52 protein-coding genes and 1 riboswitch (2 of these 53 only partly in view) are annotated in these 57,671 nt (G+C 53.2%); of the genes, 27 read left to right on the top strand and 25 right to left on the bottom strand.

Annotated elements, in window-relative coordinates:
• Positions 1-792, top strand: the 3' portion of a protein-coding gene (locus TLL_RS08310; RefSeq protein ID WP_164920908.1) for a S1 family peptidase. The gene continues 777 nt to the left of window position 1, outside the view; 792 of the gene's 1,569 nt are visible here — the last part of the coding sequence; its start codon lies beyond the left edge, outside the window; the stop codon is at positions 790-792.
• Here TLL_RS08310 and TLL_RS08315 read toward each other — a convergent pair.
• Both TLL_RS08315 and gloB read right to left on the bottom strand, forming a co-directional pair.
• Positions 789-2,114, bottom strand: a complete 1,326-nt coding sequence (locus TLL_RS08315) for a hypothetical protein (protein ID WP_011057475.1) — start codon at positions 2,112-2,114, stop codon at positions 789-791. The two genes, TLL_RS08310 and TLL_RS08315, sit on opposite strands and share 4 nt — an antisense overlap.
• A gap of 74 nt (positions 2,115-2,188) precedes the next feature.
• A complete protein-coding gene (gene gloB / locus TLL_RS08320) occupies positions 2,189-2,947 on the bottom strand; it encodes a hydroxyacylglutathione hydrolase (RefSeq protein ID WP_011057476.1) in 759 nt (252 codons plus the stop codon).
• 778 nt (positions 2,948-3,725) lie between these two features.
• Here gloB and TLL_RS08325 point away from each other — a divergent pair.
• Positions 3,726-4,115, top strand: coding sequence for a PD-(D/E)XK nuclease superfamily protein (locus TLL_RS08325; protein WP_164920909.1), 390 nt, complete (start codon positions 3,726-3,728; stop codon positions 4,113-4,115).
• A 1-nt stretch (position 4,116) separates the two neighbouring features.
• The gene (locus TLL_RS08330; RefSeq protein ID WP_011057477.1) at positions 4,117-5,031 is read left to right on the top strand and encodes a DNA adenine methylase; all 915 of its coding nucleotides are present in this window, start codon (positions 4,117-4,119) and stop codon (positions 5,029-5,031) included.
• Positions 5,032-5,446: 415 nt separating this feature from the next.
• Here the strand turns inward: TLL_RS08330 and nth are convergent, their stop codons facing one another.
• Positions 5,447-6,115: an endonuclease III gene (gene nth, locus TLL_RS08335; protein WP_011057478.1), complete on the bottom strand. Its 669-nt coding sequence runs from the start codon at positions 6,113-6,115 to the stop codon at positions 5,447-5,449.
• Positions 6,116-6,123: 8 nt separating this feature from the next.
• Positions 6,124-7,230, bottom strand: coding sequence for an RIP metalloprotease RseP (gene rseP / locus TLL_RS08340; protein WP_011057479.1), 1,107 nt, complete (start codon positions 7,228-7,230; stop codon positions 6,124-6,126).
• Between the two features lie 236 nt (positions 7,231-7,466).
• On the opposite strand from rseP, the gene accD reads away from it, so the two are divergent.
• The 3 genes from accD to TLL_RS08355 all read left to right on the top strand — a co-directional run bounded on the left by accD (position 7,467) and on the right by TLL_RS08355 (position 14,755).
• Positions 7,467-8,396 carry an acetyl-CoA carboxylase, carboxyltransferase subunit beta gene (gene accD, locus TLL_RS08345; RefSeq protein WP_011057480.1) on the top strand — a complete coding sequence of 310 codons (930 nt, stop codon included), beginning with the start codon at positions 7,467-7,469 and terminating at the stop codon, positions 8,394-8,396.
• A gap of 102 nt (positions 8,397-8,498) precedes the next feature.
• A complete protein-coding gene (locus TLL_RS08350) occupies positions 8,499-10,352 on the top strand; it encodes a serine/threonine phosphatase (protein WP_011057481.1) in 1,854 nt (617 codons plus the stop codon).
• 134 nt (positions 10,353-10,486) lie between these two features.
• On the top strand, positions 10,487-14,755 hold the full coding sequence (locus TLL_RS08355; RefSeq protein ID WP_011057482.1) for a CHAT domain-containing protein: 4,269 nt from the start codon (positions 10,487-10,489) through the stop codon (positions 14,753-14,755).
• Positions 14,756-14,762: 7 nt separating this feature from the next.
• Here the strand turns inward: TLL_RS08355 and hemC are convergent, their stop codons facing one another.
• Positions 14,763-15,725, bottom strand: a complete 963-nt coding sequence (hemC, locus tag TLL_RS08360; protein WP_011057483.1) for a hydroxymethylbilane synthase — start codon at positions 15,723-15,725, stop codon at positions 14,763-14,765.
• Between the two features lie 73 nt (positions 15,726-15,798).
• Positions 15,799-17,133, bottom strand: coding sequence for a TIGR03279 family radical SAM protein (locus TLL_RS08365; protein WP_011057484.1), 1,335 nt, complete (start codon positions 17,131-17,133; stop codon positions 15,799-15,801).
• A gap of 188 nt (positions 17,134-17,321) precedes the next feature.
• Between TLL_RS08365 and psb35 the strand changes: the two genes are divergently transcribed.
• Together psb35 and TLL_RS08375 are read left to right on the top strand one after the other, a co-directional pair.
• Positions 17,322-17,549 carry a photosystem II assembly protein Psb35 gene (psb35, locus tag TLL_RS08370; RefSeq protein WP_011057485.1) on the top strand — a complete coding sequence of 76 codons (228 nt, stop codon included), beginning with the start codon at positions 17,322-17,324 and terminating at the stop codon, positions 17,547-17,549.
• The gene (locus tag TLL_RS08375) at positions 17,546-19,174 is read left to right on the top strand and encodes a cyclic peptide export ABC transporter (protein WP_011057486.1); all 1,629 of its coding nucleotides are present in this window, start codon (positions 17,546-17,548) and stop codon (positions 19,172-19,174) included. The genes psb35 and TLL_RS08375 overlap by 4 nt, the downstream gene beginning before the upstream one ends.
• Here the strand turns inward: TLL_RS08375 and ntcA are convergent.
• The 3 genes from ntcA to TLL_RS08390 all read right to left on the bottom strand — a co-directional run bounded on the left by ntcA (position 19,171) and on the right by TLL_RS08390 (position 21,371).
• A complete protein-coding gene (gene ntcA / locus TLL_RS08380) occupies positions 19,171-19,836 on the bottom strand; it encodes a global nitrogen regulator NtcA (protein WP_164920910.1) in 666 nt (221 codons plus the stop codon). The genes TLL_RS08375 and ntcA overlap by 4 nt on opposite strands.
• A 174-nt stretch (positions 19,837-20,010) precedes the next feature.
• Positions 20,011-20,709, bottom strand: coding sequence for a hypothetical protein (locus tag TLL_RS08385; protein ID WP_011057488.1), 699 nt, complete (start codon positions 20,707-20,709; stop codon positions 20,011-20,013).
• The gene (locus tag TLL_RS08390; protein WP_011057489.1) at positions 20,706-21,371 is read right to left on the bottom strand and encodes a hypothetical protein; all 666 of its coding nucleotides are present in this window, start codon (positions 21,369-21,371) and stop codon (positions 20,706-20,708) included. Before TLL_RS08390 ends, TLL_RS08385 begins: the two co-directional genes overlap by 4 nt.
• A gap of 522 nt (positions 21,372-21,893) precedes the next feature.
• Between TLL_RS08390 and TLL_RS08395 the strand changes: the two genes are divergently transcribed.
• Positions 21,894-22,727: an acyl-CoA desaturase gene (locus TLL_RS08395; RefSeq protein WP_164920911.1), complete on the top strand. Its 834-nt coding sequence runs from the start codon at positions 21,894-21,896 to the stop codon at positions 22,725-22,727.
• A gap of 6 nt (positions 22,728-22,733) precedes the next feature.
• Here the strand turns inward: TLL_RS08395 and TLL_RS08400 are convergent, their stop codons facing one another.
• Both TLL_RS08400 and TLL_RS08405 read right to left on the bottom strand, forming a co-directional pair.
• On the bottom strand, positions 22,734-24,506 hold the full coding sequence (locus TLL_RS08400; protein WP_164920912.1) for a hypothetical protein: 1,773 nt from the start codon (positions 24,504-24,506) through the stop codon (positions 22,734-22,736).
• Positions 24,507-24,742: 236 nt separating this feature from the next.
• Positions 24,743-25,291 (bottom strand): DUF1269 domain-containing protein, encoded by a 549-nt coding sequence (locus TLL_RS08405; RefSeq protein WP_011057492.1) that lies wholly within the window; start codon positions 25,289-25,291, stop codon positions 24,743-24,745.
• 141 nt (positions 25,292-25,432) lie between these two features.
• Between TLL_RS08405 and TLL_RS08410 the strand changes: the two genes are divergently transcribed.
• Positions 25,433-25,825 carry a 2Fe-2S iron-sulfur cluster-binding protein gene (locus TLL_RS08410; RefSeq protein WP_011057493.1) on the top strand — a complete coding sequence of 131 codons (393 nt, stop codon included), beginning with the start codon at positions 25,433-25,435 and terminating at the stop codon, positions 25,823-25,825.
• Between the two features lie 6 nt (positions 25,826-25,831).
• The gene (locus TLL_RS08415; protein WP_011057494.1) at positions 25,832-26,683 is read left to right on the top strand and encodes an inositol monophosphatase family protein; all 852 of its coding nucleotides are present in this window, start codon (positions 25,832-25,834) and stop codon (positions 26,681-26,683) included.
• Here TLL_RS08415 and TLL_RS08420 read toward each other — a convergent pair.
• The gene (locus TLL_RS08420; RefSeq protein WP_164920913.1) at positions 26,680-27,408 is read right to left on the bottom strand and encodes a segregation/condensation protein A; all 729 of its coding nucleotides are present in this window, start codon (positions 27,406-27,408) and stop codon (positions 26,680-26,682) included. The two genes, TLL_RS08415 and TLL_RS08420, sit on opposite strands and share 4 nt — an antisense overlap.
• A 98-nt stretch (positions 27,409-27,506) precedes the next feature.
• A complete protein-coding gene (locus TLL_RS08425) occupies positions 27,507-29,426 on the bottom strand; it encodes a DICT sensory domain-containing protein (protein WP_011057496.1) in 1,920 nt (639 codons plus the stop codon).
• Positions 29,427-29,773: 347 nt separating this feature from the next.
• On the opposite strand from TLL_RS08425, the gene TLL_RS08430 reads away from it, so the two are divergent.
• The 3 genes from TLL_RS08430 to TLL_RS08440 are packed head-to-tail and all read left to right on the top strand — an operon-like array spanning position 29,774 to position 32,382.
• Entirely contained in the window at positions 29,774-31,495 is a 1,722-nt protein-coding gene (locus tag TLL_RS08430; RefSeq protein WP_011057497.1) for an ABC1 kinase family protein, read from the top strand.
• Positions 31,496-31,548: 53 nt separating this feature from the next.
• Entirely contained in the window at positions 31,549-31,920 is a 372-nt protein-coding gene (locus tag TLL_RS08435) for a hypothetical protein (protein ID WP_011057498.1), read from the top strand.
• 27 nt (positions 31,921-31,947) lie between these two features.
• On the top strand, positions 31,948-32,382 hold the full coding sequence (locus TLL_RS08440; protein WP_011057499.1) for a hypothetical protein: 435 nt from the start codon (positions 31,948-31,950) through the stop codon (positions 32,380-32,382).
• Here TLL_RS08440 and TLL_RS08445 read toward each other — a convergent pair.
• From TLL_RS08445 to TLL_RS08455, 3 genes are read right to left on the bottom strand one after another with little or no spacing between them, the layout of a single operon-like run.
• The gene (locus TLL_RS08445) at positions 32,379-33,689 is read right to left on the bottom strand and encodes a (Fe-S)-binding protein (RefSeq protein ID WP_011057500.1); all 1,311 of its coding nucleotides are present in this window, start codon (positions 33,687-33,689) and stop codon (positions 32,379-32,381) included. The two genes, TLL_RS08440 and TLL_RS08445, sit on opposite strands and share 4 nt — an antisense overlap.
• A 20-nt stretch (positions 33,690-33,709) precedes the next feature.
• Complete coding sequence (locus TLL_RS08450; RefSeq protein ID WP_011057501.1) at positions 33,710-34,957, bottom strand: FAD-binding oxidoreductase; 1,248 nt, start codon at positions 34,955-34,957, stop codon at positions 33,710-33,712.
• Positions 34,954-35,820: a response regulator gene (locus TLL_RS08455; RefSeq protein ID WP_011057502.1), complete on the bottom strand. Its 867-nt coding sequence runs from the start codon at positions 35,818-35,820 to the stop codon at positions 34,954-34,956. Before TLL_RS08455 ends, TLL_RS08450 begins: the two co-directional genes overlap by 4 nt.
• A 168-nt stretch (positions 35,821-35,988) precedes the next feature.
• On the opposite strand from TLL_RS08455, the gene TLL_RS08460 reads away from it, so the two are divergent.
• On the top strand, positions 35,989-36,816 hold the full coding sequence (locus TLL_RS08460; protein ID WP_011057503.1) for a DUF3598 family protein: 828 nt from the start codon (positions 35,989-35,991) through the stop codon (positions 36,814-36,816).
• On the opposite strand, the gene lnt is transcribed toward TLL_RS08460, so the two are convergent.
• Positions 36,779-38,299, bottom strand: coding sequence for an apolipoprotein N-acyltransferase (gene lnt, locus TLL_RS08465; protein ID WP_011057504.1), 1,521 nt, complete (start codon positions 38,297-38,299; stop codon positions 36,779-36,781). The genes TLL_RS08460 and lnt overlap by 38 nt on opposite strands.
• Positions 38,250-39,449, bottom strand: a complete 1,200-nt coding sequence (locus TLL_RS08470) for a DNA double-strand break repair nuclease NurA (RefSeq protein WP_011057505.1) — start codon at positions 39,447-39,449, stop codon at positions 38,250-38,252. The genes lnt and TLL_RS08470 overlap by 50 nt, the downstream gene beginning before the upstream one ends.
• Positions 39,450-39,906: 457 nt before the next feature.
• On the opposite strand from TLL_RS08470, the gene TLL_RS08475 reads away from it, so the two are divergent.
• The gene (locus tag TLL_RS08475; RefSeq protein WP_011057506.1) at positions 39,907-40,470 is read left to right on the top strand and encodes a hypothetical protein; all 564 of its coding nucleotides are present in this window, start codon (positions 39,907-39,909) and stop codon (positions 40,468-40,470) included.
• A gap of 112 nt (positions 40,471-40,582) precedes the next feature.
• Here TLL_RS08475 and TLL_RS08480 read toward each other — a convergent pair whose 3' ends face one another.
• The 4 genes from TLL_RS08480 to TLL_RS08495 form a co-directional block, all read right to left on the bottom strand.
• Positions 40,583-41,035 (bottom strand): DUF4278 domain-containing protein, encoded by a 453-nt coding sequence (locus TLL_RS08480; protein ID WP_164920914.1) that lies wholly within the window; start codon positions 41,033-41,035, stop codon positions 40,583-40,585.
• 44 nt (positions 41,036-41,079) lie between these two features.
• Positions 41,080-41,164, bottom strand: a riboswitch (Glutamine riboswitch).
• A 114-nt stretch (positions 41,165-41,278) separates the two neighbouring features.
• The gene (locus TLL_RS08485; protein ID WP_011057508.1) at positions 41,279-41,896 is read right to left on the bottom strand and encodes a Crp/Fnr family transcriptional regulator; all 618 of its coding nucleotides are present in this window, start codon (positions 41,894-41,896) and stop codon (positions 41,279-41,281) included.
• Positions 41,897-42,062: 166 nt separating this feature from the next.
• Entirely contained in the window at positions 42,063-43,583 is a 1,521-nt protein-coding gene (gene trpE, locus TLL_RS08490; protein ID WP_011057509.1) for an anthranilate synthase component I, read from the bottom strand.
• A gap of 33 nt (positions 43,584-43,616) precedes the next feature.
• On the bottom strand, positions 43,617-44,444 hold the full coding sequence (locus TLL_RS08495; RefSeq protein ID WP_164920915.1) for an aldose epimerase: 828 nt from the start codon (positions 44,442-44,444) through the stop codon (positions 43,617-43,619).
• Between the two features lie 78 nt (positions 44,445-44,522).
• On the opposite strand from TLL_RS08495, the gene TLL_RS08500 reads away from it, so the two are divergent.
• From TLL_RS08500 to TLL_RS08525, 6 genes are all read left to right on the top strand, one after another.
• Positions 44,523-44,888, top strand: a complete 366-nt coding sequence (locus TLL_RS08500; RefSeq protein ID WP_011057511.1) for a hypothetical protein — start codon at positions 44,523-44,525, stop codon at positions 44,886-44,888.
• A gap of 95 nt (positions 44,889-44,983) precedes the next feature.
• The gene (locus TLL_RS08505; protein WP_164920916.1) at positions 44,984-45,325 is read left to right on the top strand and encodes a LapA family protein; all 342 of its coding nucleotides are present in this window, start codon (positions 44,984-44,986) and stop codon (positions 45,323-45,325) included.
• 75 nt (positions 45,326-45,400) lie between these two features.
• Entirely contained in the window at positions 45,401-45,967 is a 567-nt protein-coding gene (gene def / locus TLL_RS08510; RefSeq protein WP_011057513.1) for a peptide deformylase, read from the top strand.
• Between the two features lie 18 nt (positions 45,968-45,985).
• A complete protein-coding gene (locus TLL_RS08515; protein WP_011057514.1) occupies positions 45,986-46,183 on the top strand; it encodes a hypothetical protein in 198 nt (65 codons plus the stop codon).
• A gap of 16 nt (positions 46,184-46,199) precedes the next feature.
• The gene (gene gcvH, locus TLL_RS08520; protein WP_011057515.1) at positions 46,200-46,583 is read left to right on the top strand and encodes a glycine cleavage system protein GcvH; all 384 of its coding nucleotides are present in this window, start codon (positions 46,200-46,202) and stop codon (positions 46,581-46,583) included.
• Positions 46,584-47,519 (top strand): branched-chain amino acid ABC transporter permease, encoded by a 936-nt coding sequence (locus TLL_RS08525; RefSeq protein WP_011057516.1) that lies wholly within the window; start codon positions 46,584-46,586, stop codon positions 47,517-47,519.
• A 10-nt stretch (positions 47,520-47,529) separates the two neighbouring features.
• On the opposite strand, the gene TLL_RS08530 is transcribed toward TLL_RS08525, so the two are convergent.
• Together TLL_RS08530 and TLL_RS08535 are read right to left on the bottom strand one after the other, a co-directional pair.
• The gene (locus TLL_RS08530) at positions 47,530-49,218 is read right to left on the bottom strand and encodes a Ppx/GppA phosphatase family protein (RefSeq protein ID WP_011057517.1); all 1,689 of its coding nucleotides are present in this window, start codon (positions 49,216-49,218) and stop codon (positions 47,530-47,532) included.
• 106 nt (positions 49,219-49,324) lie between these two features.
• On the bottom strand, positions 49,325-50,056 hold the full coding sequence (locus TLL_RS08535) for a hypothetical protein (RefSeq protein ID WP_011057518.1): 732 nt from the start codon (positions 50,054-50,056) through the stop codon (positions 49,325-49,327).
• Positions 50,057-50,127: 71 nt separating this feature from the next.
• On the opposite strand from TLL_RS08535, the gene TLL_RS08540 reads away from it, so the two are divergent.
• From TLL_RS08540 to TLL_RS08560, 5 genes are read left to right on the top strand one after another with little or no spacing between them, the layout of a single operon-like run.
• Positions 50,128-50,652, top strand: a complete 525-nt coding sequence (locus tag TLL_RS08540) for a GNAT family N-acetyltransferase (RefSeq protein WP_011057519.1) — start codon at positions 50,128-50,130, stop codon at positions 50,650-50,652.
• Between the two features lie 39 nt (positions 50,653-50,691).
• A complete protein-coding gene (gene purL / locus TLL_RS08545) occupies positions 50,692-52,977 on the top strand; it encodes a phosphoribosylformylglycinamidine synthase subunit PurL (RefSeq protein WP_011057520.1) in 2,286 nt (761 codons plus the stop codon).
• Positions 52,978-54,426: an amidophosphoribosyltransferase gene (purF, locus tag TLL_RS08550; protein WP_011057521.1), complete on the top strand. Its 1,449-nt coding sequence runs from the start codon at positions 52,978-52,980 to the stop codon at positions 54,424-54,426. It abuts the gene before it with no gap.
• Positions 54,423-56,270, top strand: coding sequence for an alpha/beta hydrolase family protein (locus TLL_RS08555; RefSeq protein WP_011057522.1), 1,848 nt, complete (start codon positions 54,423-54,425; stop codon positions 56,268-56,270). The genes purF and TLL_RS08555 overlap by 4 nt, the downstream gene beginning before the upstream one ends.
• Before the next feature lie 13 nt (positions 56,271-56,283).
• Positions 56,284-56,940: a riboflavin synthase gene (locus TLL_RS08560; protein ID WP_011057523.1), complete on the top strand. Its 657-nt coding sequence runs from the start codon at positions 56,284-56,286 to the stop codon at positions 56,938-56,940.
• 5 nt (positions 56,941-56,945) lie between these two features.
• On the opposite strand, the gene tsf is transcribed toward TLL_RS08560, so the two are convergent.
• Positions 56,946-57,671: the 3' portion of a translation elongation factor Ts gene (gene tsf / locus TLL_RS08565; protein ID WP_011057524.1), read on the bottom strand. 168 nt of this gene lie beyond the right edge of the window; the window shows 726 of its 894 coding nt (coding positions 169-894); the start codon falls outside the window, past its right edge — the gene reads right to left on this strand; the stop codon is at positions 56,946-56,948.

The raw sequence follows: 57,671 nt of genomic DNA on the forward strand, positions 1-57,671 counted from the left end.
GCTTTCCGGCGCAAAAATTTTGCCGCCGCCATTGAAAACTACAGCCAAGCGATCGCCCGCAATCCCAACTACAGTGAAGCCTATCTGGGACGGGCCGTAGCGCAAATTTTTGCCCTTGTGCCGAACCAAGACTTTGATCAGCTCGGTGAAGAACTGGGTACCAAGTACTTGAGCCGTCTCACCCAGGGCAACCCGCTCCTCAAGGATGCCTTTCCTCCCAACCCACCCACCCCTTTGCTGGAGACATTTATGCGCACTATGGCTGAACGACCGGGCACAATTCAGCCGGACATTGCCAAGGCGATCGCCCTCAATCCTCAGTACACCGAAGCCTATGGCGTGAGTAGCTTTTTGAATTTGCTCCTCGGCAACTTTGGCAATGCAATTGCAGAGAGTGAACGCGCCCTTGCCCTCAGGCCCAACAACAGTGATCTGCAAATGATTCACTCTTTGGCGCTGTTTCTCAGTGGAGATTTTCGCCGTAGTATCGCCGTATTTGACCGCCTCATTACCGCCAATCCCCAGAATACTGACTATCATTTGCTGCGGGGAGTGGCCGCTTTTATGATGGGGGACTATGCCCTCAGTCGCCCCAGTTGGACGGCCTTGACCCAGCTGACCCCGCGAAATCCAATGCCCTTTGCTCTGCGGGGGGTGACATATCTTTTAGAAGAGAATTTCAAGGCCAGCCTACCTGATCTGCGGCAAGCCGCTGAACTCTACCGCCAGCAGGGGGATATGCAATCCTACAACCAAATGATGCAGGCAATTCGCCAAATCGAGAGCCGTTAGAACTGCCACCAGCGCTGCCACTGCTGCAAGAGCCAACGCCCCAAGCGCATCAGGTGTTCCTCTATCCACAGAAACAGGCGATCGCACCACAGCAGTAGCCGTTCAAACCAGTGGAGTTCATAGCCAATGAGGGCAGCATCCACATCAAGAATCAACTGCTCTGGATTCGGATGGATACGGGTGGCCGCAGTTTCCGATGGCGCTGAATGAGCTACTGGCGCCGAGGTGCTCCCTAAACTGAGCAGGGTGTCCACGGGAGAAAAGACTGGCAAAGCATCCGTAGCTGCCAATAGGGGCGAATTCACAGCTGCTACCGCAGGGGGTTGGAATCCTCCTAACCAGTAGGAGAGTTGACTCAGCCAGTCTTGGAAGGGCAGCTTGAAGGGATGAAGATGGCGTTCAATCCAAGCTAGCGCCTGCGCCTGTTGGGCAGGGCTGAGGGTGTACAGGATAGTGTTATCGGTGCCAATGAGCACCATCTGTTGCGTTTCTAAGAGGGTAGCAATCCCCTGTACCTGCACTTGGGAAAGCGTTTTTTTGCAACCAGAGGGGAGATGCGATCGCAACCAGCGGACAGCAGCGGCCAAGGGGGACGCCGAGGGTAGGACTAAATCCCCTGCATGGGTACCTGTGAACTGAAGTTGCCCCAGAAAGGTTGCCACTAAACAGGACGGTGGGTTAGGGCCTGCTTTTAGCGATCGCTCCCACCAACCCCAGAGCCAGTGATGTCGTCGCCGATACCACTGCCGAACATGCTGATAGTACACTGCCAAGGCATAGGCAATGTGTTCCTCAATTTGCTGCTGTTCTGTGGGGGTGAAGCGTTTCAAGGGGCGGGCAGCCTCATCCACAAGCAATAGGGATTTTGCGGCGCGATCGCAGGCCAGGTAAAAAGGTGGCCGCTGTGCCAAGGGCGCGTCCGCTGCGGGTAATGTCTTCGACGGGGATTGAAACCAGCGTTGCCAAGGGGCGATCCAGCGCTGCCACCAAGTTAATGGACGAGCAATCGGGGCAATCGCCACTAGCCAAGATTGATCCTCTCCTGCTGTGGGGGAGAGAGCAGCCATTACAGTTAACAGGGCTTCATCGGCAGGGGGTGCCGCTGTGGGTTTCGGCAGGAGGCGTTGACCCATTTGGGAGACCGTACCCAGCAGTTGCAGAACTCGCCGCTGCCAAAATTGTGCCAGAATTGAGCCGATGACCTGAAGTGTGCCACTGAGGGTGCTTTCAACCTGCCATTGTTGGCGCTGCCACCGTTGCTGCCAACGTTGCCATTGCTGTCGCCAAAAGGTGAAGAAGCGACTCTGATAGGAAACTGCCATAGCGGCTTTGTCGGTAGAGAAATCTAAAACTAGATTACCGTTCTGGTAGGGTAAATGATTACTGCATGACCACGTCAATACTGATCCCGTTTACCCCGCAACCGTGTAAAAGTCTGTAGAGGTGTGGTTGCCCCCACCGCTATCTGAATGCTCCTGACTTCGCAGCGCAAAAAGGGATTTGTTGCCTTTTCAAGGCCAATCGTACTGGGAATCGTGGCTTTCCCTTGGGCGCGATCGCGACAAACTTGGGCGTAGCGCTCTTGCAGGGTAGGGTTATCCGCTTCGACGGTGAGGGCAAAGCTAAGGTTCTTTTGGGTATATTCGTGGGCACACCAGACCCGCGTCTCCTCCGGTAGCTGCCGCAGTTGATTCAATGAGTCTAACATTTGGGCCGGGCTTCCCTCAAAAAGACGCCCACAGCCGCCGCCAAAGAGGGTATCACCGCAAAATAGATCGCCCGTTGTCGGCGCATAGTAGGCAATGTGACCGCGGGTATGGCCGGGAACAAAGAGGACATCAAAATAAGTTTGGCCAAAGGGAACGCGATCGCCCGCCTTCAGGAAGACGGTTTGCTCTGGAATGCGGCCTTGATCTTCGCTGCTGCCGTAGACTGCAATATCGGGGAAGCGCGATCGCAGGGCACAATTGGCACCCACATGATCCCAGTGGTGGTGGGTATTGAAAATTGCCCTTAGGGTGGCTCCTAATTCCGCTAATTTGGCAAGGACAGGCTCTGGCTCTGCCGGATCTACTACTGCCGCTGTCCCCGTTTGCGGATCATGGAGCAAAAAAATGTAGTTATCCGTAAGGGCATTGAGGCGATAAATCATCATGGCTGTTGTTCCTGCATCCAGCGTCGCCAATTGTTGCGTCCCTCTAACTTATCCGTTTTGGCCCCTGCCAAGAGGCAATAAAGACACTCCTTGGACACCCATAGAAATCAATGGAGAGGGATCGATTCCATCCCACAACTGGAATATTTGCCATCCCCCACCATTGTACCGCCATAACTCTGGTACCCCCAAGGCTGCCTACAGTCGGTTTTTATCAATTCAATATCACCGTGGGTCATGTTACCGCAATGCCCAAATCGGGGCCTGGTTCAATACTCAGATCCATCCTGCGGCCAGCCACCCATGGTTGATGGTGGATCTAACAGTACTGTCTGGCTCTGCGATCGCCACCGCAGTCCCTTTCCACAATTAGAATGCGCCACAATAGGCCAATCAGCTCACCGGCAAACTCTTGGGAGGGGTTTCAAGGGTGCTAAACTGTTTGCCGGTGGTTGCGGTCAGAGTTGTCGTTGGGCTAGATCACAAAGATTTTATTTTATCTAATTATCTGAGTGCGATGTGAAAGAGGCTGTAGGTGGGTATCGTGAAGGCCGTTCATACAGCCGGCTTCTCCTAATAGAGGGGCTTTGGGAAGCTTGAGCCGGATACTGGGAAACTGGAACGTCCAGTTCTTAGGGGGCTAGGGGTCAGTAATGCCCCCTGCTACCCGACAATCAGGTGTTAGGTGGCGCTTTCTCCTAATTGATGATCGATGCTGACTGACATAGGACATTTGAGTGAGAAAATAAAGGGGAAATCTTTCGGTTAGGAGTATCACATGCCAGGAAAAGGAACCGCTCCGAAAAGCGGCGATGAATTGAAACAACGAGTTGTTGCTCTTGCTCAACGTCTTGGATTACGAGTACAAACTGAGGTGAGAGCAGCGAGAAGGTTGTGGGGACAACAACGATACATTGATGTAGTCATCACCGATGACAAGAGTGGCAAACGGTTGGGTGTTGAGTGCAAATTCCAAGCTACGCCTGGTACGGCGGAAGAAAAAGTTCCCGCTACCATTCAAGACATAGCCCATTGGCCTATCCCAGGCATAGTAGTTATTGATGGCGAAGGTTTTTCTACTAATATGCGGGGTTATTTGATGTCCACTGGCAAAGTGGTCTGGTTTGACGAACTGGAAGACTGGTTGCGCCTCTATTTTGGACTGTAAAATGGGCGACTTATCTGTTCCACGACCTTTTTTGAAATGGGCTGGCGGTAAGACTCAACTGGCAGATGCACTGTTAGAACACAAGCCGGTTTACTTCAATACGTATCACGAGCCATTCGTAGGAAGTGGAGCAATCTTCTTTCGTCTCTATAGGGAAAATCAGGTTCGGCGCGCAATACTATCAGACATCAATGCTGAACTCATAGACACTTATCTGGCGATTCGTGATCGTGTTGCAGAAGTGATCGTTCTTTTATCAGAATTTCCACACAGCGAAGATTTCTACTACGAAATTCGCGCAAAAGATCCCTGGAAATTGAGCCTGTCTGAACGAGCAGCAAGGATGATTTATCTGAATAAAACAGGCTACAATGGTTTATATCGAGTCAATCGGCAGGGAAAGTTTAATGTGCCGTTTGGACGGTATAAAGCACCGAAATATCTAGACAAAGACAATCTTCTAGCAGTGTCACACGCCTTGCGAAACGTTGAAATCCTCTGCGCGCCATTTGATACCGTGACAGAGAGAGCCAAACCAGGCGATTGGGTGTATTTTGATCCACCTTATGTTCCAATTTCGCAAACCTCGAACTTTACATCCTATTATGCCGATGGCTTTGGGTTACAAGACCAGGAACGCTTGCGGGATATTTGTATTACATTAAGCCAAAATAATGTTTACATCACGGTTTCCAATTCCGATACTGCTATTGTGCGCTCTCTGTATAAGTTTCCCCATTTCGCTATTGATGAAGTTCTAGCTAATCGTACCATTAATTGCAATGGGGCAAGGCGTGGCAAGATTACAGAATTGGTGATCACAAATTATCCTGTCAATCAAGCAGTCCAATTGCATTTAACGCAATCACGGCTACTTTCTGGAGCAGTCAAGGAGATACTCAAGAACGGAGGTTAATTGCAACGCGAAAGCTAGCCAGATGATTGTCCCACCGGTACAACCTACTGGGATGGAACCAGCTGTTCCCCCAACTGTAGCCTAGGGAGGCATGCGTGGTTGGCAACGACCAGGTATGAACCCCTCCCGACAATGTAGCCCGAACCGCAAGGTTAAAGCTGAATCCGTCAGGAGGAAGCAACTTCACCAGTGTCAGGTGATAGGGAGCTAGGCTTAAGGGTATACCCACTGGTGCGGTCACCAGCCTTACATGCAAGGTAGAGAGGCTGTAGATGAGTATCGTAAAGGCTGTTCATACAGCCGGCTTCTCCTAATAGAGGGGCTTTGGGAAGCTTGAGCCGGATACTGGGAAACTGGAACGTCCAGTTCTTAGGGGGCTAGGGGTCAGTAATGCCCACTGCTACCCGACAACTCCCTATGGCTTTGGTATTAGCTTCCTGCCCGTAGCACACAAATCAATCAGCTCACAGCTTTCGCACTGGGGTTGACGGGCTTGGCACACTGCACGGCCATGGTAAATCAAGCGAATTGACCAGTTTTCCCAATCGGGCTGGGGGATCAGGCGCATTAAGTCCCGCTCAATTTTTACGGGATCGGTTTCTTGGGTAAGCCCCAGCCGCCGACTCAAGCGCTTGACATGGGTATCCACAGTGACGCCGCCTAAAATGCCATAACCGTGGGCAAGAACCACATTGGCCGTTTTGCGAGCGACTCCCGGTAGGGAAAGCAAATCTTCCATTACCTTGGGCACTTGACCCCCATAGACCTCGACAATGCGGCGACAGGCGCCTTGAATATGGCGAGCTTTGTTGCGATAGAAACCAGTGGACTTGATGTATTGTTCCAACTCTGCCAGGTCGGCTGCCGCAAAGTCTTCGGCATCGCGATAGCGGGCAAACAGCGCCGGCGTAACTTGATTTACCCGCTCATCGGTGCACTGGGCAGAGAGAATGGTGGCCACCAGCAATTGCAGCGGATTTTCAAAGTTAAGGCTACAGGTAGCATGGGGATAGAGGCGCTTGAGGCGGGTGAGAATTTCCAATGCCCGTTGTTGCTTGGCGCAGAGGCGACGGGTAATAGCCATAGGTGGACTTAAAAGAGTTGCTGCACCCAACCCAAGCCCGTGAGGTTCACGGTGTCGCGAACAATCAGGAACATTCCCAATCCGAGGAGGAGAACCAGCCCTGTTTGCATCACGCCCTCTTGGATGCGATTAGGTAAGGGACGACCCTGCAGCGCTTCTACCACCAAGAACAGCAGTTGACCACCATCAAGGGCTGGAAAGGGCAGAATGTTGATAATCGCAAGGTTAACACTGATCAAAGCGGTAAAGGTAAAGAGCTGTTCAGCATTTGAACGGGCAATATCTGCGCCCATTGCAACGATCGCCACTGGCCCAGAGACTTGTTGAGCCGCTTGATCAAAATGCTGGAAAAGTTCCCGAAAGCCATCTAGGGTTAGGACAATCACCCGCTGAAACTCCGCCGCTGCTGCCGTGACTAATTTAATTGGGTTGAAGGTGTGTTCACGGTGAATGTCCGCATGGGGCGCCAGTTGAACGCCAATCCGCGCTTGACCCTCCTCACTGACCTCTGGGGTGACGGTAATCTCTTGGATGTGCCCTTGACGTTGAATCGTCAGTGTCAGAGGTTGCTGCGGATGTTGCTGAATAGCTCGCATTAGGTTTGGCAAGCTATTGGCATCGGCACCCAAGGGTTGGCCATCCACCGCTAAAACCAAGTCCCCCGGCTGAATGCCCGCTTGGGTGGCCACAAGGCTACTTTCAGGAACAAGGGCAGGAATGAGCACCCCCTCGTGGTACGTGGGTTGACTAATGCCCATGACCCCCACCTGCACCAGCAGTAGCAAATAGGCAAAGACCAAATTGGCAATCACCCCAGCGCTAATGACAATGGCGCGATCCAAAATTGGACGGTTGCTTAGGAGATTGGGATCGTTGGCGGGAACGCCGCTATTGGGGTCATCGTCTGGAAAACCCACATAGCCCCCCAAAGGAATCAGGCGCAGGGCGTACTCAGTCTCTTTGCCCTGAAATTTCCAGAGGATAGGGCCAAAACCAATGGAAAAGCGGTTGACATGAATGCCTTGGCTGCGGGCAGCGATGAAGTGCCCCCACTCATGGACAAAAATCAAGATTCCCAAGATGGCGATCGCCACCACGACTGCAACCATGGACATAAGATTCAACCCAGTGCTACGCTGCAAACTGCTAACTTCCTCTTATTGTGACACCGAACTTCCCCTTGGATCGGTGATCTCTCCCCAGACCCCTGCATCATTTCTCAAATCTGGGCGATATATTGCAAAAATGCAACAAAGTGGGATGATAAGTAATTATTCTTAGTGGATGCGCTTTGGAGAGACCCATACAAACGCGCTATTTGAGACCTCAACGTTAAAGGGAATTTTCTAGAATGTCTTTATTTGATTGGTTTGCAAATCGCCGTAAAGAAACCGCCTTGACACCCATGCAGCCAGAGCGGGAGATCGCCGATGGCCTCTGGACAAAGTGCGAAGCCTGTGGCGTCATGATCTACAGCAAGGATCTACATAGCCATCAACTGGTATGTCCAGAGTGTGGCCATCACCATCGCGTCAGCAGCAGTGAGCGGATCCAACAGCTGATTGATCCCCACACATGGCGACCCCTAGATGAAAATTTGGTCAGTTGTGACCCCCTGCAATTTAAGGATCGCAAGCCCTATAGCGATCGCCTGCGGGAATATCAAGAGAAAACAGGACTTAAGGATGCCGTACAAACTGGGCTGGGCCAACTCGAAGGTCTGCCGGTTGCCTTGGGGGTGATGGACTTTGCCTTCATGGGCGGTAGTATGGGCAGCGTCGTTGGTGAAAAAATCACCCGCCTAATTGAGCGAGCTACTTGGGAGCATATTCCCTTAGTGATTGTCTGTGCTTCTGGCGGTGCTCGCATGCAGGAAGGGATGCTCAGCTTGATGCAAATGGCCAAAACTGCTGCTGCCCTTGAGCGTCATCGCAGTGCTGGTCTGCTCTATATTCCCATCTTGACCCATCCCACTGCTGGGGGCGTGACCGCTAGCTTTGCTATGTTGGGGGATATTATTATTGCCGAGCCAAAAGCAACGATCGCCTTTGCCGGGCGGCGGGTCATTGAGCAAACGCTGCGGGAAAAACTCCCCGATGACTTCCAAACTGCCGAATTTGTCCAAAAGTGTGGCTTTGTTGATGTGATTGTGCCGCGCACTCAACTGAAGTCAACCTTGGCCCGATTAATCCGTTTGCATCAACCCGTGCCAAGTCGGATGTCCTCAGCCTTGTTGCCAAAATCATTCCCTTTGATGGCAATGGCTGAAGAATCCTCATAAAAAACAGCAGCAAGACGTAGAAAAGGTCTGTCCCAGGGCGATGATTATACAATAGGGGATACCCGATCGTCGCTGTCCTGTCTTTGCTGGCTCAGTGCTCTAATGCCTACCGCTCAAACTGATCAAAACCTCAAACTTTGGTGGGGCGTCCTCTATCCTGCCTATCCTGACCATCCCATTTTGGCTGCCCCCAACCACACCTCTGAGGGAACTGTGTTTGAGCAGGACACCAATCCTCCCAATGCTGCCGCCTTTTTTGACCCACAGCACCGCTACCAACGCTGGGATTACCGCTACGCCTGTGACTTGCCTCAATTGGTGCAGGATCTCCAGCCTGAGGAGCCGACGCTCTTAGAAAACCTTCGGGAAACGGCTCAGGACTGGGCACAGGGACTCAATATTCTTGACCCTACGGTGGTCATTCCCCATTTGCAAGCGCAATACCCTGACCTCAGCGCGGTGGCGATCGCCTACCTTGCCCTACACCTTGTTTACCCCGAAACCATTCCAGCCATTCACGATGCGTGGCTAGATACTGTTTCCACAAGCAACTTACCAGTCAATTATTGCCATGGCATTATTCTCGACTACAATCACACTGCGCGCCCTTTGCAAGATGTTTGGCAAGATGACAACATTGCCGATGAGCAGATCTTCCAGTACCTAGAGGACATGATTGACCTCTGGAAAACTTTAGAACCGTGGCATTGCCATTATTCCTTGCTGACAGTCAGAAACTTAGCCGTCAAACCAGACGCTCAATTGTGGCTGCATCAACTGGACTTCACTTTGCCCTTAGGGGAAACTTTTGAGCGACCCACGCCGCCCCCTAGCCTCGTTAGCGTCTGGCAAGAGTTATTTGCCCATGCCTCTAGTCGCCGCCAAGCTGTTTTCATGCCCCTGTTGGTCTCCTTGAGTACGGCTCCTCTGGAGAAAATCTCAGACATTCAGATGTTGCTTGACTCCCTTGCCTCCACCTTGCGCAGTGAACCCCTGTCTGAGGAGGAAACAGGCGAAAGTACAGGCGATCTAACTGATGAACTGCCAGACATCAGCCTCTCACCAGAATCAGCAGAAGAGGACCACACCGCTATTGAGGATGCACCAACTGCCCTCCTACCACGACAACTGGTTCAAGTGGACGTTGCTGCTCACACTGATACTGGGCGCGATCGCCACCACAACGAGGATTTCTATCTCATCAATCATCGGCAGCAGGTGCGCATAACCCCCAACGGTCAACAACTAGAGGTTCAAGGGGTTTATGTGCTTTGTGATGGCATGGGCGGCCACGCCGAAGGAGAAGTCGCTAGCTCCTTAGCCACTAAAACCGTTCATGAATACTTCGAGCAGACTTGGCCGTGGCAGGGAGAACTGCCCAGTGCTGAGGAGGTACGCAACGCCATTTACCGCGCCAACGAGGTCATTTTTGCCACCAATGATCAAAAAGCAAAAACGGGCAGTGGTCGCATGGGTACAACACTTGTCATGGCCCTGCTTCATAATTACCATCTTCGCCTTGCTCATGTCGGCGACAGTCGCATCTACCGCTTCACCAAACGCCAAGGACTGCAACAACTCACCACAGATCATGAAGTCGGTCAACGTCTGATTCAACAGGGACTTGAACCGCAAATTGCCTATGGCCGCCCCGACGCCTACCAACTCACCCAAGCCCTTGGACCCCGCAACAATGAGGCGATTCACCCAGAAGTCACAGACCTAGAGATTGAAGAAGACACCCTTATTTTACTTTGCTCCGATGGTCTATCCGATAATCGTTGCCTTGAAACCCATATTATTAGCCACTTATTCCCAATGCTCGACTTTAGCATTCCCCTCAGTCAGTCGCTCCATAAACTGATTGATGTGGGAAACCAAGTCAATGGCCACGATAACTTGACGGCGATCGCGATCCGCTTCAAATTACGCTCCGTTCTCAGCGCTTTGTTTTAACTCTTAAGTCAACAGAAAGAAGTCACTTTGTTAAGTAGCACACCCCTTTGATCATTGCTAACATTGTTCTTGAGGATCAAACTATCCTCGGCATTCGATTTTTTTACAAAAATTTATCTTTTGTAAGAATTTATATGCTTCCTCAATTCTTAAGGACCGTAGCCCGCCACGGTTTCATCAGCGTTACGAGTGTACTTTCTCTGCTGGCCACGCCGGTACTTGGGCAAATCACACCTGCTCCCAATACCACCGGCACTACGGTAGAAACCGTCAACAATCAGTTCAACATTGGCGGCGGACAACTCTCTGGCGACGGTCAAAACCTTTTTCACCTGTTCCGCGACTTCAATGTCCAGCAGGGGCAAATTGCCAACTTTCTTTCTAGCCCCCAAATCCGCAATATTCTTGCTGGTGTCAATAGTGGTCACCCTAGCTATATCAATGGCTTACTGCAAGTGACAGGGGGCAACAGCAATCTCTATCTCCTCAATCCTGGGGGTATTGTCTTTGGTCCAAATGCGCAGTTGAATCTACCAGCCGCATTTCATGCCTCAACAGCGCAGCGCGTGCACTTTGGCAATGGTGTCTTTGATCTCAACGGTTCAAACACCTACAGCCAACTCAATGGCTTCCCGATCGGCTTTGAATTTGCCAATAAAGGCATCCTGATTAATGAAGGCAACCTTAGGGTTAATGCGGGTCATTCCCTGACCCTAATGGCACATCAGGTGATCAATAGCGGCACCTTAACAGCACCGGGGGGCAAGGTCAATGTTGTAGCCGTCCCTGAATCAGGACTGGTGCGTATTTCCCAAGAGGGCATGCTCCTCAGCCTTGAAATTCCTCAGGAGCGATTACCCGCTGATAGGATCATTCAGCCAACCGACCTACCAACTTTACTCACAGGTGGAAATGGCTATCCCAGTGTCAATAGCGTGATTCGCAACCCTGATGGCACAATTCGTCTGGTACATGACAGCACCCACATTCCGCTGGTCACCAATACCGCCGTCATTGGCGGCACCATTGATGTGAGTAGCGACACCGGCTCAGGTGGCCAAATCACAATTGCTGGCCAAGGCAGTAATGTCGCTCTCCTCAATGCTCAACTCACAGCCTCGGGACTGACAGGGGGTGGCACGATCCTAGTTGGTGGTGACTATTTAGGCGGAACAAGCGGCACCAACCGTCTCGATTCTAGCTTTAACACAGCAAATCTTTTCGTTAATAGCGGAACTTCTTTGAATGCTGATGCCCGCAGTCAAGGCAATGGCGGTACAGTTATCAACTGGGCAAATGAGAACACGCACTTCTACGGCCAAATTAGCGCCCGCGGCGGTAGCCTCAGGGGAGATGGTGGTTTTGTGGAAGTGTCTGGCAAAGAGTACCTTAATTTCCAAGGGACGGTCAACACCACTGCCGCCAATGGTAACACAGGCACACTATTACTTGATCCAACAGATATCTATATCGACACCTCGCCTTCCAATTCGTATATTGGTACTGATAGTAGCATTCCTGGTTTTTTGCGCTTTCAAGCATACCCTGACTCTTCATCATCCTCTTTCCTAAGTGTAGCAACACTTTTATCTGCCCTAAGCTCTACAAACGTTATTGTCACAACAGCCAGTGGCGCAAGTAGCCCTGGGGACATTTATGTGCTAACTCCGGTTTCAAGTAGCTCGACAAACTCACTCACCCTAAGAGCTAATAATAACATTGTTATCGAAGCGCCTATCTCTCTTGCAGGAAGTCTGATTCTAGAAGCAGGGAACTTAATTACAAATTCCTCATCTCTAAATAATCCAATTAATATCAGTGCAGCAAATATTAATGCTAATACTCCTATACAAACGAATGGCACAGATATTACTCTCCAAGCCAGTGGCAGTATCCTTCTTCCCTCTAGTGGCAATGTCCTGAGCACATCAGGAGGAAGTATCAGCTTACAGAGTAGTGGAGGTACGATTTCCCTTGGAGGAATAGCCAATGCATCTGCTGGCAACATCGAATTCCGTGGTAACACCATCCTCTTGAACTCAACAAGTTTTTCAGGAGGAAATATTAGCTTCACTGGAAATATCAATGGTAATTATCCATTGAGTATCACCTCCGGCGGGCAAACAACAGTTTCAGGAATAATTAACACTAAAAGTCTAAACATCAATACTACTGGAAATACTCAATTGAACAATGTGATCACTAGTTCAGGCATTAATTTACGCTCGACATCTAACATTATTGCTGGCAACTTACAAGTTACCCAAAGTGACGGGATCATTCGTGTGGTTTCTGGTAATAACATTACTCTTGGTGACTTACTCAGTGCAGGGGGAGCGATCGCTATCTTTTCCTCGTCAGCAAGTATTTCAACTGGTAATATCAACAGTAATGGTGGTTTTGTTTACCTTGACTCGATAACAGGTATTACAACGGGAATTGTTACAACTCGTGGCGGCAACTTCGACGCTGTGGCCTATCGGGGGCAATTGACAACTGGAAGCATTAACACTGCTGGGAGTGGTGGTAGTGTCAGCCTCTTTGCTCCCAATATCACCACAGGTAATATTTTTACCAATGGTGGTAGTTTCTTGGCACAAACCGGTGACTTTCCCATTCAAACCTTTGAAAGTACGATAGATTCAATTCTCAATGGCAGCTTAACACTGCGGGGGCTGTTGACTAATAGGGCCATACCTAGCGGCAATTTAACCCTAGGCAGCTTAGCCACTAGTGGTGGAGACGTTAACCTCAGAGGGGGTAATATTAGTTTCAACTGGATTAACGCTGGAACGGGTGGGGTTGACATCTATGCAGAAAACTCACTGCGTGGTTTAAGCACATTTAATCTCAATGGTGCTCCCACCAGCATATTTGGCCGCTCGGTCAATATCTTTATCAATAATGACACACCCTTCTTAGTTGGGAATCCTGATCTCAATGGAACAGCAGGCGCTATTCAATCGGTCAATTCCATTATTTCACCACCAAGGACGTTATCAGGGCTAGTAGAAGTTGGGAATATCCGTTTTGAAAATAGAGGCTCAACTACTTCCCCGCTTTCTGAAGAGGAAGGGAGTCCACTCTTACAAGTGCTTTCTCCTGTTACCAATGCACCGGTAGAAGTGCCCCCTGAGGCATCTCCAATTCTCTTAACACCAGAGATAGAAATTGCACTGGATAATAACGACCTCAGCTTTGCCCTTGCCCTTTTAGACCAGCGAGGCTGTGAACAGGTTACGAGTTACCTTGGTCGTACCTGCGGTGTGGGTGAATTATCCATTGAGGATCTGCAAAAAGCCCTGAATGAAATTGCGAAGCAGACAGGGAAGAAACCAGCCGTCCTTTACACTTTGGCACGGCTAGATCAACTGGATTTGATGATGGTGACGCCCCAAGGAGAGCCACTCTATACCCCAGTGAAGGGTGTGAGACGTGAGCAACTTCTAAAAACTGTGGAGCAGTTTACAAATAATGTGCGTGACCCACGCTTGGTGAATAGCCGCACCTACCTCCCTGCTGCCCAGCAACTCTACCAATGGCTGATCGCGCCCTTGCGTCCTCAGTTAGATGCCCAAGGCATTGAAACCCTGGTCTTTGTCCTTGACAGTGGTATGCGGGGAATTCCCGTGGCGGCGCTCCATGATGGCAAGGGCTTTTTAGTGGAGCGCTTTAGCATGGCTTTGGTGCCCAGTCTGAGACTGACGGATACCCGTTACCGCAGTATTCAGCGGGAGCGCATCCTGGCTATGGGGGCATCGGAATTTCTGGATCAGTCCCCTTTGCCCGCTGTGCCCGTGGAGGTGAGCCAAATTGTCGAGAATTTAGGCGGCGGCCGGGCTTTTCTCAATGAGGCCTTCACGGTTGCCAATTTTGAACAGCAGCGCCGTCAAGGCATCTATCCTGTGATACACTTGGCCACCCACGCTGAGTTTCAACCGGGGGCTCCCGAAAATTCCTACATTGCTTTTCGCGATGGGCGATTGAATCTTGTACAACTGCGGCAACTACGACTTGACCGCCCGCTAGCGGAACTGTTGACCCTTAGTGCCTGCCGCACAGCAGTCGGAGATTTAGATGCGGAGTTGGGGTTTGCAGGCCTTGCCGTACAGGCGGGGGTAAAGTCAGTTCTTGCCAGTCTATGGTATGTCAGTGATGAAGGGACACTGGCACTGATGAGTGGTTTCTACAATCAGTTGAACACCGCACCGATTAAGGCAGAGGCTCTACGAGAAGCTCAGTTAGCGATGCTTCGGGGTGAAATCCGCCTCCAGGATAATGGGCTGCTAACGACTCGCGGCAAGATTCCATTACCAGAAGCGGTTAGTCAAGGAGCGGGCGATCGCCCCCTGAGTCATCCCTATTACTGGGCCGCCTTTACAATGGTTGGCAGTCCATGGTAGGGCTAGCTTAGCGTTCAGGGCGGACTGTAGCGAAAATTTCTTCTAAAATCTCGGAAGCACCCTGTTCACGGAGTTTCAAGGCCAAGCGAGTGCCCAGTTCTTCCGCTGTGGCCACGTCTCCTGTGAGACTGTCTTTCACAAGGCGTTGGCCATCTAGACTTGCCACTAGCCCTGTTAAGGTCAGTTGACCATTTTCAATCACTGTGTGAACGCCAATGGGAACTTGGCAACCCCCCTCTAATTGCCGCAGGAAGGCGCGCTCCGCTAGGCAACGGGCTGTTGTCTCCGGATGTTCAAGGGTTTTCACCAAAGCCAAAATGTCGGCATCCTCGGCGCGGCATTCAATACCCAAAGCGCCCTGACCAACGGCATAGAGGGATACCGTTGCTGGCAAGACTTGGCTGATGCGATCGCCAAACCCCAAACGCCGCAGACCAGCTACCGCCAAAATCAGGGCATCGTATTCCCCCGCATCCAATTTGGCGAGGCGGGTATTTAGGTTGCCCCGTACATCCTTGAAAGTGAGATGGGGATAGTAGTGGCGTAGTTGGGCCAAGCGTCGCAATGACGAGGTACCAATGACTGTACCTTCGGGGAGGGTATCAATGGTGTGTCCTGTCCACTTTGCACCTAAAACGAGGGCATCCGCGGGGTCTTCCCGTTCGGTAATCGCAGCCAAAACCAAGCCGTCAGGCAACTGAGTGGGTAAATCCTTCAGGGAATGGACAGCCAAATCAGTTTCGCCCCGCAGCATTGAAAGCTCTAGCTCTTTGGTAAAGAGTCCCTTATCGCCAATTTTTGCCAGGGCAACATCCAGGATATTGTCCCCTTGGGTTGTCATTGTCACCACTTCAAAGGCGCGATCGCGATGGTGGGTTTGCAGTTGCGCCTGTACCCATTCCGTTTGCACAAGAGCCAGTTGACTTTTGCGGGAACCAATGCGAACCGGACGGGATGAGGTGGCAATCATAGCGTTGAGTGTGCAGCGGACAGCATCCAGCCATTATAGGTCCCGTGGATCCCAAGGGGCAAGATCAGTGACTTTAAGGACAGGTACAAGCGGCAATAATTCCTGCTGCACCGCCAGAGACCACTTGAATGGGTACCCCGAGAGCCTCCTCGACAGTGGCTAAAGGCACATCATCGAGAAAAACGGCTGCATCGTGCTTGAGCATGAGACTGGGCAGGAGCAGGCGATCGCCGAGGGGCTTGCCCTGCAGGTGATAAATCAAATCATGGCCGGTCAGTAGCCCTGTCACTGACAGCCGCTGTCCCCAATAGTCACTGGCCAAGGCATAAAGATCAAGGCGCAAGTTCTCAATCTGATTTAGGCGTGCCACTAACGGTTCAAAAGCCTGTTCCACCGTATTGCCGACCACCCAACTGAGATGCCGCGGCTGTGGTAGGCGTTGAGGGAGCTGTGGGGCGTGAAGGTCAAACTCTTCTAGGAACAGGCGAATTGTGCCCACTCCATTGCTTAGTTGTGGATAGTCCTGATAGTGGGCCGCTGGCGGTAACGGCCACCCAGCCATCAAGAACCATTCATCCGCCAGCCAAGCAAAGGGGGTTTGCCACTGCCGTTCAAATTGCTGCTGCAAAGCCTGTACCCGTTGAATCACCGCTTGGGCATGATCGGGGGTGACGGGGGTGAGTTCATCCTCAGCAGGACGAAAGCGGGTCAGACCCACGGGCACGACCGCCACTGAGAGGACTGTGGGCCAATCAGGATCATAGAACTGGGCTAAATCTCGCAGTGTTTGCTCTAGGCACTCGCCATCATTAATGCCCGGACAAACAACAACTTGAGCATGGAGTTGCAGCCGCTGTTCCTGAAACCAGCGAATCTGTTGCAGAATCTCTCCGGCGCGGGGATTTTTCAGTAGGCGTTGGCGGATGCTGGGCACTGTAGCATGGACAGAAATGTAAAGGGGGGAAAGGCGCAAGCGGGCAATGCGCTGCCACTCTGAGGGGAGGAGGTTGGTGAGGGTAATATAACTGCCATAGAGAAAACTTAGGCGGTAGTCGTCGTCCTTAATATACAGGCTTTCCCGTTTGCCAGGCGGTTGTTGATCAATAAAACAAAAGGGGCAGCGATTGTTACACTGCATTAGGCCATCAAAGAGGGCAGTGGTAAATTCTAGGCCTAAATCTTCGTCAATCTCTTTTTCGATTTCGAGAATGTAGGTTTGGCCGTCCTTGCCCAGTACTTCAAGAGTGAGGTATTCATCGGCACACAAAAAGCGGTAGTCAATTAGATCGCGGGGGCGATCGCCATTAATGGCCACCAAAGCATCACCGGGTTCAAATCCCAACTCCGCAGCAATGGAGCCAGGCTTCACAGCAGCGACAAGGGCCGGTCGAAGGGCGCGATCGCTCATCGTTCAGAGGTGTTCACAGGTCTTCAAAGGTCAGGAGAAATTCTCTGTCCCAGGTGGAGTCACCCCCCATCATTTTAATTTTAATGTACCCTAGACCGCTTCGCCCCTCAGCATTCTCAAAGCAGCGCTAGGATTGTTATAGTGGTGTTCTATGTTCTAAATATTTCTCAATATTGACGAGGAAAATAATGGGGTCATTGGCAATTGGCTTTACCGTCGGTGCAGGTAACTTCCTCCCCTTTTATGGGGTGTTGCTGCTGGGTTTAATTGCTGCCGTGAGCATTGGCCTCATTGCATGGTACAACTCCAAGCGTCCCCCCGGTTGGGAAAATGCCGATCGCCCCAGTTTTATTCCTAACTTGAATCTCGAAGAGCCTGCATCCGCCCCTAACCCTGATGAGACCACAGATTCGTGAAGCTGTTTCAGATTCTCCTGGAAGCCGCCTGGCCGACGATTGTTGCAGCAGCGATCGCCGGGCTGCTCAACGGTGGCAGCACAGCTGCGCTCATTGCCCTCATTAATGCCACCCTGCAGAAAACCCCTGCCCTCCAACGCCTCTTGCCTTGGGGGTTTATTCTCCTTGGTACACTCCTGCTGTTGACCCACTTTAGCTCCCAAGTGCTGCTGGTGCGGGCTGCCCAACAGGCGGTTTATGAAATGCGCCTCCTCCTCAGTCGCCAGATTCTCGCTTCACCCCTACGCCAGTTAGAAACCATTGGTCATCCCCAGCTGCTGGCAACGCTGACAGAGGATGTGGATGCCGTCTCCCGTTCCTTTTCCGTGTTGCCCAATCTTTTTAATGCCATTGCCATTGTGATTGGCTGTCTTATTTACATGGGTTGGTTGTCGCCGCCCCTCTTTTTTGCCCTTGTCGCCTTAATTGTCATTGGTACTGGCAGCTACTTATTTCTAGCGGGCAGAGCAAAAAAATTCCTAGAGCAGGCGCGGCAGCAACAGGATCACCTTTTTCACCACTTTCGGACACTCACCGAGGGCAACAAAGAACTCAAGCTCAATCGGCAACGGCGGCTCGCCTTCTTCTATGGGGAATTGACACCCACAGCTCAAAAAACACGGCAGCAAAATGAACTAGGGTACATGGTCTTTGCCATTGCTGCCAGTTGGGGGCAGTTGCTATTGTTTGTGACGATTGGCTTTTTTCTCTTTACACTGCCCCATTTGCTGGGAGCCACACCCACGGTTCTCTCAGGCTATGTCCTCACAATTATTTACCTCATGCTGCCAATGCAACAGGTGATTGATGCCATTCCCGTGTTTAGCCGTGCCAGCGTTGCCCTCAAGAAAGTGGAATCCCTGCAACTCAGCCTTGGGGATCCGCGCCAAGATATCAATAATAGGGGTGAGCTTCCTCCCTTGGGTTGGAAAACCCTCTCTCTACGGCAGATTTGCCATCAGTACCGCGGTAGCCATGAGGATGAACCCGCCACCTTTACCCTAGGCCCCTTAAGTTTGACCATTGAGGCCGGAGAACTGGTCTTTATTGTCGGTGGTAATGGCAGCGGCAAATCGACCCTCGCCAAAATTATTACAGGACTCTACATTCCCGATCAGGGGGAAATTTGGGTGGATGATCACTGTTTGCAGCTTCAGGACTACGAATGGTATCGGCAACACTTTGTCGCTGTCTTTAGTGACTTTTACCTCTTTGACTCCCTGTTGGGAATTGAATCTCCAGAGCGCCTAGCCCTCATCCCACATTACCTTGAAAAACTGCGCCTCAGTCACAAAGTTCGCCTAGAAGGTAATCGCTTTTCAACAACTTCCCTCTCTCAAGGGGAGCGCAAGCGTTTGGCGTTGTTGCTGGCCTATCTCGACGATCGCCCTGCCTACCTTTTTGATGAATGGGCAGCGGATCAAGATCCCATGTTTCGCGATATTTTCTACCGCCAACTCCTACCAGAACTCAAAGCCCAAGGCAAAACGGTGTTTGTTATTAGCCATGACGATCGCTATTTTGATGTTGCCGATCGCCTCATTAAACTGGACTATGGCCAACTGGTGCTGGCCTCTCACCCCTAGGTAAACTGCTGGCTCAACATCAGCGGATTATGCACCGTGATTTTCTTCTTGTGAATTGAGATCATTTTTTGATCGCGGAGTTCCCCCAATAGGCGAGTCACAGTTACCCGTGTCGAACCAATGGCCTCAGCGATCGCCTGATGGGAAAGCTTCAAATCGACAGTTACTCCCGCACTCGTGGGAATGCCAAAGTCACGGCAGAGAATCAGCAGAAAGCTCACCAAGCGGGATCCCATATCGCGGTGGGCAAGGGTTTCAATCATCATCTCCGTTTGTAGGATCCGCGATGAGAGACCTTGAATCATAAACATTGGCAAATCGGGATCCTCGTGCATTGCCTTTTCCACCTGCTCGATGGGAACGGCCAATAGCTCCACATTCGTAAATGCCACCGCATGGTAAAAGCGATCGGAGCGGGTGCCCGTAATGAGCGACAATACTCCAAATACCGTATTTTCCCGCAGCAGCGCCACCGTAATTTCCTCCCCTGCTTCATACACCCGTGAGAGCTTCACAGCCCCCTTGAGGAGAAAGTAGACCTTTTCCGCTGGGTCGCCCGGAAAGAAAATGGTTTTCCCGCGTTCGTAGGTTTCAGTTGTGGAGGGAAACAGGCCACTGGCCATGTGGCGAAAGACTGGTGCTAAGGGTCCGTCTTTGTTCATGAGTCGTCTATCAATCCAAGGTGATTCAATGGATAGTGTAGCGATCGCATAGGGTCCTGTCGGCACTAATATTCCCCCAACAATGCAACTCTCTCAACAGCAGCCAATCTCGCTCTGGGTTTAGAGTTCAGCATTGACAGATCAGTAAAACCAATTCAGGGGTATTTTTTTGTATCATGCCACACTTTTTTTCGAGAGAATTAAGGGGGGACGCAAAAGTAAGTAACCCAATGCTCCTACAAAGGGGACAAGACTCCACCATCGCCACGGTGACTTTTCTAGCCCTCGCCGTTGCCAGTCATCCACAAGCAGCACGGGCAAGAGTAACGACAGTAGGCAAAAGTCAAGGGTCATCACATGAATAAAGCGGCTGCTGTGCCACTGCTGCCAAAAGTCTTGCCAGTCGCCGGCAAACAAGCCATAGCTCAGCAAGACGATCGCCAATAGAAAAATCCCAATTCCAGTGATCCGCGATTCCCAAAGACGTACCCCCCTATTGAGTTCTGCTGTGAAGAGGGGTGCAGGCTGTCGCAGGATCAAATAGGGCAACAGGGCAAAGGCACCCACGACAAAACTAAAAGCAGCAAATGGCCACGCCGGAAATCGCTGTCCTTGGCCATCCACCACCAGTAATGCGGTATAAATCAGTGGCCACACACCCATCAAATTAAAGAGACTAACAATTAGGGGGTTAATGCCCTGCCAGTTGCCAGTAGCTAGCCGTTGAATGAGTGTCAGCGTTTGCGGTTGATCGGGGGGCGCAAAACCAAAACTATAGACAATCAACCCTACCCAGAGAACGGCCAAGAAAAGCCGCAGGACTGGGTATGCGTTGGCAAGGGGGCTGCGAATGGCTGTTTCTTCGACGGTCATGGAGCGCTAGCAGCTAAGCTAATTTCGGCAATTCCTGCTTTTTGCAGTTGCTTGGTAAATTGGGGAAGGACTCGCTGACACTGCCGAACAAAAGCAGCCAACCAATTGTCTAAATGCTCAATTTGTTCCCTACTGGGGTAAATATCCCGGCTGGATTGGTACGACCGATAAACGACCCGACCCTCATTGGTCACTGTAAAGTCAGCAAACCAACTGCTGTAGGGACGAGTGCCTCGCCAATAGTTAGCCACAATCATCTTGCCAAGGTATTTCTGGGCAATATCGCCAATTTTGTTAAAGTGTTCGAGAACTTCCGCTAGGGTGAGGACTTTAGCTGCTGGCTCTTCCACGCTGTCAAGCTGAGGTAGGGTGATGTCGCTGAGGTCTTCTTGAGGTTGTCCCCCCAGACCCATCAAAGCAAAGAGCTTCTGCTCCAGATTGGCGAGGTAGCTATTGTAGGTTTGGCCACTGCGGCTGAGGGTTTGGTGCATCCGCACAATCAGATCAATTTCCGCCGACCTAGTTGCAGCTAAGGATTCTAAGCGCGACAACTGCTCGGCAAAGGCTTCGCTGTCGCTCCCACTCACGTTTAGGCCAAGGGATTCAGCGCGTTCTGCAAGCAGACGGCGAATGTAGTAGCGGGTCATGGGTGTGAGCAGCATACTCCTAAACCTCAAATGCAGTAAAAAAACACGGACAGTGTAAACTTTTGTAAATTAAACTAGCGTGTTGCTTCCTAGGTGTTGTAAAATAAGAGGGGCTTATTCGAATAAGTTACCGAAGTAGTAAGAATTTACTCCAGACAAGCCTCTATTGATTTCTTCCACCTATGCATCAGTGTAGACCACGGGAGCTATTTCCTTCTCAGTGATTTCACGGAAATTTATAGCATATTGACAAATTTTAATACAACCAAAATCAGCTAGGACTAGTGGGTCTTGAGGCCAGTGGCCTCCTAGGGAGCTGCACCTCCAATTGTTCAGCCGATTTTTCACTTGACGTGCTCTGCAATCTCCGTCATGATGGAAAGAGTGGCTGGCTGTTTTGCTTGTTCAATATAGGCTATTCACGAAATCCTTTTCTTGAGGTCTAATTAAGAAAGCGTTTACAGCTGCTTCTGCCCTAGTAGAGTAGCCTGCAGGGCTTCCCCTTATCTAGGGCTTGTCAATGTGTTCGAGAGTTTTATGACATCTGTTTCTTCATTGCCTTCGCGCCCCCTGCGTCCCAACTGGGGGGTGATTTTTTTTATGGCCATTGTCCATTTGGGAGCGTTGCTGGTGTTTGTGCCTGGAACGTTTTCATGGTCGGCAGTGCTCCTCTGTTTTGTCCTCTACTGGGTCTCTGGCGGTTTGGGGATTACCCTGGGATGGCATCGTCTTGTCACTCATCGTAGTTTCCAATGTCCGAAATGGCTGGAATACTTTTTTGTCTTTTGCGGTACCTTGGCCTGTGAGGGTGGCATCATTGAATGGGTGGGTCTCCACCGCAATCACCACCTCCACTCCGATCAAGAGCTGGATCAGCACAATTCCCAAAAGGGGTTTTGGTGGTCGCACATGGGTTGGATGCTCCAAGAAGTGCCTGCTAAGGCAGAGGTGGAACGCCTGACCAAGGACATTAACACTGACCCTGTTTATCGCTTTTTGAATCAGCAGTTTCTGCCCATTCAAGGGGTTCTAGGGGTCTTGCTGTATTTGTGGGGTGGATTGCCCTTTGTGGTCTGGGGCATCTTTGTCCGTCTTGTGCTGGTGTATCACCTGACTTGGTTTGTGAATAGTGCGACCCACAAGTTTGGCTACCGCACCTTTGAATCGGGCGATCGCTCCACAAATTGTTGGTGGGTTGCCCTGCTTACGTTTGGCGAAGGCTGGCACAACAATCACCACACCTATCCCCATTCGGCACGCCACGGTCTCCAATGGTGGGAATTTGATATTACGTGGATCACAATTCGAGCACTGCAAGGGATTGGTCTGGCCCAAAAGGTGCGGCTCGTGGAAGCGCCCCCGAAGCAGTAAACACTCTTAAAAGGGCTTCTGGGGTTCTACCTCTTGCCAAATACGGATTAATTCCCTTGCCTCCGGGTAGAGGGGGTGGGTGGGGGGGATGAGTTCGGCGGTGGCGATCGCCTGCTGGTTGTCCCGCCCCACCCAATAGCGTGCCTGCTCTAGGATGTTGTTGCCCCACTCCATGATCAACTGGTTGGCGGTGGCATAGACACTGGAGTTGGGGGAAATGGTTTGAGCAATGGCAATGGCAGCGGCAAAGTCGCGATCGCGACCCCCTTGGGCACGGCGCTGGGCTTCATTCAGGCGAGCCATCTCCGGATCAAGCTGCCAGCTCACTGCTTCAGTTGCAACGGGGAAAAAGAGTTCTTTGAGGCGATTCTGAGCCGTTTCATAGAGGGCACGCTGGGGACGAATTTGCTCCAGCAGTTGGCGAGCTTGCAACAGGGCTTCAGGGGTACCTTGGCGGGCAAGGATATTGGCTCGGTCAATCAGGGGTTGATCCTCAGCAATCTCGATTTGACGTTGCCACAGCCGTCGCTGATCGCGGATTTGGCTTTGGCGATAGGGACTCGCATCCGCCAGAGGAATGTTGAGTTTGTTAATCGCAAGGTAAAGGCGGTCCAGCGTGCCACCACGGGCAATGGTTTGGGCTTCTGCTAAGGTTTGTAACACCGTTAGATCGGTTTGCCAGCGTCGAATGGCCTGTTGAGCTTCAAAGTAGAGGGGGCGTTCTGGGGTAATGGTCCGTGCTTGGGCGATCGCTCGATCAATATCTTCCCCCATGCCTGTTTGAGCAAACTCTTCTGCTGCTGCCAACTTCCCCACATCCTCGGCAGCGCGGGCATCCCTGACGTCTTGGGGAATCAAACCGGCAATTCGCCGCGCTTCTTGGGGCTCATAGCGATTTAAGGCAGCGATCGCCAATTCTAAGAGTCGCTCACCCAATTCATTAAGCAATCGCCGCGCACCGGGGTAAATATCACTGGTAGTGGGAATTCGCCGCACAATTGCAATAGCAGCGGCCAAGTTATCGGCTCCCCCCTGCGCCATGAGGGCACGGGCTTCATCTAACTGCCGATCTTCCCGTTGGGCACGGATAATCCGCTCATTAAAGGCACCAAACTGCTCCTGCGCCCAGTAACGACACTCAACAAATTGCAACTGGAGCGAGATTTGAAAGGCTTCCCGCCATTGCAGGTTTTTCAACGCCGCTTCAGCACGGCGGTAGATTGCTTCTCCCTTTTGCCAAATTTCCTGCCAGCGCTGAATGCGTTCTTCCACCTTGGCGTAGGCTGTGACATCCCGGGGAATCCGCCGCGCAAAGGCGATCGCCCGACTTAATTGCCCCCCATGAAAGGCTCCCTCTGCCAAGGCCAACACCTGATCGGACCACGCCTCTAAGCGGCGATTCATCTCAGGGGCAAGGGGATGATCACGGGGCAAATCGTCAATCAGATCAATGGCATGGAGCAAATCCTCAAGGGTGTGTCGCTCTGCCGCCTGTTGGGCGCAGTAGAGGCGAAAGGAGGCCGAGGCCAGAGGCCAAAGGACAAAATCACAATTGCCGGGGGTGGTGGGTTGCCGTAGCAGCAGCCCCAGGGATAGCCCCGAAATACCCACGGAGGTTAGCAGGGAGAGGCCAGCCGCCACTGGCCAGTGTTGCAACCAAGGTAAGCAAGTACGCCCCTGTTTTTTAACAAGGGGGGCTAGGCGATTGAGTTGGAGCGATCGCCCGCCAAGGCGCTTGAAGATCGCAATCACTGCGGTTGGTTTCGTTTGATCCTGCACTGTCTCCCACTCCCCAACACTCCCGATTGGCATCCCTAAGGGTGAGCACAATGCCCAGTGACAGCCCTTTTCTAAAATGGGGATGATGGAACTGTAATGTGGTCTGACACGAGTCTTCGCAGTGTTGAATGGATTCCATCCTTGGGAAAAAGGCTGTATCTAGGGCATGGCCGAACCTCTCAAAATTATCCTAATCAATTTAGAGCGAGAGCTAAACCAAAGACAAACTCAACAAACTAACTGTTCGTCGTTTCACTAGAGGTCGTTGCTTCGCTAGGGGCGGGTGCTTGGGATGCTGTATTGCCTCGGTTGAGGGCTTCCTGCAACTTTGCTTCATCCTCCTTTGACAGGGAGGTGCGCAGGACTTTACCGCCAAAGGGAGCAATTTCCTCGAGTACTTTGTCAGGTGTGGCTTGACGCACCAATGTAAAGATAGCCGAGCTACCAGGGGCAATGGTTTGTCCCAACTCCTTAATGAAGTTATCATCAATGCCAATATCGGTAAACTTGCCGGAAATCGCTCCCGCCACAAGACCCGCCGCCCAGCCCAAGAGAGGATTGAAGAACAATAGACCAATTAATAGCCCCCAAAAGCTACCACCCAGGGCACCCTGGAGGGTTAAATCCTGAGTCTGGTTGATTTTAACCTTGCCCTCTTTAGTGCGCACGACAACAGCAGCATCCTCAAGGTCAATGAGATGCTCACGTTGGAGTTTTAGTAACTGGATTAATACTTCGTTCGCCTTGTACTCATCATCAAATGCAATGACCACTAAGGTACTCATAACTTTAGCTCTCCCTAAGAAATGGGGCTCATAGAACCGCTCCTACCATAGCATTGTCATTAGCAGGTTGGGATTACGGTATTGTAGCTAAGGGACAAAGCTAGGTCTTTGACAGCCCCTTTCACGCGAAGAGAGCGAGTCATGAGCACGCCACAAACCTATACTGTGACCATTCATGTGCGTCCCCTGAAGTCAGAGGATCCACCCCCACGGACGTACACAATTACTGTTCCGAGCGATCGCTATATCCTGCAACATGCTGAAAGCCAAGGCCTTGAGTTGCCCTTTTCCTGTCGCAACGGTGCCTGTACCACCTGCGCTGTGCGCATTCTCTCTGGCCATGTCTATCAACCCGAAGCCATGGGACTCTCACCAGCCCTGCAAGCCCAAGGCTATGCTCTTTTGTGTGTGAGCTATGCCCGCTCTGACCTGGAGGTGGAAACCCAAGATGAGGATGAGGTCTATGAGCTGCAATTTGGCCGCTACTTTGGCAAAGGGCGAGTACAGTTGGGGCTGCCCCTCGATGAGGATTAAGCACCTATGTTAGCCGTGAGTTGCCCGCTGCCGGAGAGTGAGCGACAGCGTTACTTAGAAATTGCTACGGAGGCGGCCCTAGCAGGGGGCGCTGTCCTTCAGCACTACTGGGGCAAATTAAGTGAAATTGAGGAAAAAGGCCGCTCTGGTGACCTCGTTACGGTGGCCGATCGCCAGTCAGAAGCGGCGGTACTGGATGTGATTGGTCGCCATTGTCCAGATCATGCGGTGTTAGCGGAGGAATCGGGTCTCTCAGGACTGGCGAACAATCCATTCCTGTGGGCCATTGATCCGCTGGATGGCACCACCAACTATGCCCATCAATACCCCTTTAGTGCTGTGTCGGTGGCTCTCTTAGTGGAGGGGGAACCCCACATTGGTGTCGTCTATGATCCCTTTCATCGGGAACTGTTTCGGGCTGCAACAGGCCTCGGTGCCACTCGCGATCGCCAGCCCATTCGCGTTTCCAGTACCGCAGAACTGAGTCACAGTCTTTTGGTTACCGGTTTTGCCTACGATCGCCGTGAAACGGAGGACAATAACTACGCTGAGTTTTGCTACTTGACCCATCTCACCCAGGGGGTACGGCGAGGCGGCGCAGCAGCCATAGATTTGGCCTACATTGCCTGTGGTCGCCTCGATGGTTATTGGGAACGGGGTCTGTCCCCTTGGGACTTGGCTGCTGGTGTCGTTCTTGTCCGTGAAGCTGGGGGCATCGTTACTGCCTACGATCAATCTCCTTTTCAACTGACATCGGGGCGGATTTTAGCCACCAACGGTCATCTCCACGCTGCCCTCAGCGAGGCGCTACTGCGGGTGAAACCCTTGGGCTTTTCATTTCTCCCAGAGGAACGTTAACCGAGGTCTTCTAGGGGAATCGCGTCAGGCAAACAGGTCCGTACCTGTAGGGGTTGATAAAAATCTGTTTGTTGGAGATCCACCTTAGACTGGGCAGCGAGAAACAGCAGTGCCCAAAAGACGCCCACAGCATCGGGCTTGCGCTGCAACAACTTTTGGAAGTCGAGCCATGTACCTTCGGGGGCCATTTCCCTGAGAAGGCTTTCCACGTCCCTAGCCATCTCCGTGAGGTTTTCTTGGTGAGCCAGTTGGGTAATGGCCTTGAGGGTGGTGGGACGGGGACGCTGCCGAGGTTGATGAGGCCGCAGTACCTTTGTGCGATCGCTCTGAAGCGCCATCGTTTTCAGGTGGCCAATGAGTTCTTCAAGGGTGAGGCGGCGCCATTGTTGTGGGGGCGCCACGGGACGACGATGCAAATGCTGCTCTAGGGCAGGGGGCAAAACCCCAGAGGACTGGTTTTCAGCAATTTCTGGGGGCTCCTCGCCTTCTGCTGGTGGTGAAGGTTCAGTAACGGCCACGAGGCGATCGCTTTTGAGGAGCACCAACATCGCTGCATACAAAAAGGCTTGCCCCGATTCACTGAGATTGGGTTCCCCCCGCCGTGCCAACTCCGCCAAACAGCGATCGCAGACATCAACGACTTGAATATCCCAGGGGTCAATTTCCCCCCGCTCCGCTAACTCAATCAAAATGTCAATGGCAGTATCGGCAAAAGATTGGCTCATGACGGGCGGCCCATTCGTTGTTGTCGCTCGTAACATCCTCGCGCCGCTGAGCGGATGGGTAGAGGGCGGAACTGGTGGCTCGCCGAAGCGCTCATGATCTAAAAACTCTCAGCAATGGGAATTGTAAAGTGGAACTGACTACCGCGATCGCGCCCCGCCGACTCCGCCCAAATTTGCCCCCCCAAATTGGTAATAATCTGGCGACAGATCGCTAGACCCAATCCCGTACCACCCGCAGAGCGCCGCAGTGCCCCCTCCTCCTGATAAAAGCGATCAAAAATCGTTTCCAAGCGATCTGGTTCGATACCGCGGCCCGTATCCGCTATGGTCACTTCTAGTAACCCATCAGGACGGGGCTTTGCTGCAATGGAGACTTGACCCGACCGTTCTGTAAACTTGCAGGCATTGTCCAGTAACTTCGAGAGCACCTCCACTAACCACTCACCATCGGCTCGCACAAGGGGCAGTTCCTTGGGCAGGAGGGTCTGAATTGTCGGGAGTTGCTCCTTGGGGGTGCGCAAACTACTGAGGGCCAAATCCACCAGTTCCTGTAGGGGCAACGGTTCCGGTCGCCACTGCACCCGGCCACTTTCCAACTGGGAGAGGGTGAGGAAGTCCTGAATCAGTTTCCGCATACGCTCAGCATCGGCGAGAGCAGTACTCAGCATCACCTGCCGTAGTTCTGGATCCATATCAGGTTCGCTGGCTAGGCTTTCGAGGCAGACTTGAATGGTCGAAAGGGGCGTGCGCAGTTCATGACCCGTAATGGCAATTAGATTGCTGCGGGTACGATCTAATGCCTCCAATTGGGCATTGAGTTCTTCTAAATCGGCGTAGGCCTCTGCCTGAATCAGGGCAACCCCCACTTGGGTGGCGATCGCCTCCACTAATTCTGCGTCCATATCGTGCCACGGCAGCGGTTCGCCTCGGTGGAGTTCGACAATGCCCAAAAGTCGCCCCCGATAAAGAACAGGCGCCAGTAGGAGGGCTTTGACGCCGGCGGCATCGAGGGGCTTGAAACGGGTGGCCTCATAGTAGGGATCAGCGGCCACATCATCCACCTGAATTACCTGCTGATGGGCCAGTGCCTGCTGCGTGTAGGGGTGCTCCCTCACCGGCCAATACTGGTACTGCAAGGGGGTTAGAGCACCGCTAGTGTACTCGTGCTCGATGGGCACCCGCGTATCGGTACTGCGGCAACGATAAATTAGACAGCGATCGCCCTTGAGGGCTTCCCCCAGCTCCGCCACCGCACGAGTCAGAATTTCCGTGGGATTGAGGGAGTTGCGAATCGCCGTGGTAATCGCATTGGTGAGACGTTCCTTGCGCTCTTGAATGGCAATTTGGCGGTAGGCCTTGATTTGCTTGTACTGGCCTGCCTGGAGATAGGTAACTAGGCGATCGACAAAGGGGGCAGGATCACGATTGCACCCCTCCAATTGGCGATAGGCTTCAACCAATGCTAGAGCGTCCCTGAGTTTCCCCTTGAGTTCAGGGCGGTATTCACAAATACGGTTGAGGAGGATTTCGGCCGTTGTTGCCGCCACCTGCCGATCAAACGTCCAAATGCCCTCAAAACGACGCGCTGCATCCATCGGCGGCAACACATCTAAGCGATGGGTGGGCGATCGCTGGACTTCACGGCAGACTAGGCAAGTGCTGTAATTTTTGCCCAAGACGGTCAAATGCCATTCTTGACTGAGGGCATCGCTGGGATCAAAGGCAACGGTTTCGTAGTCCCGCGAGCAGCTTGTAAACTCGGTTTCGGGGGCAGCCAAAACGTAGACATGGTGGGACTTTGTGGCAATACGCTGGTAGCGATGGGCTTCTTGGCGATAAAAGCGTTCCCGCTGAAAGCAGGCAATAATGATCGGCGCATCCTCACTGGCCAAAACCTGATCCTCCATTGCGTGGGAGAGCGCCGTCAGCGATGTCTTGAAATACAGTTGCGATCGCAAGTGAGGCAACCGCGCCAACAACTCCTCAAGAACAGATGTGGCAATGATCCTGTTGGCCATGGAAGGGTGTGAATCAGAAGATGCCCTACGGTACCATTATCGGCAAATCCGCACCACCGAACCTATTGAAATTCAGGTCGAGGGGCCCCACCGGATGCAACCAATGGCTAAATTGCTGGAACCTCCAATCTTAAACTTTTGTTAAGAATTTTATTAATTAGCAGGGCTTATGTGTAGTTTTCTATACTATATTTAAGCAAACCCAACAAGATCAGCTCCCCGAGCACTGGGGATCAATAAAATCCTCATAATTGCCATGGTTGCTTACGTTCTTGCCAAACGTACTCCGTGGAAACACGCAGGGCAAGGGGAGACGCTTGTAGTAACTTGGGTTTCAGAGAATTAAGGTGAAAAAAACTGTGACTGCCCCTGTTTCTGTTGTCCCTAGTGCTGGTCATCGTCGTTACGATCCTGAGGCGATCGCCCGCTACTACTGGCGACACCCTTGGCAAGTCATCTGGCGGTTCGTTGACATTTCGGTATCTTTCTTAACATTTTGGCTGCTATTGCAGTGGGACAAGTGGCTGGGTCAACAGGACACTCAACGTCCCCTACGGGCAATGCAACTGCGCAAACTCCTGATCCGTTTAGGTCCAACCTTCATCAAAATCGGCCAAGCCCTCTCCACTCGCCCCGATTTGATTTGTCCCGACTACCTCGAAGAACTCACGCTCCTTCAGGACAAGCTGCCCCCCTTTGCCAACGAGATTGCCATTGCCATCATTGAGCGGGATTTGCACTTAAACTTAGGGGATATTTTTGCCGAATTCTCACCCCAACCCGTGGCCGCTGCCAGTCTGGGCCAAGTCTATCGAGCCAAACTCCACAGTGGCGAAGAAGTGGCTGTCAAGGTGCAGCGTCCCAATCTCTTGCCCGTGATTACTCGCGATCTCTTCTTGATTCGCCTTTTGGTGCAGTGGGTCAAGCCTTGGCTATCCATTAACCTCTGCCACGACCTACGGGACATTGTGGATGAATTTGGCCACAAGCTCTACGAGGAAATTGATTACCTCAATGAAGGGCGCAATGCCGAGAAGTTTGCCGCCAACTTCCGTGACGATCCCACGGTCAAAGTACCGAAAATCTATTGGGAATACACCACTGAGCATGTGCTCACCCTGGAGTGGATCCATGGCATTAAACTGACCCGTACGGATTGCATGCTGGCGGCGGGGGTCAATCCCGATGAGCTCATCCGTATCGGTGTGATTTCTGGTCTGCGGCAACTCTTGGAATTTGGCTTTTTCCATGCAGATCCGCATCCCGGGAACCTCTTTGCCACCCCCGATGGCCGTATAGCCTACATCGACTTTGGCATGATGGATCAACTGGAGGAGAGCACTAAAGAATCCCTTGTGGATGCTGTGGTTCACTTGGTGAACAAGGACTATCAAGCCCTAGGGACGGACTTTGTCAAACTGGGCTTTCTGACTCCGGAAACTGATATGAGGCCGATTATTCCTGCCCTTGAGTCGGTCTTTGAAGAGGTGATTGGCTCCAGTGTGCGGGAATTTAACTTCAAGGTGATCACTGATCGCTTCTCCCAGTTGATGTATACCTACCCCTTCCGCGTGCCTGCCAAGTTTGCCCTGATCATTCGCTCCCTAGTGACCCAAGAGGGGATTGCCCTCTGCCTCAATCCCAACTTCCGCATTGTTGATGTCAGCTATCCCTATGTGGCGCGGCGGCTTCTCCAAGGAGAATCCCCCCAATTGCGGCGCCGCCTGCTGGATGTCCTCTTTAAGGATGGCCGTCTCCAATGGCAGCGGCTGGAAAATTTGATTGCGATCGCTCGCCAGGATCAGCACTTTAACCTCGCACCAACGGCCACCTTGGGCTTGCAATATCTCTTTTCTGAGGAGGGGCAGTACCTACGGCGGCAAATTGTGCTAGCGTTAACCGAAGATGACCGTCTCCACACCGAAGAGGTGCAACGCCTTTGGAATTTGGTCAAGTCTGATCTGCGTCCGCTCTTCTTGATTGATGTGGCATGGGAAGCCCTTAAGGCCTCTGTTGCCCACACCCTCGGTAAAGAAGAGGACAGCAATTCCTTGGTGGTGGCCCCCTAAGGGTTGGCAGCGGTTATCAACATTCCTGACGTCCAAGAAGGATTAGGTACCCCGTGTTTGATCCACCGATTGTCTTGCTGCTGGCCGGTATTTTTATGGGCTTGACCAGTGGTAAAGCCTTTGAGGCCACCCTCAAGCAGAGCGTCCAAGAATGGAACCGCAGTCGCTCCACTCGCGTTCTGAGTCAGTTGCGCGGTCCCCAGCTTCAGTTGCCCTACCTGGGGATTTCCCTTGGCATCTGGCTCTTCCTGATGGCAGGATTGTGGACCTATGGCTTTGGGGCAGGCCTGAGTATGATCATTGCCTTTGTGCTGACGATCGCCACCGCCCTTTTGGTGTGGTATCAACTGGGGAAAGTGCTCACGATTTTAAGTACAGGTGGGTCCCGTGCCCTTGATATCGATGCCCTTGAGGCTAAGGAATAGTTCTCTAGAGTTGCCAAAGGAGGCGTTGTGGATTTACTGACGCAAGTGGACGAACTGATTGCCAACGCCCCCGATGACCCGCCAACCGTTGCCGCGGTACAGGCGATCGCCCCCATTCTCTATGAGGAAGCCCAGCGCTACGGGCAAACCGTTTACTACGTCCTGCAAACCCGTGATGGTCAATGGCAGGTGATTACCCTCGAAGAGCAGCACCCTCCCCACCAACAAAAAAATGTTATCCACGCCTACGGTAGCGAAGCCATGGCCCAAGAGGCCTGTGATGAACAGGTGATCCCAGTGGCAATGCCAATTATTCCCCTTTTGTTTCAACTCTTGGCCGCAGAGCCAGTGGATAGCCTGATGATCCTGGAGGCAGACGGGGAGCGAGCCTGGGAAGTGGGGCGGCAATCGTTACTGGCTCAAGTCCGCTCAATCCTCAGTGCCCCCCCAGACATTGCCTAGGAGGGAAGCGGCTCACCGCGAATGGCCAAGTCTAACAGTTGCATGGGGTGGTAAATGGGCACGGAGCTGCCTTGCTCTTGCAGATACTGCCGCAACTGGACCGTGCAGCCCACATTGGCTGAGACAATCACATCTGGGTGCGTATTTAGTAGGTTGCGCACCTTTTGTCGTCCCAATTCCGCCGCCACATCCGGTTGGAGAATGTTGTAAACTCCGGCACTGCCACAGCACAGCGCCGCATCCAGGGGTTCTCGCAGTTGCACTTGGGGAATTTGGCGGAGCAGTTGCCGCGGCTCAAGGCGGATTTTTTGCCCGTGGATCATGTGGCAGGCATCTTGATAGACCAACCTGAGAGGGCGATCACCCAAGGGGTGTAAGGGCGTTATCAACCCCTGCTTGATCAAAAAGACCTGTACATCCTCAACCTTTTCCACAAACTCGCGGGCGCGATCGCGATACTCGGGGTCAGCCGCCAATAGGTGATGGTATTCCTTGAGGGTATGGCCACAACCCGAGGCATTGATTAAAATGGCATCCACCTTAGCGGCACTAAAACAGTCAATCATTTGGTGAGCAAGGGTTTGCGCCTGCTTCTGTTCCCCCTGGTGATGGGGTAGGGCACCGCAGCAGCCCTGTTGGCGTGGCAGCACCACCTCAAAGCCATTGGCACTTAAGACGGCGATTGTGGCGTCATTGACTTCAGGCAAAAAGAGCCGTTGTACACAACCGAGAATCACCCCCACGCGGCCCCGCTTTTTCCCTTGGGCAGGTACCACCTCAGGAGAGCGATCGCGAAATGTTTTTGCCGAAAGGGAGGGCAGCATTTGATACATGGCCGCTAGGGACTTAGGCAGTAGCCGTTTGAGGAGTCCCAGGCGCTTTTCAAGAGCCGCTAAGCCCAATTTTTGGTAGAGCCACAGGGGCAACAGGAGGGCCCGCAGCCGTTGGGGATAGGGCAGCGTTTGGAAAATCAACTGCCGCAGCCAGCGATCGCCCGCAGGACGCTGATAATGACGCTGCACTTGAACCCGAGTGGCAGCAATCAGCTTATCGTACTCAACTCCCGAGGGACAGGTGGTGACACAGGCCAAGCAGCCCAAACAGGAATCAAAGTGCTGGGCGACCGCCGCCAGTTGCACTTGCCCCTCATTAATCGCATCCATGAGGTAGATACGGCCACGGGGGGAATCCATTTCTGTGCCCAGGACCCGATAACTGGGACAAGTCGAGAGGCAAAACCCGCAGTGGACACAGGCATCAATCAGGTGTGGATCGGGCGGGTCAGCCACAGGATCAGTTGCAGTCATTCGTCAGTATTGAAACTTGTCTAGAGATTGCCGACAAAAACCCCAGTGCCAAAGACACCCTTTGCATCCAATTGTTGCTTAAGATTCCGCATCAATTCAAGGGCGTTGCCGCGATAGTCCCAAGGATCCAGTTGCCCCTTGAGGCTGAGGGGTGCAGCTAAGAGGGTGACATAGCCCCGGGGTAAGCCTTGGCGTAGCCTGAGAATGAGTTGACGGAGATTATCCTCCTGTCCGTGGAGATAGGCATAACCGACCCCTGCACTCATTTCGCCGCGGCACTCGCAGGCCAATTCCCTTGCCAACTGTTGAAGCTGGCTGAGGGTGGGCAACATCTCCTGCAATGGCACGCCGATTTTGAGAATCACTTGATCGGGGGTGGGGTTGAGGGTCATGCCTAGGGGGGCGGCAGCTTCCAGTTGCAGATCATGGGTCTGGGCAATCTGACTGAGGCGATCGCCCAAGGTGCCCGAAGCCAACACTTCCCGCAGCGTATGAAACTCCAGTGCCAGGAAGAGTGCCCCCGTTCCTTCAAGGCGCAGCACACAGCGCGCCGGCGCCAGGGAACTCCTTAAAAGGGCCGCCAATCCACTGGCCAAGGCAGAGACCTCTCCCCGCAACTGCCAAATTTGTACCGCATCCGGCAGGGGATAGACCCGCAACGTCACTTCTGTGAGGATTCCCAGCGTGCCATAGCTACCGATGAGCAGCTTCATCAGGTCATAGCCAGCAACATTTTTCACCACTCGCCCCCCAGCTTTGACGATTTGGCCATCACTGCGAATGAACTTGACCCCCAATAACTGATCGCGCCATGACCCGTAGCGCTGGCGCAGGGTACCATTACTGCAGGTGGCCAAGCAGCCGCCAAGGGTAGCCGTTTCCTGAAAGAGAGGGTCTGCCGCAATCCATTGCCCTGCCGTTGCCAGTTGTTGCTGAAGGCGTTGCCAGGGGATGCCGACTTGGGTGGTGACGGTCATATCGGCAGCCGCATGATCAATGAGCCTGTGCCACGCCGTTGTCCGCAGCAAAAGATCTGCCTGGGGGATGTTGCCGAGCCAGTTGAGTTTTGTTCCTGCTCCAATGGGCAGTACTCGCCAGCCTTGCCGTTGGGCACAGGCAATCACCTCTGCCCCGGCTTCTGGGGTGGGGGGAGTCACCAGCAGGGCATGCTCAGGCAGATAGGGACGCAGGTGGGGGGCGCGATCGCCCAATTCAGCAATAGGATGAACAGCAGCCTCCCCCAAGAGTGCGGTTAGGGTTTGCTTCATGGATTGCGGGTGGGCAGTTCAAAGACAAAGCCCTCATAGTACAGGAGTTGGCCGTCCTCACTTTTGACAGGGCGAGCGCATTCGCAGATGGTGGTGATTGTTTGGTCAGCACGATACACCTTGGAAACTAAATTGCGCACGACGCCCCGGCTTTGAATTTGTTGCTGGAACTTCTGCCAACTGCTGTCATCCACGTAGGGGCGTTGGTTGTGGTGCTCAATATCCGCTAACCAGTCTTCAGCATCGGCATAGCCATAGATGCGCGCTAGGGCATTGTTCACTTTGAAGTAAACCCCCTCGGGAGAACTTTGGTAAATTCCCACCACCGCCTCCTCAAACATTTGGCGATACTGTTCTTGCGCTGCTTGCAGTGAGGCCACCAATTCACGGCGCTCTTCTGCAATTTCCTGCAACTGCTGGTTTTGCTTTTGCAAGAGAGCATTCTTTTGCCGTAGCTTCCGCTGTAGGAGGGCGATCGTCAACTGATTTTTCACCCGTGCCAGCACTTCCGCCTGCTGAAAGGGTTTGGTGATGTAGTCAGCGCCACCTATTTCAAAGGCCTTGACCTTGTCAAATACATCATCCAAGGCACTAATGAAAATAATGGGGATATGCTTGGTCTTGGGATTTTGCTTGAGGGTTTGACAGAGCTCATAGCCATCCATATCGGGCATCATGATGTCCAGCAAGATGACATCTGGAGGTTCTGCTTCAATACCCATGAGTGCCATTTGGCCGCTGATGGCGCCACGCACATCGTAGCCTTCCAGTTGCAGCAGGGTTGTTAAAACTTCAACATTTTCGGGGGTATCATCGACAATTAAAATGCGACCAGCCCCTGAGTTAAAGAGGTCGGTGGTCATGCACAGGTCTCCCAATGGCAATCGTTTGTCAGCGCCCTGACACTCCCCATCCTATCAAAGTTTTTTCTGAGTGCTGGCGATCGCCCCCAATTTGCAAGGTGCAGAATCTCAACGGCTGTACTGATTTTTCTATACCATGGGGGTAACCCACAGCAGCGACGGGTATCCATGACAACAAACTGGGACAATTTTCGCAAAAACCTTGGGGAATGGCAGGGCTCCTTTACGGCGGTCAGCCCGACGGGGGAACTGGGGGCCTCGGTGCCTTCTATTTTGATCCTTGCCGAGACTGCCGATGGCCAGCGGGTGCGTTTTGAACTACGACGCTTTGGCAATGGCCTCGATCAGCCCCCCACTAGTGAAACGGTCCAAGAGTACAGTACCATTGGCCGCCAAAATGTGTTTTTCGCAACGGGGGCATTTTCTAAGGGATCGTTGCAGGTGGCCCCCTTTGCTGAGTTTGGCGCAGAGTATGGCTTTGTTATGGGCGATCGCCGACTGCGGTTTGTGCAGCTCTTTAACAAAAATCAGCAGTTACAGTCCATGACCTTGATTCGGGAGTTTCGTGCCCACAGTAATGCCGTGGAACGTCCGCCCTTAACTGTGGATCAGCTCCTTGGCGAGTGGCGCGGCACCGCCTACACCGTCTATGCCGACTGGCGATCGCCCACGGAAACTCCCACCCAGCTTAGCCTTTGGCGCGAGGGCGATCGGCTCTACCAACGGCTGCAAACCCCCGACCACGAGGTGAAAACAACGGCCACGATTACTGGTTCACGGCTCCTGTTTAGCGACACGGATCAACCTAAGCAGCTTGTACTGCTCCCCGATGGCACCTCTAGCCTCACGCCCCTACAGGTGTCCTTTCGGCAGCCCTTCTTTGTTGAGGTGGGTTGGCTGTGGGCAGAGGGTCAGCGGCAGCGCCTCATTCGTACCTATGGCGATCGCGGTGAATGGGTCAGTGCCACCCTCGTTGTCGAAGAACGGATAAGCTAAGCATCCCCAGTAAGAGGGGGAGCAACCAATCCCCGTAGCGGGTGTAGAGGGTCTCGGTCTGCCGCCGGAAAATCGTTGCGGCATAAATCACAAACTCGTCGGCCTTTGAGAGCCACAGGGTTTCCCCCGTAGGCGCAATCACAGCGGAAAGGCCCGTATTGGTGCAGCGCACTAGCCAGCGATCGCCTTCGACGGCGCGCAACACATCATGGCCGTGGTGCTGGGTCATGAGTTGGCGATGGTAGGGATCATCGTTGGCAACACTGAGGATAAACTGCCCCCCATGAACCAGTTGCCAGCGACTGCGGTGGGAAAAGGCGGATTCAAAGCAAATCAGGACAACCGCATTCCCCCAAGGGGTGGTAAAGACCTGCTCAGGATCTCCGGGAATCAGGGGCGATCGCAACGTGGATAACCGCTGCACCACCCCCCCCAACCAAGGGGGAATATATTCCCCCAATGGGACAAGATTCACTTTTCCATAGTGACTGTCAATCTCACCGTTGCCATCGAGGCTCAGGAGCACCTGATGAGACCCCCCCGCCGTCTCCATAAATGTTCCTAACCACAGGGGCACACCCGCCTCCCGCACCGCCTCAGTGATGGGATTCATTTGCTGCGGTTGCCAGAGAATAGGCAGGGCCCCCTCTGGGGTCAAGACGGCATCAACGCCCCAACTGACCAGTTGGTGATAGCCCTGCAAATAGACTTGCCAGGCGCGGCGAATACCCTCTGGAGTTAGCTTTTCCCGTGTGGGGATATTGCCTTGGATCAAACCCACCCGCAGCGGTTCCCCGCGATCCGCCATTACCCTAACACTGAGAACCCCATTCAGGGCGATCGCTGCCACCAGCGTCATAGCCAGCCCTACCCTTGCCCATTTTTGCTGCCGCAGACTCAGGGTGACGAGGCCATTCACCGTCATGACGACTGCGGTGATTGTGGTTGGCCCCGCCAGACGACCCAGTTGAACGAGTCCCCCTGGGCTTTGGGTCAGGGATAAACTAATCCACCACAGCGGTGAATGGCTCCAGAGGGCTTCAAGGGCACACCACAGGGTGACACCCCACAGGAGTTGCCAAGGCGCGGATCGCCGCACCCCATAGCGCGCCATCAACAACGCCCAACTCCCACTCAGAACTGCTCCCCAACTGCTGAGACACAGCCAAATCCCGCGCGAGATCAGCCAACTGGGCACTGGGTCAATGCCAATCCAGGTGAGGGGATGCAAATCCCACACCCAGACTAGGCTACTGCCATAGAACCCCCAACCCCAACACAGCCCAGCGATCGCTGCCCACAGCGGCGCTAAAACCTGACACTGCCACCACAGGGGGACAATCCCCACAAAGGCTAGGAACCATCCACTCACTGGTGGTAGCGCCAACTGCGTTCCCCAACCCGCGATGCCTAAACCAACAAACAGCAGCCACCTAGACAATACTTTGGCGTTTGCGTTGCTCTTTGGGGGAAGGCGCCACATGCCAGTGTCCTGCCTTAATCAGCTCCCGCTCTAGTAAAGCAAAAAAGCGCTGGCGATCGCTGCCGCGCACAACGGCTAAATTGTGGGCTTCTGCCAAGGCCACAGGGTAACCCCGGCCTTTTTGAATTTGTGCTGCCGTCAACGAGACCGCCCGTTGCCATAGGTCTGCATCCTGGGCTACCCATTGGGGAACTTCCAAACGCACCACCTCCGAGCCACCGTGGAGGTAGGCAACGTAGATGTGATGTGCGCCGTAGTGCTCCAAAATGCGGCTGCGGCTACGCCAGAGGGAACTATGCTGTTGCGGTGCTAAGTGGGCTTGCCAGAGGAGCACATCCCGCAGGGCATCAAAGACGTGACAAGGGGGGCGATCGCGCGTGACCTCGAGGACAGTTGAACTGCCCTGACCACAGTGGAGGGCACAGTTGGGTTCAGGGTAGGGACAAACCCCCAAGCGCAGAAAATTCACCGTTTCATGACTGCGGGAGGCACTGACATACCCCACCAGGGGGACTCGCTTCGCTCGCAATTGATCCCAAGCAGCTAAGATTGGCCTCAACAATTCCTCGCGCACCATTGACGGCAGGGATTCCCATGCCCAGAAAATGAGTGAACCATCCACGAGGGCTAAGCTGGGGGCTTTCGCATGTTGAGTGTGAAGGAGTTCAACAAGGGCAAGCATTTCCGCTTGGGTGCGGCGGTAACGTAACCAATCCTCTATGGTGAGTCCCCAGCCCCGCGATCGCTCCAATTCATCGGGGTCATATACCAACTGCGGTACGCTATCTAAATGAGGGCGCTGGCTTTGACCGTAGGCGATCGCCACCCGTCCCACATTGATCAAGTAACAATAGGCAATTTCGTGGTGACTGGGGGCAATTTGCGAACCATCGGTAGCAAAAATCGTGTGCGCCCTTGGGGCAGGGGGTACAGTGTGCTTTACCGTCAGCGACTCAAGGGGTTCAGCCGCATTAAAGGGAAAGGACTCGCCCCACTCCTGGAGGGCTTGGCGATAGTGTTCTAGATTTTCTGCCATTGCTGTGAGGACTGCGAGGGCACGGGTTTGTTTTTGTTGGTTAGCGATCGCCCCTTGGCGGATTAGTTGACCCACCGTTCCCATTTGAGCAGCCACTTTTACCAAGTCCAACACGAGTTTTGTCTCTGGTTGTATCTAGGACTCACGGAGGTCATCCAGCCCAGCGCGAATACCCACCTAATTTTGGAGCTTGAGGATGCCTCTCTATACGTTTTAACAACTGCGGGCGGCACATGTTTGACAGAGGCGCGATCGCTGGCCCAATCTAGTCGATGAGCGTTAGGCGAAAAGTTCCAACTCTACCCTCATAACTCTATCGGTATGTATTGTGAAAATAACTTTATTAAGATTTATTAAGAACGGGAACTCCCCGAAAGTTTACCCCTGTGCTGTGGGCATACTACAGGGATAGGAAATATAGTACAATTCCTCAAAAAAAAACAACAGCAATTTTCTGAAGCAGGTTCTATGGATTGCATAAATAAATATATAGCTATAACGTATGTAAAAAAGCTGACCCTGTAGTATACCTAGATTGTTTGAGCAATGAATTCTACCAGCAGCAATAGCCATGAGAATTGGAGAACTCCTACTGAAGGCTGGGTTAATTACACCTGGTCAGCTCCAAGTTGCCCTAATAGAGCAAGGGATTTATACCAAAGTGCGTCTTGGTGAAATTCTTGCCCTTCATGGTTGGCTATCCCAAGAAACAATTGACTTTTTTGTAGAAGAGTGGCCAAAACTGGCTCAAGATAAACAAAAACATCCTATTGGTTTTTACCTGAAAAAGGCCGGTTTATTAACGGAAGAGCAGATTAATCAAATTCTCAAGGAGCAGTGGCAAGCTAGCTATCGCTTTGGGGCCTTGGCTGTCCTCAATGGCTGGGTGAAGCAGGAAACAGTCAACTTCTTTCTAGAACATATCAACCCAAACGCCCTCAAAGAAAGTGTCCGCATCGAGAAGGCCACATTATCGACGGTCAACCGACGAACCGCGCAAAGTCGCAACCATGCAACCAAACATTCAAAACAATCCTCTATATTCCTGAAAAATACATCCCTGAAAAACCATTTAGTGGATCCAGAGGACTTGTCAGAGATTGACCTTGACCTAGATATTGAATGCCTATGTTAGCCTGAAAACAACTGTTACGTCACTCGCTGAAATAAAAAACTCGCACTAGAGAAAACTCCAATGCGAGGGTAATCACGAATCAGTCTTGAGAGAGGACAATCACGTCCGTGGACTAGCTCATTGTGGCAGGACTGCGATCGTAGCTTGTCCAAATATGGGGTTTAATTTTGCCTTGAATTTGGTTCCAATAGTGACCTGCAGCCGCAGGTAATCCCATTTGGGCAATCATCCGTGTCAGGAGGGATTGTTCGCGGTTTTTGATCACCTGGTGGTGATAGGTGAGAATAACCCGCGACAGTTGATTGAGATCAAGCGCTGGCATATTCACTTCAGAGGCTGTGTTGGCAGCAGCAGTTGCCGTCGTATTCACGGCTTCTGCTTGACCAGTACGATAGGCCACGCCGCGATAGATGAGATCCCGCACTGGTTGAGCCGGGGGATTCACTGCGTGGGTACAGTGGTAATTCCAACCCCGATATTTGGCCACCACATCGGTTGCTTCGGTGAGTACTGCCGGAGGAACGTAATCGTATTGAACGCCGCGATAGGTAAGTGTGGTTTTCATAGTCATCGCCCCAAATTATCTGCTAGGTGGTTTGTGTCAACTGAGGCGCGTTCCTTCGGGACAACTGCCCTACTTCCGTCTTCGCTGCTCACCCAAGTTTTCAGGTGCGCTCTAGCGAAGATGAACGATTTATTTCTGTATCTAATTTAACACTTTTGGTATTATGAAGGCAAGTGGTTACAAAAATTTACACTAGAAAGTGACCCCCTGTTCTAGGGGGGCTAAATTTGGACAGGAATGCCCTTAAATCCCAGGGGCGTGGGTGAGGATAATGTGGCGATCGCGATCGTAGGTGAGCCAACGTTCCTGCCGCAGCTTGCCCAGAAGGCGGGTCATGGTCACCCGACTCGTACCGATGGCGGTTGCCAGTTGCTGATGGGTGAGGCGGACACGGTAGCGTGTACCCAGGGGATGAGGTTCACCAATTTCTTGCTTTAACAGCAGCAGTAAATGGCGTAATCGCTCCTCAATGCGGCGATGACTAGTAATTCCTAAGAGACCTTCCGCTTGCCGTAGGCGACGAGCTAGACCCCGTACAAGGCTTTGGGTCAAGTTGGGCGAGGATTCCACCTCCACCAGCGTAAAGAGCATCAGTTCTGTCTTGGAAAGGGCCTTGGCTTGGTAGGCCATTAAACTGGTCAACGGTAAACCAAAAGCAGTACCTGGTGTAGCCAGTCCCACCACCACCTCTTCACCATCGGGGTGCAGCAGATTCAAGAGGACGACACCGCGGCTCACTAGCCAAATGCGTTCTGGCTCCATCCAGATGCTGTCCCCGCTGCTAAACGTGTGCACCCGCAAGGAGGAGCGCCAGCGTCCATCCACAGGAGGAGTGACTGCAGCGGTGGAGACGTTTGCCATGGCGGTAGAACCTCGAGCAAAGGAACCAGCCCTTAGGTGTGTGCCTGAGAGATGGGTTGTTCTGCCAACATTCCCAGGGTTTGGGTTCTGGGTAACGTTCGCTAAAACTCTTTACTAGGCTAAGGGGCTAACGTAAAGATGAGATAATCCTTGGTTCAAGATTGGGTTAAGGTTTTGTTGTCAGGGCAGAAATCGCTTCCAACAGCCCCCGTGCTTTGTTGAGGGTTTCTTCGTATTCCCGCTGCGGATCGGAGTCGGCAACAATACCAGCACCCGCTTGCACATGAATCAGATGTTGATGGTCCGTCAGGGGTTGCACCACCATTGTGCGAATGGCGATCGCTGTATTGAGTTGACCTTCAAAGTCATAGTAACCATAGGCACCGGAGTAGGGGCCACGGCGGCAACCCTCCAATTCATAGATAATTTCCATGGCACGAATTTTGGGGGCACCACTGACTGTACCAGCGGGGAAACAGGCTTGGAGTAAGTCCCATGCCGTTTTATCAGGCAATAGTTCACCCACCACATTACTGACAATGTGCATGACATGGGAATAGCGCTCAATCACCATAAAGGCTTCAACGCTGACACTCCCCTGACGACACACGCGCCCCAAATCATTGCGCCCCAAATCAACCAGCATGACGTGTTCGGCCACTTCTTTGGTATCGGCAAGGAGTTCTGCGGCAAGCTGCTGATCTTCGGTGTAGGTGTGCCCCCGCTGGCGAGTACCGGCAATAGGACGCACAGTCGCAAGGAGAGAGCCAGCGTTTTCAGGATGGTGCTCGGCTTTAACCATGACCTCTGGACTAGAGCCAATGATCTGCCACGTGCCAAATTGAAAGTAGGCCATGTAGGGGGAAGGGTTAATCAGGCGCAAGGAGCGATAGAGGGCAAAGGGATCGCCGCGGTAGGTGGCACTGAGGCGTTGGGAGAGAACGACTTGGAAAATATCCCCCGCACGAATATAGTCCTTAGCGCGCGCCACATTGGTACGGAAGGCTTCGGAGGTAATGTTGCTAGTGTAACTGGGGATCTGACGACTGGGTTGCCAATGGAGCTGAGTGGCCTCAGGGGGAATACGGGTTTGCAGTTTACGCAAAAGCCGCTCTAGGCGATCGCTCGCGTGGGTATAGGCTGTTTTCAAGTCCGTCTCACGGGTATCGGCATAGACCACCGCCCAGATTTTTCGCTTCACCTGATCAAAAATCAGGATTTGATCCACCTGCATCCACACCCCGTCAGGCAAATCCCTTGCCGTGGCAGGATGAATGGGAACCCGTGGCTCAATCCACTGAATCAGTTCATAGCCCCAAAAACCAAAAAGACCACCAATGCCCCCCGGCAGTTGCGCTAGCTTCACCGGCTGATAGGGTGCAAGGCAGTTGGCCAAAATGGTGAAGGGATTGCCGGTAAACCTGGTAACTGACCCATCGCGATGGGTTTGGGTGGTTTGGTTGCCGCGGGTTTCCAGTACCCACAGGGGATCACAACTGAGGAGACTGTAGCGGGCCAGTTGTTCGCCTCCCTCGACGGACTCGAGCAAAAAGTTGTAGGGGCGATCGCGACAGACCCGATACCAAGCCGACACAGGTGTATCCATATCCGCCACCCACTCCTCATAGAGGGGGATAAAGTTACCCTGCTCGGCAAGCTGACAAAAAGTCTGAAAATCGGGGTACATGGTCGCATGTGTGAAAACTTTCTTATTTTCTCCCTAAAGGGGAGCAACAGCAATCTCAACGCCAAGGGTCAGGTGCTTCTGGGGTGGCACGTGCAGTAGATCCACCCCCGTATTCAATGCATTGCGGGGGGCAGTCCAAGGCTCTAGACAGTAGTAGGGTTTCCCCTGAACCGTCCAAAAGACGAGGGTTGTAAACGCTGTATCGTAGCGGAGCGTCAGGCAGTACTGTTGTTGCAGGTCAAAGACGCGAGCCACTTGACCCGTGAGCGGGCGACAGGCCCAATCGAGTTCTGCTGCACTCCAGTCAAACGTGCCGCTAAAGGTCAGGGGTTGTTGGGTTTTTTGATCCACCATGGCATGGATCGGCAAGTCGAACTGCAATTGGTGCTTGTCAGCAACGGCAAAGTAGGGATGCAAGCCAAAGCTAAAGGGCAAGGGGATGTCACCGGGGTTAGCCACCTCAAGGGCGATCGCCAAGGCATCAGCAGCAAGGGTATAGGTTAAGGTCAGATGAAAGGCAAAGGGATAGACTTGGCGCGTGGCTGGGGTATCTTGCAATCCCAGTTTCAAGACATGTTGCCGCTGATCGAGCACCTGCCATGGCAAGTCCCGGGCAAAGCCGTGCTGCTTGAGGTGGTAGGTTTGGCCATTGTCGTGAAATGCATCCTCGGGCAAATTGCCACAAATAGGAAACAGGAGGGGAATACCGCCGCGCACGCTGAACTGAGGGTTGGCAAAGCGCTCCCGATCTAAGTACAGCAGCTCATGGCCTTGCCACTGCCAGCGACTAATGAGGCCACCGCGCTCTGGGATTACCTCAACGCGAGTACGTTCGGCATGGAGAGTATAGGGCATTACCATAGCTGGACAGCAGGCCTGCTTCTTAGGATACACCCGCGACTACGCTAGAATAGCGACAATGCCCTTGGAGGGAAGCCAATGTCCCTAAGATTTACCCTAAACCCCACCCTACGTTTTTGGTTCAGTGTGTTGCTGGTTACTTGGTTGCTGGGGCTACTGGGGCTAGGCTGGTTAGTGCAATCCTTTCTGGTGCTGTTCTTAATCTTAATGTTGACGCCGGTGCTCCTTTTTGCGGGCTTGCAACTTTGGTTGCGCTGGCAGTTGGTGACGGCGGCTTGTCCAGTGTGTGGCTTTGAATTTAGCAGTTTGAATAATACCCAGACCCAATGCCCTGCCTGTGGCGAAATGCTGATGGTACGCGATCGCCAGTTTCAACGACTCGCTCCCCCCGGCACCATTGATGTCCAAGCAGTAGAAATCAGTCACTCGGTGATTGAGGACTAACTACAGTGGTATGATGAACCCAAGATTGTTGGTCGCTGGCAAGATGCCCGATGCGACAATCTCTATCTATGACTAGATTGGCTACAGGATGCCCTATGCGACAACTGAACTTCTTGATGATATTTGTCATTGGCTTGGGCTTAGTTCTCTTTAGTATTCAAAATACTGAACCCGTTAGTATCAAGTTCTTTGAAGGGAAAGTCATTCAAGCGCCATTGTGCATTGAACTCATTATAGCGATGGGCATTGGTGCCGTCTTTGCCTGGGTCTTTAACGTCTGGGTACAGGTACAGCGCCTCTTTACAATTCGGGTGGAAATGGAAGCCCGCGATGAACAAATTGCCCACCTTGAGCAGGATGTGGAACGCTATAAAGCTGCCCTTGAGGAGCAACAACGCCTCTTGCCCAGTGTCAGCAGCGCCTCGACGGAAAAGTAGCCTAGAGCCTTGAAAATTCGTTAGGCTAAAAGGGGATTAAACTTTGTTATTTTTTGTGTTAACTCGGCGTGTCCTATGGCTGCATCTCTGGCTGTCGAAAAGAAAAAGTTAAAAAATCCGCCCCTACAACTGCACTATTTGGGCGATCGCGTGCTCCGTCAACCCGCCAAACGGGTCAGTAAAGTGGATGACAGTATCCGCGATATTGCGCGGAAAATGCTCCAAACGATGTACAGTGCCGATGGCATTGGCTTAGCGGCACCGCAGGTGGGCATCAATAAGCAAATTCTCGTCATCGATATTCATCCCGATGACCCTGAAGCGGAGCCCTTGGTGATGATTAACCCGGTCATTAAGGACTTCAGTGAAGAACTGGAGGTTTGCCAAGAGGGCTGCCTCAGTATTCCTGGGGTGTACCTAGAGGTGCGTCGTCCGGCCATGGTGGAGGTCTCCTACAAAGATGAGTGGGGTCGTCCCCAAGTGATCATGGCGGGTGGGTTGCTTGCCCGTGCGATCCAGCATGAAATTGATCACCTAACGGGGGTGATGTTTGTCGATCGCGTGGAAAACCAAGCGCTGCTGCGCCATGAACTCAAGGAGCATGGGTTTACCGCCAGTGCTGTGCGTCCCATTGCTGCCTAACCCTGAGGAGCATGGTCTGTGGCCAAAAGTTATCTATACTTAGTGGGGGCCTGTGTGGCAGCGATCGCCACAGTGGGTTGCATTTTTGAACTGAGCTCTGGGGAAGCCCAGTTGGGAACTGTGCCCACCACCGTAATTTTGCTCCTCAGTGCACCCCTTGGTTTAGTGGCCTTTGTAACAGCGGTGCGCCTTGCCCGTGCCAGCGATCGCCCCTGATGGATTGGAATCTACTATGACACTCACCTATCCTGAGGACCTGCAATATCTTGACAGCCATGAGTACCTGCGCCTTGAGGGCGACACGGCTACCCTCGGCATTAGTGCCTTTGCTGTGGATCAACTGGGGGATATCGTCTTTGTCGAGTTGCCTGCCGTTGGCGATGCCCTAGAACCCGGCGAACGCTTTGGCACAATTGAATCGGTCAAGGCCGTTGAGGATCTCTATGCGCCCCTTGGGGGAACCGTCATTGCCGTTAATCAAGCCGTCATTGACAACCCTGAGCAAATTGCCGCAGATCCCTATGGTGAGGGGTGGTTGGTGAAGGTGCAAGTCAGTACCCTCCCTACGGGACTCCTCTCAGCAGCGGATTATCGTGCCCTAGTGGAAGGATCGTAGGTGGTAACCAACGCCTTGCAAGTCCTTGTGGATGGACTAGCCACAGGGAGTGTTTATGCCATTTTTGCCCTCGGCTATACCCTTGTCTTCTCGATTTTGGGCATCATTAACTTTGCTCACGGCGCTGTTTTTGCCCTTGGGGCTTATCTCACCTATGCCCTCTTGGGAGGACGCTTTGGCTTTAATGGCCTGTTGGCCAATGGGCAGCTTCCCGTTGCCTTGCCCTTTGCCCCGGCCTTGGCCTTGAGTGCCCTTGGCTGTGGGCTGTTGGGGGTGGGCATTGACTGGATTGTCTTTCGACCGTTGCGGCAGCAGGGCACCGATACCCTCTTGACGGTGGTGGCCAGTCTTGGCGCTGCCGTTTTCCTCACCAACTTGATCCAGTATTTAGTGGGTGCCGAAGTCTATACCTATCCCGATCAACTCTGGGGTGGATTGCCCCTTACCCTGCAATGGGGGGACATTACCCTGCGCACTAGCCAATTGATTATCTTTGCCGTGGCCGTGGTTTTGATGATTGCCCTGACCTATTGGGTGAAAGGGACGCGCATGGGGAAAGGATTGCAGGCCGTGGCTGAAAATCCAACTGCCGCCACATTGCTGGGCATTGATGGCGATCGCATTATTCAAGTGACATTTTTTGTTAGCAGTGCTTTGGCTGCTGTTGCTGGCACCCTCATCGCCTTGAGTGTTGGGATTACAGGACCACAGTTTGGGGTGATCTTTGGCCTCAAGGGGTTAGCGGTGATTGTTCTGGGGGGCCTCGGCAGTTTACCAGGGACAATGTTGGCCGGCTTTTTGCTGGGATTGGTGGAGGCAATGGTGCCTGCGGCTGCTTCGGGGTTTCGCGATGCTGCTGCCTTTGCCATCCTTTTCCTAGTGCTGCTGGCGCGCCCCCAAGGGCTCTTGGGTCAGCCCCCCGTTGAAAAAGTCTAGGGGGTTTCAATCACTCATTCACTGCTGTAGCTAGATTCACTGCTGTAGCTAGAACCGTGCCACTGGTGGCCACTAATTCCACCTTCAAACTGACACTAAATTGGCTTTCAAAGGGTTCTTTTTTGTAGTTGACACTCCAAATTTCCAACTCACAGCGATCGCTAGGGTCTGCCGGATGGATCTGCAGACAAAACTGCCGCTGCGGAGGGCGCCACTCACAGGTAATGTGATCCACGGCCCCAATTTGCCGCCGATCCAAGGCCGAAGCCAGCCGCAGAATAGCACTGAGTTGCTCGACCATTTGCCGTTCTCGCCGTCCCATCAATTGGCGGAAGTTTTCATGCTTTTTCTTGGGGGGGCTTTTGCGGTGATAGCGACAGAGGTTAGCAATGATTTCAATTTCCGTATCGGTATAGCCGAGTAAGCCGCCGTGGCGCACAAGGTAATAGGAATGTTTGTGGTGGGCGGAATGGCTGACGTAGTGGCCGGCATTGTGGAGAATTGCCGCTGCCCAGAGGAGTTCCCGTTCCGCTTCTGTCCAGTTGTGGAGAATCCCTTGGGTGCGATCAAACAGCGTTAGGGCAAAATTGGCTACCCGTTCACTGCTGGCCAGATTGACGTGGAATTTTTGCGCCAAACTGTAGGTACTGCGCTGGCGGACGGAGCTTTGATAGCGAAGACGGTCTTCAATCAGTCCGTGCGTCAGCATCCAGTCCACAATGATGCCTTCCCGCAGGGCGCGATCGCAGGTGATCAGGCTGCTTTGGCCAAGCATCTCCATGGCCTCAACAAGAATGACTGCCCCCGCAACAATAATTTCTGCTCGCCGCTCCGACATCCCCAACAGTTGACAGCGTTGGTTAAAGTTTAGCCGCCGCAATTTGGCCAGGAGAGCTTTCAAGTCCTCAAGGGTGAGTTCATAGCCCCGTAGAGAGGGGGGGCAACTCCCAAGGCGATCGCAGATGTGAATCATCATCAGGCTTTCAATGGTGCCTGAGGTACCCACCAATTGCGGTTTTTCATGGGGACCGAGGTGTTGCCGCAGGTCTTCAACGGCACGATCTAACATTCCCCGCACATAGGCTCGTAGGACTGCGTAATCTTGATCGCTAATGGGATCGCTTTTAACAAATAAATCCGTCAGGCGCACTGCCCCTACTTTGGTACTGCTGAGGGAGCGGGGTTCATGGCCATCGCCCAGAATTAACTCCGTGGAGCCACCCCCAATGTCTATGATGATGTGGGGCTTGCCGTTGAATTCTAGGCCCGAGAGCACCCCCAGGTAGATGCGCCGCGCTTCCTCTTCGCCGGAAATGAGATCAATGGTCAAGCCGGTCTCTTTTTTGACCCGCTCTAAAAACTGGCGACCATTGGGGGCTTCGCGCACGGCACTTGTGGCGACGCCAATTATTTCTTCCGCCTTGAGGCCCGTGGCCAATTCGCGACAGCGGCGCAGGGTGGCGATCGCCCGCTCCATGGCCTCTTCCGTCAGTTGCCCGGTAATTTGGCAGCGTTCCCCCAGCCGCACCATTTCCTTTTCGGCAGCAATGATTTTAAAGCTGGGTAAGCTGGGCTGAATTTGCACCACCACCATGTGAATTGAGTTTGTCCCGACATCAATTGCCGCCAGAATGCGATCGCTGAGGTTCACCGGTCGCCACAGGTGGAGATGTTGTTCAGCCGTCATTGGACTTGTCATCAAGGGGGCAAACATCCCCTATGGTACCCCAACGCCAACCCTTTTCATGGGGATGAAACAGACTCAAACCATGAAAGCCAAGAGGGTATCTCCGTATCTCCTAATTTCATAAAAGGGCTGTATTTCCTGTTAAATGATCCTTGATTTTGGCGGCAATCCGTGAACCTAAATAATCGGGAATAACGCTGCCATTGGGGCCCAGCAGATAGAGCAACAACCGCACCCGCCCCCGCCAAAGCATAAAGTTGATATTGACCACCAGCAATTCCTCTTGCCAAATGGCATGCATTAGCTTATAGAGCAGTGCCGGATGATTTGCAGACTCCACCAAGAGTGCCGGCAGATGAAAGACCTGATCCTGATAAAAACTGGTGATCACTTGCGGCAGGCCTTCGTTGAGGTTAAACTCCATGGCCAACATTTGCTCAACCGCAAACTCACCGCTGAGGGTCTGGTGGAGGGCACGGCGCACGCTTTCACTGCGCTTTTTGGTCAGGGGTTTGCCCTGCTCTGAGAGCACAAGTTTGACAAAAACCAGCAGCGGTGGTCGCACATGACCATAGAGCGAGACATTGTGAATCGTCAGCTTGTAGGCGGCCATCACCCCAAAGAGATCACTGAGCAGATAGGAGTGATTGCGGTGGGCAAAGTGGAGAATGGAGCGATCGCCCTCGGGGACAATTTGAATCACCGCCTGATTGGTCCGATGAATTTGAAAGCCCAACTTCAGGTTTTGCAGTTGGACATCCCGACCAACAAATTGCTCATAAAAGTCCGGAAAGGAGCGGTTGAAGCGCTTCAGGACATCAGGGTTACGCAGTTGAAAATCGGAAACCATGGGTGAGAGTCGCTATACTATAGCCTAGGCCGGGTTACACTTGGTCGTTTCCCCATCTCCAGCATACTTGCATGAGCTTCTGGAAATCGCTGTTCAATTCGCAACCGACTGCCAGCGCTACCACGACGTCCCCTAGTTTAGGTTCTCCGGTAGAGCGGGACAATGGCAGCGAAAGTAAAATTATTTTTAGCAAAGAAAAAGATATTGATGTCTATGAACTAGAAGAACTTTGTGATGCTGTTGGCTGGTCGCGCCGCCCGATTCGTAAGGTGAAAAAAGCGATTCAGCACAGCTTTTTGGTGATCTCGATGTGGGAACAGCGGGGGGCCTATCGTCGCCTGATTGGTTTTTCCCGTGCCACCTCTGACCATGCCTTCAATGCCACAATTTGGGATGTAGTGGTGCATCCAGAATTTCAGGGGCGCGGTCTGGGCAAGGAGCTCATGCGGCAGATTATCAAAGAACTGCGCAGCGAGGACATCAGCAACATTACCCTCTTTGCCGATCCCCATGTTGTGGACTTTTACCGTCAGTTGGGTTTTCGCCCCGATCCCGAGGGGATTAAGGGAATGTTTTGGTACCCCAATTCCCGCTAGGCTCGATAATCAATAACGTCGCTGTAACGATCCTTTGCCATGAGCCAAACACCCCTCGTCACTGAGGCTGAGATTACTGCCGAAGGCCTCAAGCCCCAAGAATACACCGAAATTGTCCGCCGCCTTGGTCGCCATCCCAACCGCGCAGAATTGGGCATGTTTGGCGTGATGTGGTCAGAGCATTGCTGCTACAAAAACTCGCGTCTCCTGCTGAAGCAGTTTCCAACCCAAGGGCCACGAGTCCTTGTCGGCCCCGGTGAGAATGCCGGTGTTGTGGACTTAGGGGATGGCTTGCGCCTTGCCTTTAAGATTGAGTCCCACAACCATCCCTCGGCCATTGAACCCTTTCAGGGAGCAGCGACTGGCGTGGGGGGGATTCTGCGGGATATTTTTACGATGGGGGCGCGTCCCATTGCCCTGCTGAACGCCCTGCGCTTTGGTGATCTCAAGGAAGCAAAAACCCAACAATTGGTGAAAGGGGTAGTGGCGGGTATTGCCCACTATGGTAACTGTGTTGGCGTGCCCACGGTGGGGGGGGAGGTCTATTTTGACCCCTGCTATGCCGGTAACCCCTTGGTGAATGCCATGGCCCTGGGTCTTATGGAAACCCCAGAGATTGTTAAATCGGCAGCCAGTGGTATTGGCAATCCAGTCCTCTACGTTGGCTCCACCACGGGGCGGGATGGCATGGGGGGAGCCAGTTTTGCCAGTGCTGAGCTGACGGATGAGTCAATGAGCGATCGCCCGGCTGTCCAAGTGGGGGATCCCTTTGTGGAAAAATGCCTCATTGAGGCCTGTCTGGAAGCCTTTCAAACTGGAGCAGTTGTGGCCGCCCAAGATATGGGGGCAGCAGGATTGACCTGCTCGACCTCGGAAATGGCTGCCAAGGGGGGTGTTGGCATTGAACTGGACCTGGACAAAGTGCCCGTCCGCGAACAGGGGATGGTGCCCTATGAGTTTTTGCTCTCGGAATCCCAAGAGCGAATGCTGTTTGTGGCCGCTCAAGGGCGAGAAGCAGAACTGATTGAGATTTTCCAGCGTTGGGGCCTGCAGGCAGTGGTGGTGGGTCGTGTCATTGCCGAACCCCTGGTGCGGGTGCTTTACCGGGGTGAGGTGGCCGCAGAGGTGCCTGCCCGTGCCCTTGCCGAAGAGACCCCCCTCTATGAGCGAGAATGCCCCAAGGAGCCGCCAGCCTATGTCCAACAGGCGCGGCAGTGGTCGGTGGATCAATTGCCGCTACCGGCGCGATCGCCCGCGGAGATTTTGCTGACTCTCCTCGCCACCCCCAGTATTGCCTCTAAAGCATGGGTCTATCGTCAGTACGATCACGAAGTCCAAAACAACACCCTGGTTTTCCCCGGCGATGGGGATGCCGCAGTAATTCGCCTGCGGGGCACTGCCAAAGGGATTGCGGCCACCGTAGATTGCCCCAGCCGCTATGTGTATCTGGATCCCTACGAAGGGGGCAAAGCCGCTGTCGCTGAAGCCGCTCGCAATCTTAGTTGTGTGGGGGCAGAGCCTCTGGCTGTCACCGATAACCTCAACTTTGGTAGCCCAGAAACACCCGTGGGTTACTGGCAGTTGGCCAATGCCTGCCGCGGTCTTGCCGAGGCTTGTCGGGCCCTACAAACGCCGGTCACGGGGGGGAATGTTTCCCTCTACAACGAAACAATTGATAGCAATGGCCAGCCACAGCCCATTTATCCAACCCCAGTGGTGGGGATGGTGGGGTTGATTGCCGACCTGCAGCGGGTTGTCGGTCAGGGCTGGCGAGCGACCGGCGATGCCATCTACCTATTGGGGTTGCCTCTGACTACCCCTTTGAGTGATCCGCGCCTGAGCCTAGGCGGGTCAGAATACCTTGCTCAGATTCATGGCCTTGTGGCGGGTTGTCCACCTCAGATTGATTTAGACCTTGAGCAGCGAGTGCAGGCGGTGTGTCGCTATGGCATTCAACAGGGGTGGATTGCCAGTGCCCACGATCTCAGTGAAGGTGGTTTGGCTGTGGCCTTGGCAGAAAGCTGTCTGAGTGGGCAGCGGGGGGCGACGATACAATTGCCAGAGGGCACCTATCCCCGCTGGGATGCGCTGCTATTTGCTGAGGGGGGGGCGCGAATTCTGGTGTCTGTACCGCCTAGGGAACAGGTGGCATGGGAAGCCTATGCCCAGGCACAACTGCCCAATGCTTGGACCCGCCTAGGGGTTGTTAATGGTGAAGATACGGAACTGTGTATTGACAGCTGTAACAATTCTCCCCTCATCAGGGTTACGATAAAGGAGTTAGATCTTGCGTGGCGATCGCCCCTACCGAAGTATTTGGACTAAATGACAGAACAACAATTTGCGGATAAGCCGGAAGAGGCCTGTGGGGTATTTGGGGTTTATGCCCCCGGGGCGGATGTGGCTCGCCTCACCTACTTTGGTCTCTATGCCCTGCAACACCGAGGTCAGGAATCCGCTGGAATTGCTACATTTGCCGGTGACACCGTCCACTGTCACAAGGATATGGGTTTGGTGTCCCAAGTCTTTGACGAAGAGATTTTGGGACGGCTGGTGGGAGATTTGGCTGTGGGCCACAACCGCTACTCAACCACGGGTTCCAGTCGCATTGTCAACGCCCAACCAGTGGTGGTAGACACTCGTTTAGGACCTTTGGCCTTAGCCCACAACGGCAACTTAGTGAATACCTACGCCCTGCGGGAACAGGTGCTGGCCTGTGATGCGCCGACGGCGGTGTTGGCGAGCACAACCGATTCTGAACTCATTGCCTGGGCGATCGCCCAAGCGGTGGCCACCGGTCAATCCTGGGCAGAGGGGATGATTACAGCGGCTCAACAGTGCCAAGGGGCTTTTAGTTTAGTAATGGGTACCCCAGCGGGATTGTTTGGACTGCGGGATGCCCACGGCATCCGTCCCTTAGTCATTGGCCGCTTGATGACAGAAGGGACGCCCCACTATGTCCTTGCTTCGGAGACCTGCGCCCTCGATATTATTGGTGCCGACTATGTGCGGGATGTGGAGCCGGGGGAACTGGTGCACATTACTCCGGAAGGGATTGGCAGTGTGCAGTGGGCAGAGTCTCAACGGAAGCTGTGTATCTTTGAGATGATTTACTTTGCCCGTCCCGATAGTGTCATGCAGCGGGAGAGCCTCTATAGCTATCGGCAGCGCTTGGGTTATCAGTTGGGTCGTGAAGCTCCCGCCGATGCCGACGTGGTGATTGCTGTGCCTGATTCTGGGGTGCCAGCGGCCATTGGCTTTTCCCAAGCAACTGGGGTACCCTATGCCGAAGGCTTGATTAAAAGTCGCTACGTGGGGCGGACATTTATTCAGCCCACCCAGTCGATGCGGGAGTCGGGAATTCGCATGAAGCTGAATCCACTGCCAGATGTGCTGATGGGTCAGCGGGTGGTGATTGTGGATGACTCGATTGTGCGGGGCACCACTAGCCGCAAAATTGTCAAGGCGCTGCGGGATGCCGGTGCTGTGGAAGTCCACATGCGCATTTCTTCGCCCCCTGTTACCCACCCCTGCTTCTATGGCATCGATACCGATACCCAAGATCAGCTGATTGCTGCCACCAAGTCTGTGCCTGAAATTGCCGCTCAGATTGGCGTGGATTCCCTCAGTTACCTCAGTTGGCAGGGGATGATTGCCGCCACCTACGATACGGGCGATCGCTTCTGTTCCGCCTGTTTTACCGGCAACTACCCGATTAGCATCCCCGAGCCAGTGAAACGGCAAAAGTTGGTGCTTGAGCAACTTCCCCAATGAGTCTGGACTGCGGCTACTGGCCTTCCATCCTCTCTGCAGCCGCAGTTAGTGCTGCTGCCACCAGTATCAGCGAATTGCGCGCCACTCCCCTTGGCTTGGTGTGGTTAGAGCGGCGTCCCCAAGAAAAGGGGCGAGGAGTACTGGTGCGTCAAGGGCAAGACCTTTTGGCTGCTCCCTGGAGTGTGCGATCGCGAGTGAATGAGTACGGCGGCGGTGCCTACTGGTGCCATGGTGACCAGATTTACTTTGTCAATGATACCGATCAGGGCATCTATGCCCTTGGGGAACCCCACCCTACGCTCATCTACCAAGCTGCCAATACCCGCTTTGCCGATGGCTGTGCTGATCCGTGGCGCGATCGCCTGCTGTGTGTTGAAGAAGTGCTTCTTCCAGAGGGTCGCTCACAGCAGTCCCTCGTTGCGATTTCCCTATCGGGGAAACGGACTTCCCTGAGGACTGGGGCGGGTTTCTATGCTGCGCCCCGCTTGAGTCCAGAGGGCAAGACCCTTGTCTGGCTGCAATGGTCGGCACCGCAGATGCCCTGGGATGGCTGTGAACTGTGGGGCGCCATGGTTAGGAGTGACGGTTCCCTGGGTACTCCCTACCGCATTGCTGGCGGCCGTGAGGAATCCGTCCAACAACCCCAATGGCAAGGCGATACCCTCTACTACATCAGCGATCGCTCCGGCTGGTGGAATCTCTACCGCTACCGTGATGGCCACCATGCCCCCATTTGGCAGGCCAGTTATGATGCTGGCGTACCCCTGTGGGTGTTTGGTCAATCCACCTATGCCCTTGTGAACGCTGAAACGGCGGTTTTCACCTATAGCGATCGCGGCCTGTGGCGGCTAGCGGTTGTTGGCCTCACTAGCGGCGAGTGGCACACACTGGCCACAGACTACACCGAGGTGCATTCCCTCGTGCGGCTGAGCGATCGCACTGTTGCCTTTATTGCCAGTTCACCCCTGTTGCCCCCCCATATTGGGCAGTTCAATCTTGAGGACGGCACCACGACACCGCTCCAGCCCATTGCTTCTCCCCTGCCGCCGGAGTGGATTTCTCAGCCCGAGCTGATTGCATTTCCCACAACTGACGGTGCAACTGCCTACGGATTTTTCTACCCGCCCCAAAATCCCCAAGTGCAGCCGCCGTCACGCCCACCCTTAATTGTGAGAAGTCATGGGGGGCCTACGGCAGCCAGTGGCACTGGCTTAGATTTGCGCATCCAGTTTTGGACCAGTCGCGGCTTTGCGGTGTTAGATGTCAACTATCGGGGCAGTACCGGCTATGGTCGCGCCTATCGCAATGCCCTGCGAGGACAGTGGGGAGTGGTAGATGTGGCCGACTGTGTTGCAGGGGCGCAGTATTTGGTGGCGCAAGGACGAGTGGCGGGCGATCGCTTGGCGATTCGTGGCAGCAGTGCCGGCGGCTATACCACCCTTTGTGCACTGACGTTTACGCAGGTCTTCCATGTGGGGGCAAGTTACTACGGCATTGGCGATCTCCTCCGCCTGCTCAAGGAAACCCATGCCTTTGAGGCCCATTATTTTGATCAACTGATTGCCCCCTATCCCGAAGGGGCAGACCTCTACCGCCAGCGATCGCCCCTCTACCATGCGGATTGCCTCACCTGCCCAGTGATTTTTTTTCAAGGGCTAAAGGATGTGGTTGTTCCCCCCAGCCAAGCAGAGCAGATGGTGGCCGCCCTTCAGGCCAAGGGCATTCCCGTTGAGTATTACACCTTTGCCGAAGAGGGGCATGGCTTCCGCCAAAGTAGCACGATCGCCACCGCCCTTGAGGCAGAATTGAAGTTCTATCAAAGGCATCTACTGAAATCTACTTAAGGGCTAGATAACAATGTTTACTGGTATTATTCAGGCGATCGGTGTGCTCCAGCAATGCTCCGAGTCCCAGTTGGTCATTACTGCAACCGATGCTCCTTTCCTTGGGGATGTCGCCGTTGGCGATAGTATTGCTGTTGACGGTGTCTGTCTCACCGTGGAAACCTTTGATGCGAGGGGGTTTACGGTCAGTGTCTCCCCAGAAACGCTCCAACGCACTACATTGGCAGCCAAGGCGGCAGTGGGAGCAATGGTCAACCTAGAACCTGCCCTGCGGCTAGGGGATAGGGTGGGGGGACATTTTGTGACTGGTCATGTGGATGGTGTCGGCACCGTACTGGCGATCGCTCCTACAGGCATCAGTTGGACATTCACCTTCTCCGCCCCTGAAGCGGTGGCAGCGTACATTATCCCCAAAGGCAGTATTGCCATCAATGGCATTAGCCTCACTATTGCCGATTGCAATGAAAAAGGGGATGAATTCAGCATTGCTGTCATCCCCCATACCTATGCAGAAACCACGTTGCAGTTTCTTAGGGTTGGCGATGGTGTGAACCTAGAGGCGGATTTGCTGGGCAAATATACCCGCAAGTTTCTCCAGCCCCAAAACGCCGCAGCCGCAGTGGATAAGGAAATTGACCTTGGGTTTCTCCAAGCCCATGGCTACGCCTAGGGGCATTATTTTTTCTTCTTGTTTGAGCGAGACTTGCCACCGGATTTTTTGGTGGCGGCACCAAATCCCTTGCTTTCAGCCCCAGGTTGCTCTACTAGCTCAGATACTGGTTCTGCCGGCTGCTCAGCGGCTGCTACAGGTTCTGGGGTTGGCTCTTCAGCCGTCACTGCCGCTGCTGGTTCAGGTTCGCTCACTTCGGGTGGGGCAGTTTCAGCGGCGGCGGCAGTTTGTGCAGCAGCACGCATGGCTTGGGTTTGGGCAGCGACTTCTTCAGCAAGGTTAGTTTCTTGCTTCTCGATCCCCTCACCGAGGACAAAGCGTTGGAAGCGGCGAATCCGGATATTTTCCCCCAGTTCGGCAATGTGCTCTTTCACCAACTCTTCAACGGTCTTGGACTGATCGCGGATAAAGGGCTGGTAGAGCAAACAGAGTTCTTTGAGGGTTTTTTCCAGCTTGCCAGCAACAATTTTTTCTTGAACCTCTGGGGGTTTTCCTTTCAAGGCATCGGAGCCAAGGGCAATCTGGCGTTCTTTCTCCTTGTACTCCGCAGGAATATCGTCTAGGGAGACAAATTCCACATTGGGGCAAGCAGCAATTTGCTTGGCAATGTCTTGAACCAGGGTTTTAAATTTCTCGTTGCGAGCAACAAAGTCAGTTTCGCAGTTGACCTCCACGAGCACACCAATGCGCCCGCCGGTGTGAATGTAGCTATCCACCAGACCTTCACTGGT

This window comes from Thermosynechococcus vestitus BP-1 (genome assembly GCF_000011345.1).
In the GTDB taxonomy this organism is placed as follows: Bacteria; Cyanobacteriota; Cyanobacteriia; order Thermosynechococcales; family Thermosynechococcaceae; genus Thermosynechococcus; species Thermosynechococcus vestitus.

What these genes read in the sequence shown, in the direction of transcription:
- TLL_RS08415 (WP_011057494.1), top strand. Translation starts at nt 25,832, where the DNA reads ATGTTAGCCGTGAGTTGCCCGCTGCCGGAGAGTGAGCGACAGCGTTAC.
- TLL_RS08505 (WP_164920916.1), top strand. Translation starts at nt 44,984, where the DNA reads ATGCGACAACTGAACTTCTTGATGATATTTGTCATTGGCTTGGGCTTA.
- TLL_RS08395 (WP_164920911.1), top strand. Translation starts at nt 21,894, where the DNA reads ATGACATCTGTTTCTTCATTGCCTTCGCGCCCCCTGCGTCCCAACTGG.
- accD (WP_011057480.1), top strand. Translation starts at nt 7,467, where the DNA reads ATGTCTTTATTTGATTGGTTTGCAAATCGCCGTAAAGAAACCGCCTTG.
- purL (WP_011057520.1), top strand. Translation starts at nt 50,692, where the DNA reads ATGAGCCAAACACCCCTCGTCACTGAGGCTGAGATTACTGCCGAAGGC.
- TLL_RS08385 (WP_011057488.1), bottom strand. Translation starts at nt 20,709, where the DNA reads ATGACCGTCGAAGAAACAGCCATTCGCAGCCCCCTTGCCAACGCATAC.
- TLL_RS08560 (WP_011057523.1), top strand. Translation starts at nt 56,284, where the DNA reads ATGTTTACTGGTATTATTCAGGCGATCGGTGTGCTCCAGCAATGCTCC.
- psb35 (WP_011057485.1), top strand. Translation starts at nt 17,322, where the DNA reads ATGGGGTCATTGGCAATTGGCTTTACCGTCGGTGCAGGTAACTTCCTC.
- TLL_RS08455 (WP_011057502.1), bottom strand. Translation starts at nt 35,820, where the DNA reads ATGACCACCGACCTCTTTAACTCAGGGGCTGGTCGCATTTTAATTGTC.
- TLL_RS08420 (WP_164920913.1), bottom strand. Translation starts at nt 27,408, where the DNA reads ATGAGCCAATCTTTTGCCGATACTGCCATTGACATTTTGATTGAGTTA.
- lnt (WP_011057504.1), bottom strand. Translation starts at nt 38,299, where the DNA reads ATGTGGCGCCTTCCCCCAAAGAGCAACGCAAACGCCAAAGTATTGTCT.
- TLL_RS08555 (WP_011057522.1), top strand. Translation starts at nt 54,423, where the DNA reads ATGAGTCTGGACTGCGGCTACTGGCCTTCCATCCTCTCTGCAGCCGCA.
- TLL_RS08540 (WP_011057519.1), top strand. Translation starts at nt 50,128, where the DNA reads ATGAGCTTCTGGAAATCGCTGTTCAATTCGCAACCGACTGCCAGCGCT.
- TLL_RS08315 (WP_011057475.1), bottom strand. Translation starts at nt 2,114, where the DNA reads ATGGCAGTTTCCTATCAGAGTCGCTTCTTCACCTTTTGGCGACAGCAA.
- TLL_RS08350 (WP_011057481.1), top strand. Translation starts at nt 8,499, where the DNA reads ATGCCTACCGCTCAAACTGATCAAAACCTCAAACTTTGGTGGGGCGTC.
- trpE (WP_011057509.1), bottom strand. Translation starts at nt 43,583, where the DNA reads ATGTACCCCGATTTTCAGACTTTTTGTCAGCTTGCCGAGCAGGGTAAC.
- TLL_RS08535 (WP_011057518.1), bottom strand. Translation starts at nt 50,056, where the DNA reads ATGGTTTCCGATTTTCAACTGCGTAACCCTGATGTCCTGAAGCGCTTC.
- nth (WP_011057478.1), bottom strand. Translation starts at nt 6,115, where the DNA reads ATGGCTATTACCCGTCGCCTCTGCGCCAAGCAACAACGGGCATTGGAA.
- TLL_RS08365 (WP_011057484.1), bottom strand. Translation starts at nt 17,133, where the DNA reads ATGAGCGATCGCGCCCTTCGACCGGCCCTTGTCGCTGCTGTGAAGCCT.
- TLL_RS08405 (WP_011057492.1), bottom strand. Translation starts at nt 25,291, where the DNA reads ATGAGTACCTTAGTGGTCATTGCATTTGATGATGAGTACAAGGCGAAC.
- TLL_RS08485 (WP_011057508.1), bottom strand. Translation starts at nt 41,896, where the DNA reads ATGGCAAACGTCTCCACCGCTGCAGTCACTCCTCCTGTGGATGGACGC.
- TLL_RS08325 (WP_164920909.1), top strand. Translation starts at nt 3,726, where the DNA reads ATGCCAGGAAAAGGAACCGCTCCGAAAAGCGGCGATGAATTGAAACAA.
- TLL_RS08495 (WP_164920915.1), bottom strand. Translation starts at nt 44,444, where the DNA reads ATGGTAATGCCCTATACTCTCCATGCCGAACGTACTCGCGTTGAGGTA.
- hemC (WP_011057483.1), bottom strand. Translation starts at nt 15,725, where the DNA reads ATGATTGCCACCTCATCCCGTCCGGTTCGCATTGGTTCCCGCAAAAGT.
- TLL_RS08355 (WP_011057482.1), top strand. Translation starts at nt 10,487, where the DNA reads ATGCTTCCTCAATTCTTAAGGACCGTAGCCCGCCACGGTTTCATCAGC.
- purF (WP_011057521.1), top strand. Translation starts at nt 52,978, where the DNA reads ATGACAGAACAACAATTTGCGGATAAGCCGGAAGAGGCCTGTGGGGTA.
- gcvH (WP_011057515.1), top strand. Translation starts at nt 46,200, where the DNA reads ATGACACTCACCTATCCTGAGGACCTGCAATATCTTGACAGCCATGAG.
- rseP (WP_011057479.1), bottom strand. Translation starts at nt 7,230, where the DNA reads ATGTCCATGGTTGCAGTCGTGGTGGCGATCGCCATCTTGGGAATCTTG.
- TLL_RS08410 (WP_011057493.1), top strand. Translation starts at nt 25,433, where the DNA reads ATGAGCACGCCACAAACCTATACTGTGACCATTCATGTGCGTCCCCTG.
- TLL_RS08500 (WP_011057511.1), top strand. Translation starts at nt 44,523, where the DNA reads ATGTCCCTAAGATTTACCCTAAACCCCACCCTACGTTTTTGGTTCAGT.
- TLL_RS08445 (WP_011057500.1), bottom strand. Translation starts at nt 33,689, where the DNA reads ATGACTGCAACTGATCCTGTGGCTGACCCGCCCGATCCACACCTGATT.
- TLL_RS08330 (WP_011057477.1), top strand. Translation starts at nt 4,117, where the DNA reads ATGGGCGACTTATCTGTTCCACGACCTTTTTTGAAATGGGCTGGCGGT.
- TLL_RS08530 (WP_011057517.1), bottom strand. Translation starts at nt 49,218, where the DNA reads ATGACAAGTCCAATGACGGCTGAACAACATCTCCACCTGTGGCGACCG.
- TLL_RS08460 (WP_011057503.1), top strand. Translation starts at nt 35,989, where the DNA reads ATGACAACAAACTGGGACAATTTTCGCAAAAACCTTGGGGAATGGCAG.
- gloB (WP_011057476.1), bottom strand. Translation starts at nt 2,947, where the DNA reads ATGATGATTTATCGCCTCAATGCCCTTACGGATAACTACATTTTTTTG.
- TLL_RS08480 (WP_164920914.1), bottom strand. Translation starts at nt 41,035, where the DNA reads ATGAAAACCACACTTACCTATCGCGGCGTTCAATACGATTACGTTCCT.
- ntcA (WP_164920910.1), bottom strand. Translation starts at nt 19,836, where the DNA reads ATGAACAAAGACGGACCCTTAGCACCAGTCTTTCGCCACATGGCCAGT.
- def (WP_011057513.1), top strand. Translation starts at nt 45,401, where the DNA reads ATGGCTGCATCTCTGGCTGTCGAAAAGAAAAAGTTAAAAAATCCGCCC.
- TLL_RS08450 (WP_011057501.1), bottom strand. Translation starts at nt 34,957, where the DNA reads ATGAAGCAAACCCTAACCGCACTCTTGGGGGAGGCTGCTGTTCATCCT.
- TLL_RS08425 (WP_011057496.1), bottom strand. Translation starts at nt 29,426, where the DNA reads ATGGCCAACAGGATCATTGCCACATCTGTTCTTGAGGAGTTGTTGGCG.
- TLL_RS08475 (WP_011057506.1), top strand. Translation starts at nt 39,907, where the DNA reads ATGAGAATTGGAGAACTCCTACTGAAGGCTGGGTTAATTACACCTGGT.
- TLL_RS08390 (WP_011057489.1), bottom strand. Translation starts at nt 21,371, where the DNA reads ATGCTGCTCACACCCATGACCCGCTACTACATTCGCCGTCTGCTTGCA.